Genomic DNA, 57,671 nt, shown 5'->3' with positions numbered 1-57,671 from the left:
CGGTGCCGTGCGCGTGCGGGCGGAACTCGCCCTCCACGACGCGCCCGTCGCGGGAGAGCCGGCGCAGCGCGTCGTGGACGATCGCGGGGCCGAGTCCCAGCCGCGTCGCGACGTCGGCTGTCTCGAACGGACCGTGCGTGCGCGCGAACCGGCTCACCAGGTCTCCGAGCGGGTCGTCCACCGGTTCGATGAACGCGAGCGGGACGCCGATGGGCAGCGGGACGCCGAGCGCATCACGCAGCCGGCTGGCGTCCTCGATCGCGGCGAAGCGCTCGACGCCGGCGATCGTCACGGCGAGGGCGCGGTGCGTGTCGACGAGGGTGGCGAGGTGGGTCGCGGCCGTCGCCGGGTCGGCGTGCGGCGCGACGAGGTCGGCGTCGACAGCGGCGACGTCTGCACCAGCGTCGGCATCGGCTCCGGAATCGGCGACCGAGGCGCTCGCGGCAGCGGCGCCGTCAGCCTGGCCGGCCGGCGCGACGCCCTGCTCACCCTCCAGCCGCTCCGCGACCTCCTCCACGGAAAGCGGCCCCAGCAGCCGGAGCAGGTCCGCGACGCCCTCGACACCGCGCACGCGGCGCTCGGGGGCGAGCCGCTGAAGCTGCAGTTCGACCCGCTCGATGACCTGCGGATCCAGCAGCTCGCGCAGCTCCGCACGCCCGAGCAGCTCGGCGAGCAGACCCGCGTCGAGCGAGAGCGCCGCCGCGCGTCGCTCGGCGAGCGGGCTGTCGCCCTCGTACATGAACGCAGCGACATATCCGAACAGCAGCGAGCGGGCGAAGGGCGACGCCGTCTCCGTGGCGGCCTCGACCAGGCGGATGCTGCGCTGCTCGATCTGCTTCGCCACGTCCGTCAGCGCGCCGAGGTCGTAGACGTCCTGCAGCACCTCGCGGATGGTCTCGAGGATGATCGGGAAGGTCGGGTACTTGCGCGCCACATCCAGCAGCTGGGCCGCCTTCTGCCGCTGCTGCCAGAGCGGCGACCGCTTGCCCGGGTTGTACTTGGGCAGCAGCAGGGCGCGGGCGGCGGACTCACGGAAGCGCGACGCGAAGAGCGCGGACCCGCCCACCTCCGCGGTGACCAGCTCGTCGAGCTCGTCCGGCTCGAAGACGAACAGCTCGCCGCCCGGAGGCTGCGCCTCGGTGTCGGGGATGCGCACCACGATGCCGTCGTCGGCCGCCATCGCGCCCGCGTCGATGCCGTACCGCTCGCGGACGCGCGCCTGCACCGCCAGCGCCCAGGGCGAGTGCACCTGCATGCCGAACGGGGAATGCAGCACGACGCGCCAGTCGCCGAGCTCGTCGCGGAAGCGCTCGACGACCAGGGTGCGGTCGGTCGGCACGTGCCCGGTGGCCTCCTTCTGCTCGCGCAGGAACGAGAGCAGATTGTTCGTGGCCCAGGCGTCGAGCCCGGCCTCCACGCAGCGGAGTTCCGCATCGGCGGGCGAGGCGCTGCTCAGCTCCCGGACGAACGCGCCCACCGCGCGGCCCAGTTCCGCCGGACGCCCGATCCCGTCGCCCTTCCAGAACGGCAGACGACCGGGCTCGCCGAACGCCGGCGTGACCAGTACGCGGTCGTGCGTGATCTCCTGGATGCGCCAGCTCGTGGACCCGAGGGCGAACACGTCGCCCACCCGCGACTCGTAGACCATCTCCTCGTCGAGCTCACCCACGCGGCTCGCCTTCTCGCCGACCATGTACACGCCGAAGAGGCCGCGATCCGGGATCGTGCCGCCACTCGTGACGGCGAGCCGCTGGGCGCCCGGACGGCCGGTGATCGTGCCGGTGTCGCGGTCCCAGACGATGCGGGGCCGCAGTTCGGCGAACTCGTCGGACGGGTAGCGGCCGGCGAGCAGGTCGAGGGTCGCGTCATAGGCGCTGCGCGGGAGGGTCGAGAACGGGGCGCTGCGCCGGACGGCGTCGAACCAGTCGTCCGCGTCGATCGGTTCGAGCGCCGCGGCGGCCACGGTCTGCTGCGCCAGGATGTCGAGCGGGTTGGCCGGGACCTTGAGCGACTCGATGAGCCCGGCCGTCATCCGCTCCGTGGCCACTGCCGAATGGATGAGGTCGGCCCGGTGCTTGGGGAAGACCACGCCGCGCGAGATCTCGCCCACTTGGTGTCCCGCGCGACCCACGCGCTGCAGGCCGCTCGCCACCGACGGCGGCGCCTCCACCTGGATCACCAGGTCGACGGCGCCCATGTCGATGCCGAGCTCGAGGCTCGAGGTGGCGACCACGCACCGCAGCCGGCCGGACTTCAGGTCGTCTTCGATGAGCGCCCGCTGCTCCTTGCTCACCGATCCGTGGTGAGCGCGGGCCAGCACCAGCGTGTCCTCGTCGGCGACCGCCTGCGAACCGCGCGTCTGCCCGGAGCCGCCCATCAGCTCCGCAGGCGCCCGGGTCGGCGCCGCGTCGGCGGCTCCGCCGAGCAGGCGCTCCTCGTAGATCTCGTTGAGCCGTGCCGTCAGGCGCTCCGCCAGTCGCCGCGAGTTCGAGAACACGATGGTCGACCGGTTCTCGAGCACACGGTCGACGATCGCCTCCTCGACGTGCGGCCAGATGGATCCGGCCTGCGGCGGCGACCCGTCGTCGGGGTTCTCGCTCGCGAACGTCGAGGTGCCGAGCTCGCTCATGTCCTCCACCGGCACGACCACGCGCAGATCGAAGCGTTTGCCCGCGGGCGGTGCCACCACCTCGACGGCCGCGCGGCCGCCGAGGAAGCGGGCGACCTCCTCCGGCGGACGGACGGTGGCCGACAAGCCGATCCGCTGCGCAGGCCGTTCGAGCAGCTGATCGAGCCGCTCCAGCGACAGCGCGAGGTGCGCTCCGCGCTTGGTGGATGCGACCGCGTGCACCTCGTCGACGATCACGGTCTCGACGGTGGTCAGCGTCTCGCGCGCCTGCGACGTGAGCATCAGGAAGAGCGACTCGGGCGTCGTGATGAGGATGTCGGGCGGGCTGCTCAGCAGCGCCCGACGGTCCGACGCCGGTGTGTCGCCAGAGCGGACGCCCACGCTGACGTGCGGCGGCTCGGCGCCGAGGCGCTTGGCCGTCTGCGTGACGCCGACCAGCGGCGCGCGCAGGTTGCGCTCCACATCCACACCCAGCGCCTTGAGCGGGGAGATGTAGAGCACCCGGGTGCCCGGCTTCGCGTCGGCCGCGCGCGGGGCGGCGGCGAGGCGGTCGATCGCCCACAGGAACGAGGCCAAAGTCTTGCCGGATCCGGTCGGCGCGATGACGAGGGCGTGCTTGCCGTGCGAGATCGCGTCCCAGGCGCCCTCCTGCGCCGCGGTGGGCGCGGCGAAGGCCCCGCGGAACCACTCACGGGTCGCGGGGGAGAAACGATCGAGCACGTCGGCCATCCCTCCATCCTGCACCTGGCCACCGACAGAGTCAGGGGCTCGGAGTGCGCCTGTGGAGAACGCTCAGCGGGCGGGGAGGTGTGTGCGGATGAACGAGGAGATGTCGCCCAGTTCGAGCGGCGAGATCGCGTGCCCCATGCCCTCGTAGATGCGCGCATCCAGCGAGGAGTGGTCGGGGAGCCAGGCGCTGGTGCGCTCCAGCGAGGTCGCGGGGATGGCGTCGTCGAGCGTCCCCCGGCCCCAGAACACCGGCACCTGCGCATCGGCCAGCTCCGCATCCCGCGGCTGATCGCCCTTCACCACGAAGCCGGAGAGCTGGACGGCGTAGTCGAACCTCTCCGGCGCGAGCCGCAGGAGCTGCAGCGCCATGGCGCCGCCCTGCGAGAACCCGAGGAGTCCGGTCGGGACGTCCGGCTGCTCGTCCAGCCAGTCGAGCACGGCGCGGGCGGCCGCGTCGGCGTTGCCGGCCAGCGGATCGCCGGGCACGTTCGTGAACCGGGAGAACCAGGCGAAGCCGGGGCCCTCCGGGATCGGGGCGCGCAGCGACGCGATGACCGGCTCGAGCGGGAGGTACGCGGAGATGCCGAACAGGTCCGCCTCGTCGGACGCGTAGCCGTGCATGAGGACCAGCAGGGGACGGCCCGCGCGATCGCGCTCGGACGCCGACCAGAGCACGGCGTCGCGGTCGATGCGGAGGTCGGGAGCGGGAAACGGCACCCTCCATTCTGCGCCTGGATCGGAAATCGTTCACAGCCCCCGTCGGAGTGGCGCGCATCCACAGATCCGTGCCGGCCCCGTAGGTGCCTGCTACGGCCTTCCGTAGGATTCATGCATGAGCGTTCGCACTCCGGATCCGGACCCGACCCCCGACCCGCTTCCCGGCGACGGTCCGCAGCCCGGTCCCGCCTGGCTGTCCGACATCGAGCTGGAGCAGATCCGGCGGCGGCTCCCGCTGCTGTACGTCGAGGCGGTGCCCGTCCGGGTGGATGGCCTGGGCCAGGTGACCGAGGTCGGCATCCTGCTGCGCGCGAACGCGGTCGGGCAGATCACCCGCACGCTCGTCTCGGGTCGCGTGATGTACGGCGAGACGCTACGCGAGGCGCTCTTCCGCCACCTCGAGAAGGATCTGGGGCCGATGGCGTTCCCGCAGCTCCCGGCAAGCCCGGTGCCGTTCCAGGTCGCCGAGTACTTCCCGATGCCCGGCGTCTCCCAGTACGTGGACGAGCGCCAGCACGCGGTGTCCCTGGCATACGTCGTCCCGGTCACCGGCACGTGCGAGCCCCGGCAGGATGCGCTGGAGCTCACCTGGATGACGCCCGAGGAGGCGACATCCCTCACCGTGACGGAAGAGCTCGAGGGCGGCCGCGGCGCCCTCGTCAAGGCCGCCATGGCCTCCCTCGGCCGCATCGCCTGACCGCCCGCGGGCTTCGCCCGGCGCGCGCTGCGCGCTGCGCGCTGCGCCCCCTCCGGGATCCGCCCCCCATCGAGTACACGAAAAGTGCACGCCCAGAGCCTTCTGAGCGTGCACTTTTCGTGTACTCGACGGCGGGCGCCGAGCGGGGAGCGGGAAGGAGGGGCGGTCAGCCCTGGGCGCGGCGGGAGCCGTTGCCCCGGCGCACGGAGGCGTCCGAGCGCGCGGCCGACGGGCGCGCGGCGCCGCCGGAGCGGGCGCCCGCGTGGTCGCGCTGCGCAGACGAGCCGTGGCCGGCGCGCGAGGGCGCAGCGCCGCCGCGCGTGGTCGCACCCTGCTGGGCCGCACCCGGACGCTGTCCGCGCCGGCGCGAGCCGCCGCCTGCGGCGCCCGCGGGCGCACCGGCGCCGCGTGCGCCTTCGGCGCCCTGACGGCGTCCGCCGCCCGCGCCCTGCCCGGCCGCCTGGCGACCGGCCGCCTGGCCGGCGCCCGCCTGGCCGGCGCCCGCCTGGCCGCCGCCGGCGCCGTTGCGCCGTGCGCGCTTCCGCTGCGCGTTCGCGCCCTGCGACGTGCCGCCGCCACCGGCGGTCCGCTGCTGCGGAGCGCTGGGCGCCACGCGCGGGGCCACATCGCCGACGAGCGACGTCACGGCCGCCGACGTCGCGGTGACGCGCTGCGGCGAGACCTGGATGGCCGCCTTGCGCAGGAGGGTCTTCACGTCGTCCGACTGCGCGGTCAGCATCACGGTGACCACGTCGCCGGCGCTGCCCGCACGGGCCGTGCGGCCGGAGCGGTGCAGGTACGCCTTGTGCTCCGCCGGCGGGTCGACGTGCACGACGAGCTCGACGTTGTCCACGTGCACGCCGCGCGCTGCGACGTCCGTCGCCACGAGCACGCGGACGCTGCCCTCGCCGAAGGCGGCGAGGTTGCGGTCGCGGGCGCCCTGCGCGAGGTTGCCGTGCAGGTCGACGGCCGGGATGCCGGAGGCGGTGAGCTGCTTGGCCAGCTTCTTGGCCTGGTGCTTCGTGCGGGTGAACAGGATGCGGCGGCTGGTGCCCGACGCGAGCGCCTCGACCAGTGCCTTCTTCTCGTCCGGGGTGTCCACCTGCAGCACGTGGTGGGTCATCGCCTCGACCGGGCTGGTCTCGTCGTCGACCGAGTGCAGCACGGGGGAGTGCAGGAAGCGGGTGACCAGCTTGTCCACACCGTTGTCGAGCGTCGCCGAGAACAGCAGGCGCTGACCGTCGGCGGGCGTGGCCGAGAGGATGCGCGTCACGACGGGCAGGAAGCCGAGGTCGGCCATGTGGTCGGCCTCGTCGAGCACGGTGATCTCGACGGCGTCGAGGTTCACGAAGCCCTGCTTCATGAGGTCTTCGAGGCGGCCGGGGCAGGCGACGAGGATGTCGACGCCGGCCTTGAGCTCGGCGACCTGCTTGTTCTGCGAGACGCCGCCGAAGACGGTGGAGACACGCAGGGAGTGGGCGTCCGCCAGCGGGCGGAACGTCGCGGCGATCTGGGTCGCCAGCTCGCGGGTCGGGGCCAGCACGAGGGCGAGCGGACGCCCCGGGCGGCGCCGGCCGCCGGCGAGCACGGTGCCGAGACGCGCGACGAGGGGCAGCGCGAAGGCGATGGTCTTGCCGGAGCCGGTCTTTCCGCGGCCCAGCACGTCCTTGCCCGCGAGGGCGTCGGGGAGCGTGTCGGCCTGGATGGGGAAGGCGTCGGTCTTGCCGTCGGCCGCGAGGACCGCGACGAGAGGAGCGGGTACGCCGAGTTCGGCGAAGGTTGAAGTCACAGGGGTGTGCCTTTCGGGCATCGGACCCGGGCGGCGTCGTGCCGCAGCGGGTCGGGGATGGCGAGCGCACCGAGCGGCGCGATCGTTCGCCGTATGAAGAGAAGCGTGGCGGGGCATGGCCCGGCGCGACGCGAAGCGTTCTACGACGCCGCGGGCAGTTTCGTCGCCCGCTGCCTCCACCCTACGGCATCCGGCCGTACGCGTGCTGGGAGCGCACTCGCATCCGGAGGTCGTAGACTGTCGGCCCGGAAACGAGAGGTGGCCATGGGCGTGCTGGAGTCTGAGCTCGATCGCGAACGCGCCGTGGTCTCGCGGCTGTATCGGCGGCTGGACGAACTGCGTGCGGAGACCGAGGAACGCCTCGCCCGCGTGCGCCGCGACAGCGTCGGCAGCAACCATCAGGCACGCAGCGAGCGGGACGCGTTCGCGCGCCTCTACGAGGACCAGCTGACGCAGCTGCGCGACGTGGATGCGCGGCTCGTCTTCGGCCGGCTGCTGCTCGACGAGGCCGTCGACGGTTCCGACCACCGCTACATCGGCCGCATCGGCCTGCGCGACGACGACCAGCGCTCGCTGCTGGTCGACTGGCGTGCGCAGCAGGCGGGCGCCTTCTACCAGGCGACGGCGAGCGAGCGGATGGGCGTCCGCGCCCGCCGGCATCTCACGATGTCGGGACGCCAGGTGACGCGGATCGACGACGAGGTGTTCGACGAGGCGCTGCTCGACGGCGAGCGCGCCGGTGAGCAGGTGCAGGGCGAGGGCGCACTGCTGGCGGCGCTGACGGCGCAGCGGACCGGCCGGATGCACGACATCGTCGCGACGATCCAGGCGGAGCAGGACCGCATCATCCGGTCGGACTTGCGCGGTGCGCTCGTCGTCCAGGGCGGTCCCGGCACGGGGAAGACGGCCGTGGCGCTGCATCGCGCCGCCTACCTGCTGTACGCGAACCGCCAGCGGCTGAGCGCATCCGGTGTGCTCGTGGTCGGCCCGTCGACCGCCTTCCTGCGCTACATCGAGGCGGTGCTGCCGTCACTGGGCGAGACCGGTGTCGTCATGTCGAGCCTGGGGGAGCTGTTCCCGGGAGTCGAGGCGACCGCCGAGGACGCTCCGGAGGCCGCGGTGCTGAAGGGGTCCGCCCAGATGGCCCGGCTGCTGTCGCGCGCGGTCAAGTCGCGGCAGAAGGCACCCGCCGAGGCGCAGACGATCGTCGTGGACAACGAGCGACTGGTGGTCGAGCCCGAGCTCGTGCACCGCGCGATCGCGAAGGCGCAGCGCACCGGCAAGCCGCACAACGTCGCGCGGGTCACCTTCGTGAAGCACGCGCTCGCCGAGCTGACCGACCAGCTGGCGGCACAGCTGCGCGCGGGCGGCTCCACCATCGACGACGCCGACCTGAAGGTGCTCCGCGAGGACCTGCGCACCTCCTACGACGTGCGGGTGCTGCTCAACACCGCCTGGCTGCCGCTCACCCCGCAGAAGCTCCTGCAGGACCTCTACGCCCGTCCCGCCTGGCTCGCCGAGCTGACGCCGCGGTGGACGGACGCGCAGCGCCGCGCCCTGCAGCGCGACCGCTCCGAGCCGTTCACCGTCTCCGACGTCCCTCTGCTCGACGAGGCCGCCGAGCTGCTGGGCGACTTCCCCGGACGGCCGGACCCGGCGGACCGCGAGCGCGACCGCCAGCGCAAACGCGACCTCGAGAATGCGCGCGCCGCGATCCGCAACATGGGCGTGCAGGGGCTGGTGAGCGCCGAGCAGCTGGCCGACGGCTTCGCCGAGCAGGCCGACCGCGGCACGACCGCCGAGCGGGCCGCCTCCGACCGCAGCTGGACCTACGGTCACGTGGTGGTGGACGAGGCCCAGGAGCTCTCGCCGATGCAGTGGCGCGTGCTGGTGCGCCGCTGCCCGATGAAGTCGTTCACGATCGTGGGCGACATCGCCCAGGTCGCGTCGGCCGCCGGCGCGTCGAGCTGGCAGGATGCGCTCAACCCCGTCTTCAAGGACGCCTGGCGGCTGGAGGAGCTGACCGTCAACTACCGCACCCCCGCGCAGATCACCCGCGAGGCGGAGCGCGTCGCGGCGGAGGCAGGACTCCCGATCACGCCGACGCGGGCCGTCCGCGAGGGCGACTGGCCGATCCGGCGGGTCGCCGCCGCCGCGCCGGATGCGCAGGCGCTCGCCGGTGCCGTGGCCGACGCCGTCGCGCACGACCGCGGCATCGACGGTGCGGGCACGCTGGCCGTCATCACCACCGCCGCGGACCTCCCCACGGTCTCCGCGGCCGTCGGGGAGCGGTTCGGCGAGCAGGCGGGCCGGGGCGCCGCGGGCCTCAGCCGGCCGATCGCCGTGCTGACCGGCTACGAGGCGAAGGGACTGGAGTTCGACGCGGTCGTGCTCGCCGACCCGGACGCGCTCGCCGCGGAGTCGCCGCGAGGCGCCGCATCCCTCTACGTCGCCATGACGCGCCCCACCCAGCGCCTCACCCTCGTCTCACGCTGAGCGACGCAGCCGCCGAGGTGCACGTCGTTGCGCCCGACACGCCGAGCGGATGCGCAACAAGGTGCACCTCGGCGAAGAGAGCGGCCGGGATCAGGCGCCCGCGTACCGCTCGCCGACCGGGATCTCGACCGGCAGCGTGTTGCCCGCCTGCGCGAGCGGGCAGGCCCACGCCGGGTCGTACGCGCACGACGGGTTGTAGGCGAAGTTGAAGTCGAGCACGAGCGAGGCCTCGCCGTCGTCGGCGTCGAGCCCCAGGTCGGCGCCCTTGATGGTGTCGATCAGGTAGCGTCCGCCGCCATAGGTGCCGCCGGGGCGGCCGGCCAGCGCATCCTTCACCGGCACGAACAGCCCGCCGCCGTACGACGAGAGCCGCCAGACGTCGAGGGTCCCGGCGAGCGGCACCCGCACCGTTCCGAGCAGTTCGAACGGCACGACGCCGTCCGTCCCGGTCTCCACGTCCATCCGCTTCGCCTCGGTCGCGGGATGGATCGGCAGCTCGAACCGCCAGTCCGGGTCGTAGGGCACGACGGGCAGCCCGGCGAACCTGTCCCGGTCCTCGGGCAGCAGCGGTGAGGCGGGGTGGGCGGCGAAGAGGTCGTTGCGGCACGAGATCCAGTGCGCGTGCGCCTCGGCCGGGTCGTGCCCGGCGAGCCGGCGGACGGAGGCGTACAGCGCGAAGACCCGGCGCCGCCAGTCGGCGGTCTGGACGGCGGTGATCGCCCGCGCGCCGTCGGCGATCGCGCCTGGTGCGGGCTGCTCGGTGTTCGTCATCGCTGCGCTTCTCCCGTCTCGGTCGCGGCGCCCCCGATCGGCGCGCCGGGCGCGGAGCCGACGGCGTCCTCGTCCGCTTCGTGCACTTCCGGATCGTAGGCCCAGGTGGGTGCGAGGCGCCGCAGGCGCACGCCGCGCCACTGCCAGAACGCCCAGAACGCGTACCAGGCGAACGGCGTCAGTGCGCCCGCGCGCACGATGAGCTGGTCGCGGTAGAGCGTCCTCAGCCGGCCGTTCTCGTCCGGGCCTGCCGGATCGGGCGCGATGGCCATCCGGTGGTCGAGCCGGGGGATCGCCGCCAGCATCCCGCCGGTGCCGCCGCCGCTGTCGCGCAGGATGCGCGTGCCCCGCTCCCGCGGATCGGTGGAGCGCAGGGCGTCGAGCCGGATGGCCTGTGTGCCGACCGTGAAGGCGCCGAGCGCCCGGACGCTCACCCGGTGCTCCGACCCCCACGTGGTCGGAAAACCGCCGGGCTCGTCCGAGCGGAAGTCCAGCCACGGCAGGGCCACCTCGCGGAACGCCGTCGGGCTCTGCAGGGCGCGCCAGGCGGCGTCCGGGTCGCAGTCGAGGATGAGCTTCAGCAGCACGCGCATGCTCCCAGTGTCGTCCTCGAGATCAGGATGCGGTGGCCGGGATGGCCGACTCAGAGGCATTCCCCGGCTCGCGCCAGCAGCAGGTCCCGTTCCCGCTGGTTGCCGGTCATGGCGGCGGCCCGCTCGAACTCGATCCGCGCCTCCGCCCGGCGGCCGAGCCGCAGCAGCAGGTCCGCCCGCACCGACGGCAGCAGGTGGTACGACGCGAGCGCCCCCTCCACGGCCAGCCGGTCGACCAGCTCGAGCCCCGCCTCCGGTCCGTAGGCCATCGACAGCGCGACCGCGCGGTTTAGGTCGACGACGGCGGATGGGCGCAGCTCGGAGAGGGCGGCGTAGAGCGCGACGATCTCCTCCCAGTCGGTCGCGTCGGGGGTCGGCGCGGTCGCATGACAGGCCGCGATCGCCGCCTGCAGCGCGTACGGCCCGCGGCTCACGGGCGGCCGACGGCTCAGCCGCAGACCATCCGACCGGGCGAGCGCGGCCTTCCCGCGCCCGATGAGGATGCGGTCCCAGCGCGTGCGGTCCTGGTCCTGCAGCAGGATGGGCGAGCCGTCCGCCGCCGTGCGGGCGCCGAGCCGGGACGCCTGGAACTCCATCAGCGCCACCAGGCCGTGCACCTCCGGCTCCCGCGGGGTCAGCTCGGCGAGCACGCGCCCGAGCCGCAGGGCCTCGCGGCACAGGTCCGGCCGCATCCAATCGTCTCCGGCGGTCGCGGAGTAGCCCTCGTTGAAGATCAGGTAGACCACCTCGAGCACCGAGGCGAGCCGCTCCCCGAACTCGGCGCGCTCGGGGACCTCGAAGGGAACGCCGGCGGCGCTCAGCGTCCGCTTCGCTCGCACGATCCGCTGCGCCATCGTGGCCGGCGGCACGAGGAACGCCCGCGCGATCTGCTCGGTGGAGAGGCCGCCGAGCAGCTTCAGGGTCAGAGCGACGCGTGCCGGCTGGGGGAGCACGGGATGGCAGGCGACGAACACCAGCCGGAGCAGGTCGTCGCCGATCGGCTCCTGCGCGGCACGGGCCGGATCGTCCTCGCCGAGCTCCTGCTCCAGGTGGTGGGCGATCGCGGCGTACCGGTCGTCGAGCCGCTCGCGGCGCCGCCAGCCGTCGACGGCCCGCCGTTTCGCCACGGTGGTGAGCCACGCTCCGGGGTTGCGCGGGATGCCGGACTCCGGCCACTGCTCCAGCGCGGCGACCAGCGCATCCTGGGCCAGCTCCTCCGCGAAGCCGACGTCACCGGTGGAGCGGGCGAGCCCGGCGATCAGCCGGCCGGACTCGATGCGCCACACCGACTCGACGGCACGTCGCGCCTGCGCGGCGCGGTCGTCGCTCATCGGCCGGCCTTCGCCGTCTGAACCGAACGCATGGTCACATCTTCCTCCGCGGTCTCTCCGTCATGGTCACGTCGATCCGCGCCGGCCCGTTTCGACACGGTGCCGATCCGGCGCCGATGACGGCGGTGTGCGCTACAACGGGACCATGGCGATCCGTTACTGGCTGGGCGTTGTGCAGCTCGATCACGTGCTGCGCGGCGTCGCCGGCGGCTTCGCGCAGGTCAACCACGGCGCGCGGGCGCCGCTCGAGCGGATGGGCCCGGCCGACGGCTTCGTCTACTACTCGCCGCGCGTGTCGTATCCGGACGGCGAGCCTCTCAAGCAGTTCACCGCGGTCGGACGGATCGCCGACGACGCGGTCGTCCAGGTGACCCAGGGGCCGGCGATGTCGGGGCCAGCGTCCGACTTCCGGCCCTGGCGGCGCCGCGTCGAGTGGGACCACGACGCCGTCGCCACGCCCATCCGTCCCCTGCTCGGCGCCCTCGATTTCACCCGCGACCGGCCGGACTGGGGCTACCAGCTGCGGCGCGGCGTCATCGAGCTGACGCGGCACGACTTCGAGCTGATCCGCCGGCAGATGCGGCCCTCGCCGGGCGAGCACCGTCCGGCCCGTTCGGCGCGATCGGAGGTCGCCGGGCCGCGGATTACGATGTCCCGGTGAGTTCGTCCAGCATCGCCGAGACCACCGCATCCGTCCCCGCCGCATCCGTCACCACCGGGTCCGTCCCCGCCGCGCATCGCCAGGCCAAATACCAAGTCCGCTTCGACACCGGCCCCGCGGGCCTCGCCGCGATCGCGAGCGACGCCGACGTGATCGTCCTGGTGGATGCGCTCCCGCCGATCGGCGGCGGGGCGGCGCTGGACGCCCCCGGCGACGCGGCCGTTCTCACCGCCGGACTGACCGACGCGGAGGCGGTTGCGAGCTGGATCCTCGCCGAGCAGGTGTGGCTGGGCCGCCGGGCCATGATCGCGCTCGTCGCCGTGGGCGAGAGCGCGCACGACGGCTCCCCGCGTTTCGCCGTGGAGGACCTCCTCGCCGCAGGGGCGGTGGTGGATGCGCTCGCCGCGCTGGGCATCGACTACGCCTCCCCGGAGGCGGCCGCCGCGTGCGCCGCGTTCACCGGCCTCCGCGGCGCCGTCGCCCACATGCTCACCGCATCCGTCACCGGTCAGGAGCGGATCGCGGCCGGCGCCTCACCGGCCGAGGTCGCCGCCGCGGGCCGCGTTGGATCCTCCGACGCTGTGACCGTGCTGCGAGCCTCCCGGAAGAGCGGTGCGCGCCCGGCGGAATGATCGCGCCCGGGCGTACGTTCGGCCAGACAGGAGGTTTTACATGAAAGCCGTGCTGAACGACACCGTCATCGCCGAGGCCCCGCAGGAGGAGCTGATCCGCATCGAGGGCAACTGGTACTTCCCGCCCGCGAGCGTCAAGTCCGAGTACCTGGTCGAGAGCGACACGCCGTACACCTGTCCCTGGAAGGGCGAGTGCCAGTACTTCTCCGTGAAGTCGGAGGACGGCGGCGTGCTGCAGGATCGCGCCTGGAGCTACCCGACCCCGTACCCGAGCTCGTTCGACCGGGTGGGTAAGGACTACAGCAACTACGTCGCCTTCTGGAAGGACGTCCGCGTCGTCGACTGACGACCGGAGCCGACGATGTCCCGTCCCGGCCGCCGCTCAGGGCTTCTCGCCCTGACGGCGGCCGTGTTCGTTCTGGCGGGATGCTCGGCGCCGCCGACGCCCGATCCGACGGTCACCCGAACACCGACCTCGACGCCACGGCCGACGGGCACCTCGGCCGCGGTCGCGGCGATCCCCTGGCAGCCGAGCGGCGCATCCACCGTGCTCGAGACCGGGTTGGAGGCGCCCTGGTCGGTCCTCCGCCTCCCGAGCGGTTCGGCCCTGATCAGCGAGCGCGACTCCGGCGCCGTGCTCGAACGGCTGCCGGCGGGCGGCCTGCGACCGGTGGGCACCGTTCCGGGGGTGGTGCACCAGGGCGAGGCAGGTCTCCTCGGCCTCGCGGTGCAGGCGGACTCTGCCCCCGCATCCCTGTACGCCTACCTGACGACCGGCGAGGACAACCGGGTGGTGCGGATGCCGCTGAGCGGCGTGCCGGGAAGCTACGCGCTCGGCGCGCCCGAGCCCGTGCTGACCGGCCTGCCCAAGGCGTCCAACCACGACGGCGGCCGGATCGCGTTCGGGCCGGACGGCATGCTCTACGTCACCGTCGGCGACGCCTCCGACCCCCAGCGTGCGCAGGACGTGGCGTATCTCGGCGGCAAGATCCTGCGGCTGACCCCCGACGGCGACGTCCCCGCGGACAACCCGTTCCCCGGCTCGCCGGTGTGGAGCTACGGCCACCGCAACCCGCAGGGCATCGGCTGGGACTCCCGCGGCACGATGTGGGCCGCCGAGTTCGGCCAGAACACGTGGGACGAGCTCAACATCATCCACCCGGGGAACAACTACGGCTGGCCGGTCGTCGAAGGCGTCGGCGGCGATCCGCGGTTCATCGATCCCGTCCACCAGTGGCCGACGGACGAGGCGAGCCCGAGCGGTCTCGCGGTCGTCGGCGACACGATCTTCCTGGCCGCGCTCCGCGGGGAGCGGCTCTGGACGGTGTGGCCGACCGACGGCGGAGCACCCGTCTCCGTCGCCCCGTTCTTCGCCGGCGAGTTCGGACGGATCCGGGATGCGGTGGCCGTCGGTGACCGCATCTGGCTGCTGACGAACAACACCGACGGCCGCGGATCCCCGCGCTCCGGCGACGACAGGCTCATCGAGGTGCCGCTCACTCCCGCGCAGGCTGTCAAGCGCCCGGGCTGAGCGCCCGCTGCGGGTAGTCTTGTGAGCGAGACACCGATCGGGAGCAGAACCCTGAGCATCATCCTCGGATACGATCCGACCACCCTGCGCGAACGCGTCGATCTGCGCGCTGCCGGCGAGCGGCTCGAGGAGCTCGGCAGCCTGCGCAGCCTGAGCGCGCTCAACGAGAAGGCCGTGCTGCTGCGTCTGCTGGGCCGGCTCGACGAGGCCATCGACATCGCCAACGAGGCGGTGCGCCAGGCGCGGTTCACCGGCGACCGCGAGCAGCTGCTCGGCGCGCGCATCCGTCACGCCCAGGTGCTGCAGTACCAGGGCAAGGCCGACGAGGCGATCATCGAGCTGACCGGATGCGTCGACGAGGCCCGGGGCCGGGAGTGGACGGCGCTGGAGGCGTTCGCCATCCAGAACCGCGGGAAGGTGTGGTTCGACACGGGCGACTACGAGAACGCCCTGGCCGACATGACGGCTGCGGTGTTCCTGCGCGAGAAGCTGGGCGCCTCTCCGGCCGAGATCCAGGCGGCGCTCACCGCGGTCGCCGTCGTGCAGTCCGCCCTCGACGTGCAGCGCGGCAGCGCCGGCGGTGCCGGTTCACCGGACGGCCAGGGCGGCACCGATCACGCGTAGGATGCTCGACATGGAGGAGTGGAGCGCTCCGGGCGGGGACCGTCGCTGATGGCCGAGCTCGACCGCGTGCGGCGCTGGGCGGATGCCCTGATCGCCCTGCACCTGGATCCGTCCGTCTGGAGTTTCGGTTTCGACAACGCCAAGACCCGCGCGGGCCTGTGCAACTACACCACCAAGCGGATCACCGTCTCGCGCTACCTGGCGGCGCGCTACGAGGACGACGAGATCCACCAGATCCTGCTGCACGAGGTCGCGCACGCGCTCGCGGGCTCCCGGGCCGGTCACGGCCCGCGCTGGCGCGCGATCGCGCTCGACCTCGGCTACGAGGGCAAGCGCCTGCACGGGGGTGCGATCGCCGACGACCTGGCCCCGTGGGTGGGAACCTGCCCGAACGGACACACGCACTACCGCTACCGCAAGCCCGCCCGCGCCCTGGCGTGCGGGGCGTGCAGCCGGCGGTTCGACGCCGCGAACCTGATCGCCTGGCAGCACCGCGAGGTCTCCCCGGCGCAGCGCCGGGTCGCCGCGGCGGCCGCGACGGAGTAGCGCCCGGCGCCGAGCCTCCCGGGTTCAGGCGTGCGCGACCCCGAGCCGCTCGTCGAGACCATCCCGCACCGCCGGCCACTCGTCGCTCAGGATGGAGTACACGGCCGTGTCCCGCCAGGTGCCGTCCGCGCGGCGCTGGGTGTGCCGGAGGACGCCCTCGAATCTCGCCCCGAGCCGCACGATCGCCGCCCGCGAGCGTTCGTTGAGCACGTCGGCCTGCAGCTTCACGCGCTCGAAGCCGTGGTCGAAGGCGGTGCCGAGCAGCAGGCGCTTCGTCTCGGCGTTCACGCGACCGCCCCACGCCTCGGGCGCGTACGCCGTCCAGCCGATGTGCGCGGACTCGTTGACCAGGTCGAAGTCGCCGAGGGTCGTGGTGCCGACCAGGCGGTCGCCGTCACGGAGCACCACGGCGGTCACGTTGCTGCGCTCCCAGTCGAGGTAGCGCAGGATGAACTCCCGCCACTCCTCGTAGGTATCGCGGAACGCCGCGGGACCGCCGCCCCACCCGCCGGCGAACACCTCGGCACGGCCGATCGCGTCGAAGAGGTCCGGGAGGTCGTCCAGCGTGAGCGCGCGCAGACGCACCGTCGCGCCCTCCAGCGTCGCGGTCGAGTCGGGGCGGGTCGCGGTCATCCGCCCAGTATGCCAAAGCGGGTCGACGCTCGTGCCCGGTCGCGGTGCCGCCGGTCCGGTACAGTATCGGGGGCCCTCCGGCCTCGTTGCGGCTGCCGCATCCGCTAACCGACTATGTTGGTTACATGGCGATGGAAGCGATACTCACCCGAGGGACCGGCCAGTGGATGGAGCCCGCCGACGGGCAGCGCTGGTGGTTCGACTCGGGCTCGCTCGCCCTCGACTTCGCCTACACCGGCGGCCTCGACTCCGAGGCGGGGGAGGACGCGACAGTCCGCGACGCGGCAGCGCTCAACGACTGGCTGGTCGAGCGGTTCCCCGAGGTCGCGCCGACCGCGGGGGAGCGCGAGTTCCGCGACGCCGGCGGCCTGCGCGCGGCGATCGGCCGCCTGGCGCGCCAGGCGAGCGTCGGCGACCCGCTGTCGCCCGACGACGTGGACGTCGTGAACCTGTTCGCCGCCACCCCGGACATCCCGCCGGTGCTGGCCGGCGGCGGCCGTCAGGCGGGTCGCACGAACGCGCGCCCGCACCAGGCCCTTGGCTCGATCGCGCGCGACGCCGTGCGCCTGTTCGGACCGGACGTGGACGGCCGGATCCGCGAGTGCTCCGCCGACGACTGCCGCCTGGTCTACCTCGACACCTCGCGCAGCGGCACCCGCCGCTGGTGCTCGATGCAGCGTTGCGGCAACCGCGCGAAGGTCCGGGCGCACCGGGCGCGGGCGGCGCGCGCCCGGCAGTAGTGCCGAGGGAGCCGGCGACCGAGGTTGGCACAATAGGGACATGACGCGTCCCATCGACCTCAACAGCGACCTCGGCGAGTCCTTCGGCGCCTGGTCGATGGGCGACGACGCCGCCCTGCTGCGGCTCGTGTCGAGCGCCAACGTGGCCTGCGGCTTCCACGCGGGTGACGCCTCCACCATGCTCGCGACCTGCCGGGAGGCGGCGGCGAACGGCGTGACCGTGGGTGCGCACGTCTCGTACCGCGACCTGGCCGGTTTCGGCCGCCGGTCGATGGATGTCCCGCCGGGCGAGCTGCGCGATGAGGTGCTGTACCAGCTGTCGGCGCTGCACGGCCTGGCGCGGGTAGCCGGCACGGCCGTCCGCTACGTGAAGCCGCACGGCGCGCTGTACAACCGCATCGTCCGCGACGACGCCCAAGCGCGGGCGGTGGTGGATGCGGTGCTCGCCTTCGACCCGTCGCTCGCCCTGCTCGGCCTCGCCGGCTCGGCGGTCGAGCACGCGGCGCGGGACGCCGGCCTCCGGTTCGTGCGCGAGGCCTTCGTGGACCGCGGCTACCGCGCCGACGGCACCCTCGTGCCGCGCACCGAGCCGGGCGCCCTGCTGACGGACGACGCGGCCATCGCCGCCCGTGCCGTTCGCATGGTCGAGGAGGGCCGCGTCACAGCGGCCGACGGCACCGACATCCCGGTCGAGGTCGACTCGCTGTGCGTGCACGGCGACACCCCGGGCGCCGTGACGATGGCCCGCGCCGTGCGCGACGCGCTCGCCGGGGCGGGCGTCGCCGTGGAGCCGTTCGCGTGACCCGCCGCATCCTCCCGTACGGGGATCGTGCGCTCCTGATCGAGCTGGACGGGCTGGACGCGGTGCTCGCGCTGTTCCGCGGCCTCGAGTCCACGCGCCCCTACGGGGTCGTGGACCTCGTCCCCGCCGCCCGCACCATCGCGGTGGAGGTCGAGCCGCGCATCCTGCCGCTCAGCGCCGCAGCCGCGTGGGTGGAGCGCACCCCTCCCCGGGAGCCGGAGGCGGGCGAGGAGCGGATCGTCGACGTGGCCGTGAGGTACGACGGCGAGGACCTCTCGGAAGTCGCGCGGATCACCGGGCTGACCGAGCGCGACGTGGTCGCGGCGCACACCGGCACGCCGTGGCGGGTGGCGTTCGGCGGCTTCGCCCCGGGGTTCGCGTACCTCGTCGCCGATGCCCACGCGGCGCCGCTCGAGGTGCCGCGGCGCAGCACGCCCCGCACCTCCGTCCCCGCCGGATCCGTCGGGCTGGCCGGAGCCTTCAGCGGCGTCTACCCCCGCTCCAGCCCGGGCGGCTGGCAGCTGATCGGCCGCACGGATGCGGTGCTCTGGGACGAGGCCGCCGACCCTCCCGCACTGCTCCGGCCGGGCACCGTCGTGCGCTTCCGGGAGGCGTCGTGAGCGTCCGCATCCTGGACCCCGGTCCGCTGGCCCTGGTGCAGGATCTGGGGCGGCCGGGCCTCGCCGTCGTCGGGGTCGGCCGCTCCGGCGCGCTCGACCGCGGTGCCCTGCGCCTCGCCAACCGGCTTCTCGGCAACCGCGAGAGCGACGCCGGGGTGGAGGCGCTGCTCGGCGGCCTCGCGGTGGAGTTCGAGCGCGACACGTGGTTCGCGGTGACCGGCGCGACCGGCCCGCTGCTGCTCGACGACCGCCTGGTGGATGCGCACCAGGCGGTCCGCGCCCGCGCCGGCCAGACGCTTCGCATCGGCACGGCCGTCGCAGGAGCCCGCCGCTACCTCGCCGTCCTCGGCGGCATCGACGTGCCTCCCGTCCTCGGCTCCCGGTCGCGCGACACCCTGGCGGGTCTCGGGCCGGCGCCGCTCGCAGCGGGCAACGTGCTGCCGCTCGGCGAGCATCCCGGTACCGACCTCCCGCTGCTCGACTTCGTCCCGGTCGCCGAGCCGACGACCGACGGGGTCGAGGTGCGCGCCTACCGGGGCCCGCGCGCGGACTGGTTCACGGAGGCGGCTCTCGACGCCTTCTTCACGCTCGACTGGCGCGCCGCCGACCGCAGCGATCGCATCGGCGTGCGGCTCGACCCACCGCCCACCGGCCGCCACACCGCACCCGCCGTGCCGGAGGTCCCGGTACTCGAACGTGCGGTCGTGGGCGAGCTGCCGAGCGAGCCCATGGTCGCAGGCTGTGTGCAGGTGTCGCCGGACGGCCGTCCCACCGTGCTGCTCGCCGACCACCCGGTGACCGGCGGCTACCCGGCGATCGCGGTCGTCGCCGACTCGTCGCTTGATGCGTTCGGGCAGCTGCGCCCGGGCCAGCCGGTGCGGTTCCGGCACGCCTGACGCGCATCGGCCCGCGCGCGCGGGCGGGGTTTCACTCCCGCCGCGTCCCGGTCTGGAAGATGCTGCGCGCCGGCGTCGGCGACGGCACGCTGGTCGCATCCGTCACGATCGGAGCACCCGCGGCGAACGTCCGCAGCTCCGCGCCCGCGACGGCCTTGGCGGGATGCGGACCGCTCGCCAGCAGCCGCGGCAGCCACTCCAGCGGTAGCGGCGAGTTGGAGCCGACCAGCACCACATTGCCGAACCGTCGGCCCTTCAGCACCTGCGTCTCGGCGAGCGCCGCGACGTTCTCGACGACCGCGCCCAGCGTCGACACCTGGCTCCGCGCGAAGGTGAGCGGCGGTCCGTCGGCGACGTTGACGAGCACGATGCCGTCCGGCTTCAGCAGTGACACCGCCGAGCGGTAGAACTCCACGCTGGTCACGTGCGCCGGTGTGCGGGAGCCGCTGAAGATGTCCACCACGAGCAGGTCGACCTGGCCGCGCAGCCCGGCGGGCAGCTTGCCGACGACCTCGCGGGCATCCCCGTGCCGGATGCGGATCTGCGCGTAGCGGGGGAGCGGCAGGTGCTCGCGCACCAGGTCCACCAGGCGGCTCTCCAGCTCCACCACCTGCTGCCGCGACCCCGGCCGGGTGTACGCGATGTAGCGCGGGAGGGTGAGCGCCCCGGCGCCGAGGTGCACCGCGGTGATCGGCTCGCCGGGCTCGCCGATGAGGTCGATGACGTTACCCATCCGCTGCACGTACTCGAAGAACAGCTGCGTCGGGTCGTCGAGGTTCACGTGCGACTGCGGTGTGCCGTCCACCACCAGCTGGTACGCGCCGGGGACGAACCGGTCCGGCTCGACCGTCGCCAGGTATCCGCTCTCCGAGAGCGTGACCGAGGGATGCTGCGACGCCGGGTTCTGAGGCACACCGGCAGCCTAGTCGCGGCATCCGCCCCGCTCGTCCGGCCCGTTCCTCCACCCGGATCTCCACCCGCATCTCCACCCGTCGGCTGTGCCGGGTGTGGGCGCCGCGGCGCGACGCTGGAGGGGTGCCGGATGTTCCGGCCGGAAAGGCTCCCATGACTGTCCAGACGCTCGGAAACGCGATCCTCATCCTCCTGCTGATCGGGTGGGTCGGCTACCGGCAGCTCACGTGGCGGCCGGTCGTCGTCTCGCGGATGTGGCGAGGGCCGGCCGTCTTCGCGGTCGTCGGTGCGGTGCTGCTCGTGCAGCAGGCGCACCCGGCGACCATCACCGCGCTCGACCTGGCCGTCATCTCCGGCGAGATCGTGCTGTCGCTCGCCATCGGCGCCTGGATGGGCGCGATCGCCCGGTTCCGCCGCCTCCCGGAGCCCGTGGTCGCGGGCAAGAACCCGACCGACATCGCGGTGTACGAGTCGCGCACCGGTGTGCTCGGGCTCGTGCTGTGGGTGGCCGTGATCGCCGTCCGTGTCGTGATCGACGTGCTGGCGTCTCAGGCCGGGGCCCACCTGGTGGCATCGACCGGCATCATCCTCCTGGTGTTCGCGGCGAACCGCGCCGCGCGGACGGCGGTCTTCGCCGCGCGGCTCGACCGTCACGCCGCGGTGGCGGCGTGACGGCGCGCCCGTGCGCCCTGGCTGCATGATGGTCGAGTGAACTCCGTCCGTCCCAGCTGGCTGTCCCTCGCGCTGACCGCGGTCGGCGCGGCGGCGGTCGGCTACGGGCTCCTCACCACGCACTCGTCGGTGCGCCCGCCCTGGGCGCTCGCCCTCGGGCTCGTGAGCGTCGCCCTCTGGATCGTGCGCGGCCTGCTCGCCCGGGCGGGCCTCGGTCGCGCGGCGGCCGTCTGCTCCGTCGTGATCGTCCTGATCGCCGCTCCGATCGCCGCCGTGACCGACGGACTGACGATCGTGCCGGCCGCCGTCGCCGTGGTCGCCCTCCTCGGCGACCCGCGGGAGCCGCTGTGGGAGGGGCTCCTCCTCGGTGGCGTCGGTGCGGCCCTGGTCGCCGTCGGGGCGGTGCCGGTCGGAGCGCCGGTGCTGGCCGTGCTCGCGATGATGGGCGGGATGCTGCTGGGCGTCTTCGGCGGCCTGAGCCGGCGCCAGTTCCGCGTGGCGGAGGAGCAGGCGGCCCTCCTGCGCGAGCGCGAGGTGGAGAGGCGGGAGGAGGCGTCCCGCGTCGCGATCGCCCGCGATCTGCATGACGTGCTCGCGCACAGCCTCGGCGGCCTCGTGATCCAGCTAGACGCGGTGGATGCGCTGCTCGAGGCAGGCGACACCGCCTCCGCCCGCTCCCGGGTCGTCGCCGCCCGCGGCCTCGCGGCGGAGGGACTGGGAGAGGCGCGGCGCGCGGTCGCCGCGCTCCGCGACCCGGCCGTCGCGGGGGAGGCCACCGTTGCTCCCGCGCTCGAGGATGCCCTCGCCGACGCCGTGGCGACGCACCGCTCCCTGGGCGGCGGCGCCGAGCTCTCGGTGACGGGCACTCCGCGCTCCGTCACCCCCGCGCAAAGCGCCGCCTTCCAGCGGGCGGCGCAGGAGGCGCTGAGCAACGCCAGGAAGCACGCGCCCGGTCAGCCCGTGCGGCTGGACCTCGCCTGGCAGGATGACCGCGTGCGCCTCACGATCTCCAACCCGCTCGCCGCCGCATCCGCCGGGGACGGCACGGCCGCGGTATCCGCCGCGGAAGCTGCGGCCTCGGCGCTCGCCGCGACCGGCGGCGGTCACGGACTGCAGGGCATGCGCGAGCGTTTCGCGGCGCTGCCCGCGGGCGGGTCCGTCGAGGTCGCCGAGACGGCGGACAGTTTCACCGTCACGGTCACGGCGGTCCTGCAGTGACCGCGCCAGACCGCATCCGCGTCGCCGTGGCCGACGACCAGGCGATCATCCGCGACGGCCTGGTCACCGTCCTCGGACTGCTGCCCGACATGGAGGTCGTCGGCGAAGCAGCCGACGGGGAGGCGGCGGTGGCGCTCGCCGTCGCCGAGCGACCCGACGTGCTGCTGATGGACCTGCGCATGCCCGTGCTCGACGGGGCTGCCGCGACCGCCCGGGTGCGCGACGAGGCGCCGGAAACCGCGGTGCTCATCCTGACCACCTACGCCGACGACGCATCCATCATGGGTGCGCTGCGCGCCGGAGCCCGCGGCTACCTCACCAAGGACGCCGGCCGGTCCGAGCTGGCCGCCGCCGTCCGCGCGGTCGCGAGCGGCCAGACCACGCTCGCCCCCGAGGTCGGCGCGCGCGTGATCGGCGCCTTCAGCGCCGGCGCCCCGGCGGCGCCCGCCGACGCCGCCGGCCCCGCGGACGCGGCCGCCGCGCTCACGCACCGCTTCCCCGCACTGACCCGCCGCGAGGCCGAGGTGCTGGCCCTGGTCGGCGACGGCCTGAGCAACGCCGAGATCGCCGCGACCCTCTTCGTCAGCGTCGCCACGGTCAAGACCCACATCAACGCGATCTTCGCCAAGCTCGCCGTCCGCGACCGCGCCCAGGCCATCGCCCTCGTCCGCTCCTGACCCGCCCCCGCCCCACCTCCGCCCTCCGCCCGCCCAACCTCCGCCCTCCGCCCGCTTCTCGCGACTGCTGCGTCGCGGAACGTCTGCGCCCCGTCGCGCACCCGCACTCGTTCCGTACGACCGCAGTCACCCGCGGCGGTAGCGCCGCCGCGCAACCGGGAGAAGGATGGGACCCGTGAGCGATCCGAGCACCACCCCCGACCGCGTCCTCGTCACCGGCGGCTCCGGCTTCCTCGGCGCCCACTGCGTCCTCGCCCTGCTGAACGCCGGCTACCGCGTGCGCACCACCATCCGGACGCCCGCGCGCGCCGCCGACGTCCGCTCGCAGCTCGCGGCCGGCGGCCTCGACGACCCCGGCGACCGCCTGGAGTTCGCCATCGCCCACCTGACGTCCGACGAGGGCTGGGCGGAGGCGGTGGCCGGCTGCCGCTTCGTGCTGCACGTCGCCTCCCCGTTCCCGTCGACGCAGCCCAAGGACCCCGACGAGCTGATCCGCCCCGCCCGCGACGGGGCCCTCCGCGTGCTCCGCGCAGCGCGCGACGCCGGGGTCGAGCGGGTGGTGCTCACCTCCTCCTTCGCGGCCATCGGCTACGGCCACGCGCCGACCGATCGGGCCTTCACCGAGGAGGACTGGACGGAGCTCGACAGCGGCCGCCCGGTGAGCCCGTACGTGCAGTCGAAGACGATCGCCGAGCGCGCGGCGTGGGATTTCGTCGCCGAGCACGGCGCCCGCCCCGACGGTGCACCGCTCGAGCTCGCCACGGTCAACCCGGTCGGGATCCTCGGTCCGGTGCTCGGTCCCGACGTCTCCACCTCGGTCGAGCTGATCCGCCTGGTGAAGGAGGGACGCCTCCCGCGACTGCCCGACGTCCGGTTCGGCATCGTCGACGTCCGCGACGTCGCCGAACTGCACCTTCTCGCCATGACCCGGCCCGAGGCCGCCGGGCAGCGCTTCCTCGCGATCGCCGGCGATGTGATGAGCGCCCAGGAGGTCGCCCTCCTGATCCGCGGGCACCTCGGCGAGGCCGCCGGCCGGCGCATCGGCACGAAGCTCATGCCGATGTGGATGCTCAAAGCCGCCGCGCCGTTCAGCCGCCGTGTGCGCGGATCGCTCTCCGACCTCGGGTCGGTGCGCCGGGCGACCTCCGCCAAGGCGCAGACAGTGCTCGGCTGGTCTCCGCGCACCCGCGAGGAGGCCGTCATCGCGACCGTCGACACCCTCCCGACGTACCGCTCGCACCGGTCCTGATCGGGCCACGAGCTGCCCGCAGCGACCGGGAATATCCGGCCGTTCGCCGGGTTATACCCCAGTACGCGCCTCCGGTCAAGAAAAGACTGGACACGGCGCGTCTGATTGACATATAGTTGCTCTTTGCGCTCCCAGTCAAACTTCTGCCTTCATATTGCGGTCGGCTCTGACTTCTCCGCGTGTGCCTGGGCCCGTCCTTTCGGGTCATATACGGCAGCGCGACGCGACTGGGAGTTCTCGTCCAGACAACTACACGACCGACAGTAACTGGGCCGACCGGGCCCACGGAGGTTATTTCCTTGGCTGCTGCGCGCAACGCAACCAACACCGACAAGACACCCAAGAACGGACGAGCCGCATCTCGTCTCTCGTTCGCAAAGATCACGGACACCCTCACCGTTCCCGATCTGCTCGCACTGCAGACGGAGAGCTTCGACTGGCTGGTCGGAAACGACGCGTGGAAGGCGCGCGTCGCGGAGGCCGAGGCCCAGGGTCGTCAGGATCTGCCCGCCAACACGGGCCTCGAGGAGATCTTCGAGGAGATCTCTCCCATCGAGGACCTCGGCGAGACCATGCAGCTCTCGTTCACGAACCCCTTCCTCGAAGAGAAGAAGTACTCGATCGACGAGTGCAAGGAGAAGGGCAAGACCTACGCGGCCCCGCTCTACGTCGAGGCCGAGTTCATGAACCACCTCACCGGTGAGATCAAGACGCAGACGGTCTTCATGGGCGACTTCCCGCTCATGACCGAGCGCGGCACGTTCATCATCAACGGCACCGAGCGCGTCGTCGTCTCGCAGCTCGTCCGCTCGCCGGGCGTGTACTTCGAGGCCACCCCCGACAAGACGTCCGACAAGGACATCTTCTCGGCCCGCGTGATCCCGAGCCGTGGAGCGTGGCTCGAGTTCGAGATCGACAAGCGCGACCAGGTCGGCGTCCGCATCGACCGCAAGCGCAAGCAGTCGGTCACCGTGTTCCTCAAGGCCCTCGGCCTCACGAGCGAGGAGATCCTCTCCGAGTTCGCCGGGTACCAGTCGATCGAGCTGACCCTCGAGAAGGACGCCATCCTCACCAAGGAGGAGGCGCTCAAGGACATCTACCGCAAGCTGCGTCCGGGCGAGCAGGTCGCCGCCGAGGCCGCGCGTGCGCTGCTCGACAACTTCTACTTCAACCCGAAGCGCTACGACCTCGCGAAGGTCGGCCGTTACAAGATCAACCGCAAGCTCGGCCTCGAGGCCCCGCTGTCGGACTCGGTGCTGACCGTCCAGGACATCATCGCCACGATCAAGTACCTGGTCGCCCTGCACGACGGCCAGACCACGTTCAAGGGCCTCCGCAACGGCGTCGAGACGGACATCCGCCTCGACATCGACGACATCGACCACTTCGGCAACCGTCGTATCCGCGCCGTCGGCGAGCTCATCCAGAACCAGGTCCGCACCGGTCTCTCCCGCATGGAGCGCGTCGTCCGCGAGCGCATGACCACGCAGGACATCGAGGCGATCACCCCGCAGACCCTGATCAACGTGCGACCCGTCGTCGCCGCGATCAAGGAGTTCTTCGGAACGTCGCAGCTGTCGCAGTTCATGGACCAGAACAACCCGCTCGCGGGTCTGACCCACAAGCGCCGCCTCTCCGCGCTCGGCCCCGGTGGTCTGAGCCGTGAGCGCGCCGGCGTCGAGGTCCGTGACGTCCACCCGTCGCACTACGGCCGCATGTGCCCGATCGAGACGCCGGAAGGCCCGAACATCGGTCTGATCGGCTCGCTCGCGTCCTTCGCGCGCATCAACTCCTTCGGCTTCATCGAGACGCCGTACCGCAAGGTCGTCGAGGGCCGGGTCACCGACCAGATCGACTACCTCACCGCTTCGGAGGAGGACGACTTCGTCGTCGCGCAGGCCAACGCCCCGCTCGACGCGAACGGCCACTTCGTCGAGGAGCGCGTGCTCGCCCGTCAGAAGGGCGGCGAGGTCGACCTGATCCCCGCCGACGAGATCGGCTACATGGACGTCTCCCCGCGCCAGATGGTGTCGGTCGGTACGTCGCTGATCCCGTTCCTCGAGCACGACGACGCCAACCGAGCCCTCATGGGTGCGAACATGCAGCGCCAGGCGGTGCCGCTGCTCCGCTCGGAGAGCCCGGTCGTCGGTACCGGTATGGAGGGCTACGCGGCCATCGACGCGGGTGACGTGGTCACCGCGGAGAAGTCCGGTGTGGTCAGCGAGGTCTCGGCCGACGCGGTCACCGTGATGGCCGACGACGGCACGTACCAGACCTACTACCTGCGCAAGTTCGACCGCTCGAACCAGGGCACCTCGTACAACCACCGCGTGGTCGTCGACGAGGGTGACCGCATCGAGCAGGGCGAGGTCGTCGCCGACGGTCCCGCGACCGAGAACGGCGAGCTCGCGCTCGGCAAGAACCTGCTCGTCGCGTTCATGCCGTGGGAGGGTCACAACTTCGAGGACGCGATCATCCTCAGCCAGAACCTGGTGAAGGACGACACCCTCTCCTCGATCCACATCGAGGAGTACGAGGTCGACGCCCGCGACACCAAGCTGGGCAAGGAGGAGATCACCCGCGACCTGCCGAACGTCAGCCCGGACCTCCTGGCCGACCTCGACGAGCGCGGCATCATCCGTATCGGCGCCGAGGTGCGCCCCGGCGACATCCTCGTCGGCAAGGTCACGCCGAAGGGCGAGACCGAGCTGTCGGCCGAGGAGCGCCTGCTCCGCGCGATCTTCAACGAGAAGAGCCGCGAGGTGCGCGACACCTCCCTCAAGGTCCCGCACGGCGAGGAGGGCACCGTCATCGGTGTCAAGGTCTTCGACGCGCAGGACGGCGACGACGAGCTCGGCTCCGGCGTGAACCAGCGCGTGGTGGTCTACATCGCCCAGAAGCGCAAGATCACCGCGGGTGACAAGCTCGCCGGCCGTCACGGCAACAAGGGCGTCATCTCCAAGATCCTTCCGGTCGAGGACATGCCGTTCCTCGCCGACGGGACGCCGGTCGACGTCATCCTGAACCCGCTGGGTGTCCCCGGTCGAATGAACTTCGGTCAGGTCCTGGAGATCCACCTCGGGTGGATCGCCAAGAACGGCTGGGAGATCAAGGGCAAGCCGAAGTGGGCCGCCGAGCTTCCGGAGCAGGCCTTCTCGGCCGCGCCGAACACGAAGGTCGCGACCCCGGTGTTCGACGGTGCGAAGGAGGAGGAGATCGCTGGTCTGCTCGACTCGACGCTCCCGACGCGCGACGGCGACCGCCTGATCGGCTCCTCCGGCAAGACGCAGCTGTTCGACGGCCGCTCCGGCGAGCCGTACCCGGACCCCGTTTCGGTCGGCTACATGTACATCCTGAAGCTGCACCACCTGGTCGACGACAAGATCCACGCGCGTTCGACCGGCCCGTACTCGATGATCACCCAGCAGCCGCTCGGTGGTAAGGCGCAGTTCGGTGGTCAGCGCTTCGGTGAGATGGAGGTGTGGGCCCTCGAGGCCTACGGTGCCGCGTACGCGCTGCAGGAGCTCCTGACCATCAAGTCGGATGACATCCTCGGCCGCGTCAAGGTCTACGAGGCCATCGTCAAGGGTGAGAACATCCAGGAGCCGGGCATCCCGGAGTCCTTCAAGGTCCTCATCAAGGAGATGCAGTCCCTCTGCCTGAACGTGGAGGTGCTCTCGGCCGACGGCCAGGCGGTCAGCCTGCGCGACTCGGACGACGAGGCCTTCCGCGCGGCGGAAGAGCTCGGCATCAACATCTCCTCGCGCTTCGAGTCCTCGTCGATCGACGAGATCTAAGCGGCAGCCAGACCTACTGACGAATCTCAAACAGGAGAGAGTGAACACATTGCTCGACGCAACAACTTTTGACGAGCTGCGTATCGGCCTGGCCACCGCTGACGACATCCGTCGTTGGAGCTACGGCGAGGTCAAGAAGCCGGAGACCATCAACTACCGGACCCTGAAGCCGGAGAAGGATGGACTCTTCGGCGAGCAGATCTTCGGACCGTCCCGCGACTGGGAGTGCTCGTGCGGCAAGTACAAGCGCGTCCGGTTCAAGGGCATCGTCTGCGAGCGCTGCGGCGTGGAGGTCACCAAGTCCTCCGTCCGTCGTGAGCGCATGGGCCACATCGAGCTCGCCGCCCCGGTCACGCACATCTGGTACTTCAAGGGTGTGCCCAGCCGCCTCGGCTACCTGCTCGACATGGCGCCCAAGGACCTCGAGAAGGTCATCTACTTCGCCGCCTACATGGTGATCGAGGTCGACGAGGAGGGTCGCCACGCCGACCTTCCCGGCCTCGAGAACGAGCTCCGCCTCGAGATCAAGACGCTGTCCGACCAGCGCGACGCCCGCGTCGCCGAGCGTCTGCAGCGCCTGGAGACCGACCTCGCGGCGCTCGAGGAGGAGGGTGCCAAGGCCGACCAGAAGCGCCGTGTCAAGGACACGGCCGAGAAGGAGATGGGCCAGCTCCGCAAGTCGTTCGACGAGGACATCGCCCGCCTCGAGCGCGTGTGGGAGTCGTTCCGCACCCTCAAGGTCGGCGACCTCAAGCCGGAGGACGCGGACTTCAACGAGCTCCTCGACCGCTACGGCCTGTACTTCGAGGCCTACATGGGCGCCGAGGCGATCAAGCGCCGCCTGCAGGCCTTCGACCTGAACGCCGAGGCCGAGCTGCTCCGCGAGCAGATCGCCACCGGCAAGGGCCAGAAGAAGATCCGCGCGATCAAGCGTCTGCGCGTGGTGTCGTCGTTCCTGGCGACCGGCAACTCGCCGGCCGCGATGGTCCTCGACGTCGTCCCGGTCATCCCGCCGGAGCTGCGCCCGATGGTCCAGCTCGACGGTGGCCGCTTCGCCACCAGCGACCTGAACGACCTGTACCGCCGCGTGATCAACCGCAACAACCGCCTCCGTCGTCTGCTCGATCTCGGCGCCCCCGAGATCATCGTGAACAACGAGAAGCGCATGCTGCAGGAGGCCGTCGACGCGCTGTTCGACAACGGCCGCCGCGGCCGTCCCGTCACGGGTACCGGCAACCGCGCCCTCAAGTCCCTCAGCGACATGCTGAAGGGTAAGCAGGGTCGTTTCCGCCAGAACCTGCTCGGAAAGCGCGTGGACTACTCGGGCCGTTCGGTCATCATCGTGGGTCCGCAGCTCAAGCTGCACCAGTGCGGTCTGCCCAAGCAGATGGCTCTGGAGCTGTTCAAGCCGTTCGTCATCAAGCGCCTGATCGACCTGAGCCACGCTCAGAACATCAAGGCCGCGAAGCGGATGGTGGAGCGCTCGCGCCCGCAGGTCTGGGACGTGCTCGAGGAGATCATCCGCGAGCGCCCCGTGCTGCTGAACCGTGCACCCACCCTGCACCGTCTGGGCATCCAGGCGTTCGAGCCGCAGCTCGTCGAGGGCAAGGCCATCCAGCTCCACCCGCTCGTCTGCGCCGCGTTCAACGCGGACTTCGACGGCGACCAGATGGCGGTGCACCTGCCGCTGTCGGTGGAGGCCCAGGCCGAGGCCCGCATCCTGATGCTCGCCTCGAACAACATCCTGAAGCCGTCGGACGGCCGCCCGGTCACCCTGCCCTCGCAGGACATGATCATCGGTCTGCACCACCTCACCACCGTCCGCGAGGGCGCCGTGGGCGAGGGTCGCGCGTTCTCCTCGGTCTCCGAGGCGATCCTCGCGAAGGACCAGGGCACGCTGCACCTGAACGCCAAGGTCAAGATCCGTCTCGACAACTACGTGCCGTCGGACGCCGCCGACACCGGGGCCACCCCGATCACCGCGATCGTGGAGACCACCCTGGGCCGCGCTCTCTTCAACGAGACGCTGCCGGCGGACTACCCCTACGTGGAGGATGTCGCCGACAAGGGCACGATTTCGTCGATCGTGAACGCCCTGGCCGAGCGATACCCGAAGGTGGAGGTCGCCGCGGCGCTCGACCGGATCAAGGACGCCGGCTTCTACTGGGGCACCCGCTCGGGCGTCACGGTGTCGCTGAGCGACATCCTGACCCCGCCGAACAAGGCGCAGATCGTGGCCGGCTACGAGAAGAAGGCCGCCAAGATCACCTCCGAGTTCGAGAAGGGTCTGACGACCGACCTCGAGCGTCGCCAGGAGCTGGTGAAGATCTGGACCGAGGCGACCAACGAGGTGGCCGAGGCCATGCGCGCCAACTTCCCGGCGGACAACACCATCAACCGCATGGTGACGTCCGGTGCCCGTGGTAACTGGCTGCAGGTCCGCAACATCGCCGGTATGCGTGGTCTGGTGAACAACCCGAAGGGTGAGATCATCCCCCGTCCGATCATCTCCTCGTACCGCGAGGGGCTGTCGGTGGCCGAGTACTTCATCGCGACGCACGGTGCCCGTAAGGGTCTGGCCGACACGGCCCTCCGTACGGCGGACTCGGGCTACCTGACCCGTCGTCTGGTGGACGTCTCGCAGGATGTCATCATCCGTGAGGACGACTGCGGCACGACCAAGGGCCTCGACCTGCCGATCGCGACGGTCGGCGCCGACGGCACCCTCACCCGCGACCCGAACGTCGAGAACTCGGTGTTCGCCCGCACGCTGGCCGCTGACGCGGTCGGCACGGACGGCACCGTGGTCGCGAAGGCGGGCGAGGACGTGGGCGACGTGCTCATCGACAAGCTGGTCGCCGCCGGCGTCACCGACATCAAGGTCCGCTCCGTGCTGACCTGCGAGTCGGCGGTCGGCGTCTGCGCCGCCTGCTACGGCCGTTCGCTCGCGACCGGCAAGCTGGTGGACATCGGCGAGGCGGTCGGCATCATCGCCGCCCAGTCGATCGGCGAGCCCGGAACGCAGCTCACCATGCGTACGTTCCACACCGGTGGTTCCGCGTCCGCGGACGACATCACCCAGGGTCTGCCGCGCGTCCAGGAGCTGTTCGAGGCCCGTACCCCCAAGGGTGCGTCCCCGATCGCCGAGGCCGCCGGCCGCATCGTCATCGAGGAGACGGACAAGTCCCGCAAGGTCATCCTGACCCCGGACAACGGCGACGAGCCGCACGTCTACCCGGTGCTGAAGCGCTCCACCCTGCTGGTGGAGGACGGGCAGCACGTCGACCTCGGTCAGCAGCTGATCGTCGGCACCGTCGACCCGAAGGAGGTCCTCCGGGTGAAGGGCGTCCGCGAGGTCCAGAAGCACCTGGTGGGCGGCGTCCAGGGCGTCTACCGCTCGCAGGGCGTGCCGATCCACGACAAGCACATCGAGGTCATCGTCCGCCAGATGCTCCGCAAGGTCACCGTCGTCGACCACGGCGACACCGACCTGCTGCCGGGTGAGCTCGTCGACCGTTCGCGGTACAACGAGATCAACCGTGCTGCGCTGCAGGAGGGCAAGAAGACGGCGTCCGCCCGTCAGGAGGTCATGGGTATCACCAAGGCCTCGCTGGCGACCGAGTCGTGGCTGTCGGCCGCGTCCTTCCAGGAGACCACCCGCGTCCTGACGCAGGCGGCCATGGAGGGCAAGTCCGACCCGCTGATCGGTCTCAAGGAGAACGTCATCATCGGTAAGCTCATCCCGGCCGGAACCGGCCTGTCGCGCTACCGGAACGTCTCGGTGGAGGCGACCGAGGAGGCCAAGGCGGAGCGGTACCCCAACCGCATCTTCGCCGACGACTCCGCGTTCAACGAGAGCGACCTGAGCTTCGTCGACTTCGACAGCTTCAGCTCGGACGACTACACCCCCGGCACCTACAACTAAGCGGGTAGTCCGTGCCACGAAGGCCCCCGGCTCACGCCGGGGGCCTTCGTCGTCCCCGGGGCTCCGGACCTGGGAGGATGGGGGTATGTGGCGGCAGCTTCTCGAGTACACGGACGGCGTAGGGCGCGGGATGGTCGGCGCCGCCGCTGTGCTGCTGGTGGTCGCGGTGGTCAGCTTCGTCGTCGGGATCGCGCGGGCCGCATCCGGCAACGCCGCCACGACGCTGCCGTACTGGCTGACGACGATGGGATGCGCGGTCGTCGCCGTCGTGCTGGTGTACCTCGCGAGCCGACGCGGCAAGCTGCACTGACGCGTCACCGGCACTGAGCCTCAGCCGGCACTGACGCTTCACCGGCATTTCCGTGCGCGCACGCTCTGGTCGTTCCGCAGCGCCCGATCGAGGATGGTTCCACGCCCCGCGAGAGGGTGCCCCCCACCGGTGTGGCACCCTCTCGCGGGTCTGTTGCCCTGTTCCTGCCGCTGAATAGGGTGACTACGCCCAGCCGACCCGGAGAGTCTCGCCTCCGATCGGCGGGTCTGCCATCCCCCGACCCGAGCCGGCAGCCGCTTTCCGTAGGAGGTCCCTGTGGCGTCCATGACCGAGATCCTCATCCTCCACGGCCACCTGCCGATCGAATACCTCGACCGCGTGGCGACCGAGCCTGCTGCGGACGAATCCGTCGTGCGCGAGCTGATGTCGCGCGGCGCCATCACCCCCGCCCAACTGGCACGCGCCCGGGCGGCGCAGGCCGGCATCCCCTTCGTCGAGCTGGCCGACTACCCGGTCGACCGTACGGCGGTCGCGCTCATCCCCGGCTCCATCTGCCGCCGGCACTGCGTGCTCCCGATCGGGACGGCCGAGGGGATGATCGTGCTGGCGATGGCCGACCCCGGCAATGTCTTCGCGATCGACGACGTGCGCGCGGCCTCGCGCCTCAACGTCGCCCCGGCGGTGGCGGAGGAGTCCGACCTGCTGGCCGCCCTCGACCGCTACGTGCGCGCCGACGACGAGCTCAGCGACCTGACGTCGAGCCTCGAGGAGGAGGCGGCGCCCCAGGAGGACACCGCCGTCTCCGAGTCGTCGGACGACGACGCGCCGATCGTCCGGTTCGTGAACCTGCTGGTGAGCCAGGCCATCCAGGACCACGCGTCCGACATCCACATCGAGCCGGCCGAGCACGACGTGCGCGTCCGCTACCGCATCGACGGCGTGCTGCACGCCATGCAGTCCGCGCCGAAGAGCATCCAGAACGGCGTCATCTCGCGCCTCAAGATCATGTCGGACATCGACATCGCCGAGCGGCGCAAGCCGCAGGACGGCCGCATGTCGGTCGTGCACGGCGGCCGTCAGATCGACCTCCGCGTCGCCACCCTGCCGACGGTGTGGGGCGAGAAGGTCGTCATGCGAATCCTCGACAACACGAACACCGGCATGACGCTGACCGACCTCAACCTGCTCGAGCGCAACTTCGAGACGTACAAGGAGTCGTACTCGAAGCCGTACGGGATGATCCTGGTCACCGGTCCGACCGGCTCCGGCAAGTCCACGACGCTGTACACGACGCTCAATGCGGTGGCGCGACCGGAGATCAACGTCATCACGGTCGAGGACCCGGTCGAGTACCGCATGCCCGGCATCAACCAGGTGCAGGTCAACCCGAAGGCCGGCCTCACCTTCGCGAGCGCGCTGCGCAGCATCCTGCGCTCGGACCCGGACGTCGTGCTCCTGGGTGAGATCCGCGACCACGAGACCGCTCAGATCGCGATCGAGGCGTCGCTGACCGGCCACCTCGTGCTCTCGACCCTGCACACCAACGACGCGCCCAGCGCCGTCACGCGCCTGACCGAGATGGACATCGAGCCGTTCCTCGTCGGCTCCGCCCTCGACTGCGTTGTCGCCCAGCGTCTCGCCCGCCGTCTCTGCGACCGCTGCAAGCAGCCCGGCGCGTACATGCCCGACGACCTCCGCCGCCTCCGCTTCCCGATCCCGGTGGACGCGGCGCCGCCCCAGCTGTTCGTGCCGGTCGGCTGCCCCGCCTGCTCCAACACCGGCTACCGCGGCCGCATCGCCGTGCACGAGGTGATGGCCGTGACCGAAGACATCGAGCGTCTCGCCGTGGAGCGCGCGTCCAGCGCCGAGATCGCCCGAACCGCACGCGAGCAGGGGATGCTGACCCTGCGCGAGGACGGCTGGGAGAAGGCCAAGCTCGGCCTCACCTCCGTCGAAGAGATCCTGAGAGTGGTCGCCTAGGAGGGCACATGACGAACGACGAGAGCTGGGGCGGCTTCCCGCCGCCGGTCGACAAGCCGGTGTACGAGATCCCGGTCACGCCGCCCGGGGCGACCGCCGCAGGCTGGGCGCCGGGCGCGGGCGTCCCGCTCGCCGCGCCGCCGACGTGGGGTGCGCCGGCGGATGCGGTGCCGGCGGAGCCGGTGGCACCTCCGGTGTCGTACGCGCCGGAGCCGACCGCGCCTCCGGTGTCGTACGTGCCGGAACCGACCGCGCCTCCGGTGTCGTACGCGACTGGACCGACCGCGCCGCAGCCTGCTCTCACCTGGGATCTCGACGCCGCCACGCCCGCCCCGCGGCTGGTACCCGGCGGGCGTCGCGCCGCTCAGACGGCGCCCGCCGCCGAGGCGAGCCGTCCGAAGGTGTTCGACGAGGACACCTCGACCCTGACGCCCGCGGAGCGCGAAGCCCTCGAACGCGCGGATGCAGAACTGGTCGACGCCCTCCGTCAGGTCGTTCTCCAAGGCGCCTCGGACCTCCACGTCACGGTCGGAGCGCCTCCGATGGTCCGCATCGACGGGTCTCTCACACCGGCGGGGCCAAGCGCCCCGTGGGGCACTGAGCGCACACTCGCCGCTCTCATGAGCCTCCTGACGGAGCGCCAGCAGGAGGTGTTCAAGCGCGAACTTGAACTCGACTTCGCCTTCACCATCTCAGCGAACTCCCGATTCCGCGTCAACCTGTATCAGCAGCGCGGGTCGACCGGCGCCGCGTTCCGACTCATCCCGACGGAGATCAAACAGCTCCGCGAACTCGGCGTCCCCGAGCAGATCGGACGCTTCGCCTCGCTGCCGCGCGGGCTCGTCTTGGTCACCGGTCCCACCGGTTCCGGCAAGTCCACTACCCTGGCAGCTCTGATCGACCTCGTGAACTCGACGCGTGCGGACCACATCGTCACGGTCGAGGATCCCATCGAGTTCATGCACACCCACAAGAAGTCGATCGTGAACCAGCGCGAGGTGGGTCACGACACACACAGCTTCAATAACGCCCTCAAGCACGTGCTGCGTCAGGACCCCGACGTCATCCTGATCGGCGAGCTCCGAGATCTTGAGACCATCTCCGTCGCTCTCACGGCGGCTGAGACCGGCCACCTCGTGTTCGCCACTCTCCACACACAGGACGCTCCGCAAACGATCGACCGTGTGATCGACGTCTTCCCCCCCCACCAGCAGGGGCAGGTGCGAGCGCAGCTCGCCGGCACGCTGCAGGGCGTGGTCTGTCAGACGCTGGTCAAGCGGGCGTCGGGCCGCGGCCGAGTCGTCGCCACCGAGGTGCTGATGATGACGCCGGCGATCGCGAACCTCATCCGCGAGGGCAAGACCTACCAGATCGCCTCGGCGATGCAGGCAGGCCGTGGCGACGGGATGCACACCATGGATCAGCACCTCGCCGACCTCGTCGACAGCGGCATGATCACGCGCCAGGCTGCCCTCGACAAGGCGCACGATCTCGAGAGCATCCTGCGCCTGATCCAGCGCGCCGAGTCGCCAGGCGACGCCGCCTCGCGCGCCATGGCGGTCAGCGGACCCGACTTCGGCGACAGCTATTCGGCAGGGGTCCGCTGATGGCGTCGACCACCACCTACACATACCGGGGGCGCAGCGGCACGGGTCGCCTCGTCAAAGGCAAGCTGGACGCTCCCGGGGAGGCGGCTGTCCTCAGCCGGTTGCGCACCATGGGCGTTTCGCCCATCGAAATCGCCGAGGCTCCCGCCGCGACGGGGCTCAACCGCGACGTCAATCTGTCATTCGGTAGCGGAGTGAAGCTGAAGGACCTAGCGGTGCTCAGCCGTCAGATGGCCACGATGACGGGTTCCGGCCTGTCGCTGCTGAAGACGCTGAACATCCTGGCCGAGCAGACCGAGAACAAGCGTCTCGCGGCGACGATGCGCGATGTGTGCACAGATGTCGAGTCCGGTGTCTCCGTCTCCGACTCGATGAAGAAGCACGCGGAGATCTTCCCTCCCCTGATGATCAACATGGTCCGGGCCGGTGAGACCGGCGGCTTCCTCGACAGCGCCTTGGATTCCGTGGCGGCGAACTTCGAGAAGGAGGTCAAGCTCCGCGGGACGATCACGTCCGCGCTCACCTACCCGGTCATCGTGCTCATCATGTCGATCGTGGCCGTTGTGGCCATGCTGCTGTTCATCGTCCCTGTCTTCGAGAACATGTTCAAAGGTTTGGGCGGCACGCTCCCGCTGCCCACGGAGATCCTGGTCGTCGCGTCTCACGCGATGGTTTGGATCGCCCCGGTGCTGCTGGTCGGCATCATCGTCGTCGCAGTCTGGTGGGGTCGGAACAAGCACAAACCCGAGGTCCGCCGGCGGGTGGACCCGGTCAAGCTCAAGATTCCCGTATTCGGCAAACTGCTGAAAAAGATCGCTGTCGCCAGGTTCAGCCGGAACTTCGCCAACATGATCTCCGCGGGCGTCCCGATCTTGCAGGCCCTGAGGATCGTCGGCGAGACTAGCGGCAACTGGGTGATCGAGAACGCACTGGTCGATGTTGCGGAGTCGGTCCGACAGGGCGAGTCGATAGCCAAGCCTCTCGCCGACCATCCGGTGTTCCCGGCGATGGTGACGCAGATGGTCGCAGTCGGTGAGGACTCCGGGGCACTGGAGACCATGCTCAGCAAGATCGCCGACTTCTATGAGCAGGAGGTCGAAGCCGCGACAGAGCAGCTCACAGCGATGATCGAGCCGCTCATGATCGCCTTCCTCGGTGTCGTCATCGGCGGCATGGTGATCGCGCTCTACATGCCCATTTTCCAGATCGCGACGCTGGTCAAGTGACCGTTCACATCCGGGCTGTCACCTGAACGGGAACCACCCGAAGTGGGGCGGATTTTAGCGGCAATTGCCCCCTTTTGCGGGATTCTGCTGGGAATTTCCCCGGAAATACCATCAACACGCCGGACGGGGTCTCGTACCGATCGGCTAACGACATCTCCCGACCGATTGGACACTGCAATGTACTTCCGACTCATGGGCAAACTGAACGCCCGTCGTAAGGGCCTCCTGGAGGAAGGCGAGAAGGGCTTCACCCTGATCGAGCTCCTCGTGGTGGTCATCATCATCGGCATCCTCGCCGCGATCGCCATCCCGGTGTACCTGGGCATCCAGAACAACGCCAAGGACAGCGCTGCGAAGTCCGACCTCACCAACGCGAAGACGGCCGTGGTCGCGTACCAGACCAGCAACAGCGCACTGCCCGCCACCATCGACGCAACGACCCTCGGTCAGTACGGCTACAGCGGCTCGAGCGTCGCCTGGAGCCCTTCGGCCCCGGCGGCCACCGCGACGACCTACTGCCTCGTTGCAACGAGCGCGGGCGGCAACAAGTTCTACACGACGGACAACTCGGGCGTCTCGGCCGCCAATACCAAGCCGACGGGATGCTGACCTCGGTCGCATAACGCAGCACACGACATCGGGGCGGGGGAGCAGCGATTCCCTCGCCCCGATGCCGCATCAGACTCGCACTCCACCCGAAGGAGGTGAAGATGTTCCGCAGATCCCCCGCTGTCGACGACGACTCGGGCCTCACCCTGATCGAGGTGATGGTCGCGATGTTCATCTTCGGACTCATCTCCGTCGGTATCGCCGCCTCGCTGACCAACGCCCTCCAGCTGACACGTGACACCCGCGCCCGCGAGATCGCGACGAACCTCGCGGCGCAGGAGATCGACCTGGACAGGTCGGTCAAGGACGTCTTCTCGGTGACCGACACCTCCTGGACCACCGTCGTCAACAACACCACCTTCACGATCGCCCGCAACACGGACTGGGTGTCCACGGACAACAGCTCCATCGCCTGCGGTGCGGGAGGCGGCACACTTCAGTACAAGAAGGTGAACATCAGCGTCACGTGGCTCGGGATGTCGCCGGCCAGCGCGCCGGTGCGGTCGGACACTCTGATCGCCCCGAACAGCCGCATCAACGACCCCACCCTCGGCACCATCATCGTCTCTGTCCGATCCGCCTCGGGTGCGGGAACGCCCGGCGTCTCGGTGACCGTGAGCCCATCGAGCCCTGCGGCCGGGGCCGTCGCGCTTTCGGCCCAGCCGCCCGTCACGGATGCGGACGGCTGCACGTACGCGCTGAAGGTCACACCGGGCAACTACGACGTCACGTTGTCCAATACCAACTATCTGGACATCGCGCAGAATCCCGCCCCGGTGCTCCGGAATGTGCAGGTGACCGCAGGCGCAGCCGCGCCGGCGCCGTTCACCTACGACAACAGCGGTGTCTTCACTCTCAACTACGGCTCCGGCCCCGCCCTCCGGCCGACGAATCTCAAGTTGACCTTCGTGAGCGTCATCGGCGGCCCGTATGTACAGACCGTCGGCACGAACGCCTCCAGCAGGCTCTTCCCGTTCACCGATGGGTATGCCACTCTCGCCGGCGCGTACGTGCCGCCGGTCGGCTCGGCGCCCAGCTGTGTCGACGTCGACCCAGCGCAGTGGACGACGGCCGCTCCGGACGGAGCGGTCGGCCATCCGGCGAAGACCGCAGCCGCCCTCCCCGGTCAGATCGTCCCGACGCAGCCGATCAACATGGGCATGGTGACGGTGTCCGGTCTCGCGGCGAACACCTTCATCACCGCCGTCTCTCGGGCGCCCATCGCCGGAACCGGGGATCCGGGCTGCTCGACCGGTGACGTCTACACATTCCCCAAGATCCCTCTGGCGGGCTCGGCGACGATCGCGCTGCCGTATGGCACGTGGACGCTCTACACCGGCACGACGTCCGGCAGCACTTCGAACACCGTCCCCACGTCCACCATCGCCTTCGTGACCCGTGGTGTTGCGACACCACCGCAGAACGCGATCACCCTCGACCCTCGGACGGTCGGACCATGATCACCCGACGCCACCCGAAGGCCGACGACGGCTTCACGATCGCCGAGATGCTTGTGGCGATGGCGATCCTCGGGTTGCTCCTCGCCATGGTCGCCGGGTTCTTCTCGCTGACGACGAAGGCATTCACACAGAATCAGCAGATCGGCGGCAACGCCAAGTCGGCCTCGAACGTGATGAACGAGATCTCCCGGATCCTGCGGGCCGCCACAGAGAACCCGGTCAGCGGTCAGGCGCTGAACGATCCCGCTTTCGTCAGCGCCACTCCTGAATCCGTCACCGTGTACGCCTACGTAAACCTCGCCTCCTCGCTGGAACAGCCGGTCAAAGTGCAGTTCTCGTTGGACGCCAAGCGGAATGTCGTCGAGACGAAGTACGCTGCGTACTCCATCAGCCCCGGCTACTGGGGTTTCCAGACCTCGCCGAGCTCGGTCCGGACGCTGGGCGGGACGGTGGTGACGCAGACCGGCTCCAATCCGTCTCTGTTCACCTACCTGGGTGTGGACGGGACAGCGATCGCCATCCCGGCGGGCGGCTACACGACGAACAATCTGCGGAGCATCGCGGCTGTGCGCGTCACTCTCACCGTGAGCGGGACGGCAGCGGGCAACTCGTCCAACGTGACCCTGCAGAACACGGTCGGCCTCCCCAACCTGCCCCTGGCGAGGACGCTGTGATGCGCCTGAGCAGGGCGCTCGGGCGCAGCGCCGGAGGAGCACCGCGCGACGCCGGCATGGCGCTCGCCTCGGTGATCGGGATCGGCACGGCCTTGTTCCTGCTCGTCGGGGTGACGCTCACCGCCTCGCTCGGCGGCCTTCGCAAGTCCAGCAGCGACCAGGACTGGAATGCCGCGATGTCGGCTGCCTACGCCGGCGTCGAGGACTACCAGGCGAAGCTCGCCAACGACAACACGTACCAGCAATACGGCAACTCGGCCGCTGCGTTCAGCGCGACAAGCACATTCACATCGCCCAACGGCAATCCGGCGTTCGGTGTCGGGACGACCGGATCGTGGGCGACCGTGCCCGGCAGCGCCAACCGCGCCTTCTACCGGTACGAGGTCGACAACTCCAAGTACTCCACGTCGGGAACCTTACGACTACGGTCCACCGGGCTGGTCGGCACGACCACGCGTTCCATCGTCGCGGACCTCAAGCAGTCCGGCTTCATCGACTTCCTGTACTTCACGGATTACGAGATCCAGGATCCCGCGACCTCCTCCACTGCGTGCACGCCCGCATACGCCTGGGCGGTCGCCAGCCGACCTAACTGCACCACGATCCAGTTCGCCGCTGCGGACACGATCAACGGCCCCGTGCACTCGAACGACACCCTGCAGATCTGCGGCACCACGTTCAACAACATCGTGACGACGGGGTACAAGCCGACCTCGGGACCGGCATACATCATCCCCTCGGGATGCTCGGCGGGCACCTTCGCCGTCAGCGGCTATCCCCGGTACAGCCCCGTCGTGGCCATGCCCTCCACGAACACCCAGATGAAGCAGGAGACGCGCACCGACCTGACGACGGTCCCGCGGCCAGGCTGCCTCTATACGGGACCGACGACCATCACTTACAACTCCAACGGGACGATGACGGTGCGCAGTCCCTGGACCCGGTACACCAACGTCCAGGGCGATCCCCCCGTCACCGGCAGCGTCAGCTCCCAGTGCGGGACGCCCGGGTATGCCAGCTCGGGCACCCTCGGGAGCCCGGGAGGCCAGACGATTCCTGTGCCCGCCAACAACCTCATCTTCGTGCAGACGGTACCGAGCGTCCCCGGTGACCCGAACTACACGGCGCCCGGTACCTATCCTTCGAACTTCACGTGTTCCAACGCGTCGGGCAGCACCGGCACCAGCAATGGTCTCGGCTATCCCGCCGTGAACGAGAAGGCACCCTCGTCCTCCACCTCGGCCCCGTCATACGGTTGCCGCAACGGAGATGTCTTCGTGAAAGGCACGGTACACGCCTCCACGACCGTGGCCGCAGACAATTACGTATACATCGTCGACGACATCACTTATGTGGACCCGCAGGCCGACATGCTCGGGCTGGTCGGCCAGAATGCAGTCTGGGTATACAACCCGGTGGATGCCTACGGGAACCTCCTCGACAACTCGACCAACGGTCTCGAGATCGACGCGGCCATTCTCTCCGTGGCGCACACGTTCCAGGTGCAGAACTACACGGCCGGCAAGAAGGGCACACTCACCGTGAAAGGTGCGATCGCCCAAAAGTTCCGCGGCCCGGTCGCCCAGTCCAGCGGCGGCACGATCACGACCGGCTACGCCAAGAACTATGTCTACGACGCGCGTCTGCAGTACACCGCGCCTCCCAAGTTCCTCTCTCCCGTATCGACGACCTACGGCACCACCGCCGTCGTCGAGGTCAAGACCGCGTTCGCGGCGAATGGAGCCGCTATCCCATGACGATTCCTGCCTTCACCGTCTTCGCGATCGCGGCCATGGGCGCCTTCGGCGCGATCATAGGTTCGTTCCTGAACGTGGTCGCGTATCGCGTCCCGATCGGCAAATCGGTCGTCCATCCACCGAGCGCGTGCCCGGACTGCGGCCACCAGGTGCGTGCCCGCGACAACGTCCCGGTCCTGTCGTGGCTCTTGCTCCGCGGCCGGTGCCGCGACTGCCGCTCAGCGATCTCATGGCGTTACCCCGTGGTCGAGGCGGCGACGGGCGTCTTCTTCGCGGTGGTCGCGTGGTGGAGCTGGACGACGGGTCCGGGCGCGGCTCAGCTGCCTGGCGCTGCCGTCATCCTGGTCGCCTACCTGTGTTTCGCCGGCTTGTCGGTAGCGCTCGCCCTGATCGATCTCGACGTGCACCGGCTGCCCGATGTGCTCGTCCTTCCGGGCATCGCCGTCGGCGTCGTCCTGCTCGGCACGGGAGCGATACTGACGGGCGACCTCGGTGCACTCCTGCGCGCGCTCGTCGGCGCGGCCGGCCTCTTCGTCTTCTACCTGGTCGTCGCGCTCGCCAAGCCGGGCGGGATGGGGTTCGGCGACGTCAAGCTCGCCGGCCTTGTCGGTCTGTTCCTGGGCTTTCAGGGCTGGTCCGCTCTTCTGGTCGGCGCGTTCGCCGCTTTCCTCGTCGGCGGTGCGGTTGCGATCGTTCTGCTTGCACTTCGTCGCCTCGGGCGGCGCGACGGAATCCCTTTCGGGCCATGGATGCTGCTCGGCGCCTGGCTCGGCCTGTTCTTCGGCGAACCGATCGGCTCCGCCTATCTCACACTCATCGGTCCGCGCTGACGGAAGCAGGAGACGCATCATGGTCAAGAGAATCACGGGCATCGATATCGGGTCGACATCGATCCGCGTCGTCGAGGTCGAAAATCCCGGACGCGCGAATCCCAGTCTGATCAGGCACGCGTCTGCCCCGATCCCTCGCGGCGCGGTCGTCCGGGGCGAGGTGGTCGAGCCTAATACGGTCGCGGCCTGCCTTCGGCAGCTGTGGTCCACACAACGTTTCAGCTCGAAGAGGGTGGTCCTCGGCGTGGGCAACCAGCGCGTGCTTGTCCGCGACCTCAGCGTCACCGGGGCTCCACGCGAGCAGATCCGGGAGTCACTGCCGTTCCATGTGCAGGACCTGCTTCCCGTCCCCGTGTCGGAGGCGCTGCTCGACTTCTATCCGATCGGCCCGAATCCGGCGAACCCCACCGAGGTGAATGGGCTGCTGGTCGCGGCCGTGAAGGATGCGGTGCTCGGCACTGTCCGGGCGGTTGAGAGCGCGGGCCTGAACACCGCCGAGGTGGATCTGATCCCGTTCGCCCTGAGCCGTGCGCTGGCTCCCGCAGACTCCGGAGGCGCCGCCAACGTCGTCATCGAGGTGGGTGCGACGGCAACCACGGTCGTTATCGAGAGGGGCGGCATCCCTCAGTTCGTTCGCATCATTCCAGCCGGCGGCGACGATCTCACCCGCGCGCTCGGCAGCGAACTCAGCCTCGAAGAGCCCGAGGCGGAGAGCCTCAAGCGGACGCTGGGGCTCGCAAAGACGGTCGAGTCGCCCGACCAGCAGCGAGTGGTGGAGATCATCTATCGGGTGACGGGCGAACTCCTCACGAGCATCCGCAACACCGTAACGTTCTTCGTGAACACCCGCCCGGACCAGCCGATCGGGCGCGTGGTTCTCAGCGGCGGGGGAGCGCAACTGCCCGGCTTCGCCGCGGCGCTCGCCGAGATGACCCGGCTCGAGGTGACCGTGGGCGACCCGCTGGGCCGGTTCACACTCACCCGCAAGCTGTCCGCCGCCAAGCTGGCGGCCGAACGTTCCCAACTGACCATCGCCCTCGGGCTCGTTCTAGGGAGTGCAGCATGAGCATCGCAGCGAGCTCAGGCGCGGAAGAGATGAAGGGGCGGACTAAACGCAAGAGTTCGGGTCCTCCGAGCAAACCGCCCACCGCGCCCATTCTGGTGCTGACGGCGCCCCGTGTGGACCTTCTCCCGCCCGAGATCAAGGCTCAGCGGAAGGCCAGAGGCGTTCGCCACCTCCTCGTCTACGTCGTGGCCGGCGCCCTGGTGCTGGTGATCCTCGGATCGGTGGGTGCGACGGCGTTGGCCGAGTCGATGAAGTCGAGCGTCGTCGATGCGCAGCAGCAGACCGCCACGATCCTCAGCCAGCAGAAGCAATTCATCAAGGCGCAGGATGCTCAACGCCAGGTCGCGCTGCTCAAGGCCGCGCAGACAAGAGGCGCATCGACGGAGATCGATTGGAGCTCGTACATCGATCGCATCCAGGCCGCGCTTCCCGCGGGTGTCCTGGTCGCCGGATTCAATATCAAGTCGGCCTCGCCATTCGAGGTCTTCGAGCAGCCTTCTTCACCGCTGCAGGGCCTGCGCGTCGCAACGGTGGACCTGCAGGCCGTGAGCGCAGAGATCCCGGATCTCGCTGACTGGGTGACGGCGCTGTCCGCTCTTCCCGGCTACAGCGACGCGATCCCCGGCACCACAAGCCGGGACGACACGACCGGCTTGTACCTGTCCAATGTGACACTCCACCTGAACTCCGCCGCGTTCGATGGCCGGTTCGCCGAGAAGGGCAAATGACATGAACGCGACGCGACTCTGGACTATCGGCGCTATCGTCCTCGCGGCAGCCATCCTCGTCGGCGGCTGGTTTCTGGCCATTCAGCCCCAGATCTCCGCTGCCTCGGATGCGGCGGCGGAGAGATTCACGGTCGACCAGGCGAACGCAGTCAACCTGGCCAAGCTGGCGAAACTCAAGCAGGATTATGCGGACATGCCCACCATCGACAAGGAATTGGCGTCCCTGCGTCGCTCGGTCCCCACGGACACGGCGGACTACCCCTCGTTCATGAAGGATCTCTCGGCGGCGGCCGCTGCCGATTCGGTGACGATCACCTCGATCACCTTCTCCGACACGATCCCCGACCCGGGCCCCGCCAACGGTGCCTCCACGCCGGACGCGAGCGGCCCCTCCACGTCGACGGCCACTCCAGCGCCGACCGCTTCGCCGACCGCTTCACCCGCGCCCGCGGCTCCGGGCGGGACGGCCGCCGCGAACGCTCCTCTGCTGGTCGCGACTCCCGCCGTGGTGACGGTGAAGGGGTCGTGGACCGCGGTTCGGGCTTTCCTGAAGTCGGTGCAGACCGGCAGCCGGCTCTTCCTGGTGACAGGCGCTAGCCTGCTTCCTTCCGACAACGCCGCCGCTGTGGAGGCGAAAGTCAACGGGTATATCTACACAGTTCTTCCCAAGGGGAGCGGCAGCACTGCGATCACGGCCCCGGCGAACAAGTAACTCGGGCCTCCGGTCCCGCCTCCCTGGACTCCCGCCGCCCCGTTGCTACAGTGGGCGCAACGGGCCCGTCGGGCCGATGGAGGAGCCAGGATGAGCGACACGCCGGAGACCGCGCCCAAGCGCGAGACCTACGAGCCCGCGCCCGACGCCGAGCGGGTCGCCCCCGCGACCGCCCCGGCCGAGTCGGCCGCCGCGGAGCCCAGCACCGACACGGGTGCGCAGGTCGTGGAGCCCCCGTCGAGCCCCGTGTCCGCACGCGGCCACCTCAACCGCCCGGCGGAGGAGGAGACGGCCGCGAACGCGGGCGCCCCCGCCGCCGTCCCGGCAGCCGCCGTTCCGGCGCCCGCCGCCGAGCCCGCGCGCCCCGCGGCGATCTCCGAGCCGGAGCCCGTCGTCTCCACCGACGACGACGTCGCCGCCGCCGTCGCACGCAACAGCGCCCAGCCGGGCGCCGCCGGCGCCACCGCCGGGGGCGACGCGACCGTCGACACCGCGTCGCCGACCGAGTCGGCCACCCCGGTGATCGTCGCCGCCGAGGCGGCCAACCTCCGCCAGGCGCAGGACGCCCCGACCACGGCGTACCCCGCCGCCTCGGGCGGCGAGACCGCCGGAGTCGCGACCGCCGCCGCCGGAACGGCCGCCACGACCGCCGCCCCCGCGGCCCCGCAGCCGGTCGCCCCGATCTACCTGCAGCGTCCCGAGCCGCCGAAGAAGAAGAGCAACCGCGGCGTCGGCATCCTGATCGCCCTCGTCGGCACCGTCGCGTTCGCCGTCCTGTGGGCCGCGGCCGTGCTCATCGTCGGCTCGCTGCTCACCCCGAGCGACGAGTTCGTCCCCGCGCTGGTCCAGTTCTTCACCGGCGGCCTCCGCGGGTGGGCTCCGGTCGTGGCGTTCTTCATCGGGATGGTCGTGCTCATCCAGATCCTGAACCGCGCGCGCTGGTGGGCCTACATCCTGGGCGGCCTGTTCGTCGCCGTCTTCGTCTACCTCGTCTACATCGGGGCCGGGCTCGTCGACGCGCAGTACTGGACGCGCACCTCCAACGAGTTCGCCATCCTGATGCGCAGCGCCTGGGTCAACCCGTTCGCCGTGCTCGCCGGTGTGATCGCCCGCGAGATCTCCATCTGGACGGGCGCCTGGCTGGCCGGGCGCGGCCGCAAGCTGAAGGCACGGAACGCGGAGGCGCAGGCCGACTACGAGCAGCAGGTGGCCGACACCCAGAACCAGGCCGCCGCGGCCTACGCGTCTCAGGGGTACTGATCCGGAGGTGACGGATGCGTGACGACCGGGCCTACGCCACCGTCGTCGCGTTCTTCGCGGCGGGGCTCTACCTCGCGCTGCTCGTCGCGGCGTTCGGGCTGATCTCGCTCGCCACGGACACGGATGTCATCGGCGATCCGCAGGTGGGACCGCTGGTCGGCCCCACCATGGTGATCGCGGCGGCCGTCATGCTGCTCGTGTTCCTCATCGTGCTCGGTACCCGCGTCCCTGCCGACCAGCAGCGCGTGTCCCCGGGCGTCGCCTTCGGCGTCGGCGTCGCCTGCTACGCCGTGTTCATCGCCGCAGGCGGGATCGCCGGCGCCTTCGGCGACCCCGGCGACCCGCTGCACTACTTCCTGTTCGCCCTCTCACAGCTGGTCCGGTGGCCGTCGATCACGGCCGGCGTCGCGGCGTTCGCCGTGACGCTGCTCTACCAGCTGGTGCTGGTGGGCCGCTTCCGCCAGCGCGGCCGCCCCCGCTGGCCGTGGGAGCGCGACGAGGACGAATAGCCGGCGCGCAGAGTCCGTCAGACCCGCACGCGAGCCGGAAGCGACGCATCCACCAGCGGCACCTGCACGCGCGTGAAACCGCCCTTCTGGATGAGCACCCCGCGGCCCGGAGGGAACTCCGACCGGTTCAGCCGCGGCAGCGGCGTCTTCAGCAGGAGGTCGCCCTCGATCGAGTCCGGCTGCAGCAGCAGGCCGCGGCGGCCGTTCTTCACCTCACCGAGCAGCGGCCAGGAGCTTCCCCACGCGCTGGTCTCCGCTTCCGCCACGAGCAGGTGGTCGCTGCGCCGCACGGCACGCACCAGCTCGACGATGGCCGAGTCGGCGGGCGTCTGCAGGAAGTCGCCGATGCTCTCGACGAAGACGGCGATCCGTCCCTCGGTGTCCGGGTCCGCGACGGCGACGGCGAGGTCCTTGGCGAGCTCCGCCGCGTCGGACGGGGTGAGCGCGCGGTCCGTCCACATCCCCGAGCCGGCGAGCGGCGAGCGCGCGCTTCCGACGTAGTAGAGCCGCGTCTCGGCGTCGAACCGGGCGACGGCGTCCACGATGGCGGCGAGGGCCGTGGTGCGACCGCTGGCGGGCGGCCCCGCGAGCAGCAGCGTCCCGGACGGCTCGAAGCCGAGCGGCCCGAGGTCGAGGTCGCCGATGCCGAGCACGGGGAGGCCGTTCGTGCTGTCGGGCAGGGTCGCGGGCAGCAGCTCGGTCGGCATCGAGCCGACGGCGGGTGCGGGCGCGATGCCGGCCCGCTCCATCGCCTCGGCCAGCCGGCGCACCGCCTCCGACTGGTCCGCGACCGCGCGCGAGCCGCCGAGCACGGCGACCTGCGTCTCGTAGCCGTCGACGATCGCCCGTCCGGGAGGGGAGGCGGGCGAGAGGATGTCGCCGGGCACGTCGAGCATCCCGTAGCCGTCGTCGGCCAGCCGCAGCACCACGCGCCGCTGGACCAGGGACCCGATGGCGGTCGGCACGGCGCCCGCGCGGTCGCCGGTGAGGGCGACGTGCATGCCGAGTCGCCGGCCGTCGGCCAGGATGTCGCGGAACACGTCGTACCACTGCGAGCGGCCGGCCGGGATCTCGAAGTCCTCCCGGAAGCCGGGGAAGCCGTCCACGAGCAGCAGGATGCGCGGCTCGTCCAGCCGCCCGGTCAGCGACCGGTACTCGGTGATGTTGGAGGCGTTGGCCTCGGCGAAGCGCGGGCCGCGGTCCTCGAGGGTCTCCTTCAGCATCCGGAACAGGCGGATGATCCGCTCGGGGTCGTCGCCCGGGATGATGGAGCCGACGTGCGGCAGCTTCTCGAGCATCCGCAGGCTGCCGGCCCCGAAGTCGAGGCCGTAGACGTGCACCGGACCGCCGCGCGGGGTGATCGCCGCCGCCGATGCCAGGGTGCGCAGCACCGTCGACTTGCCCGACCCGCCGGTTCCGTAGACGGCGATGTTGCCGTCGAGGTCGGGCTGGAAGTACACGGGCCGCTGCTCCTGCCGGTCCGGGATGTCGGCGACGCCGAGCAGCAGCTCCGCGTCCGTCCGCTGCCGCAGCAGCCCCAGGTCGTAGGCGGCGGCCAGCTCGTCGAGCCACGGGCGGCGCGGGGCCGGGATGTGCGCAGCGGCCTGAGCGCGGACGATCGACGCCACCAGCCGTTGCTGGTCGGTCGGACCGAGGTCGCGCTCCGGCTCCTCCGCCGGGCGCTCCTCCTCCCAGCGCACCTCGCCGCCGAACCGCAGCTCGGCGACCTCCACGCCCGCCCGCTCCGGCTCGCGGGTGGTCCAGCCGCCCGCGTACGCCGACTGGAAGCGGACCAGCCGCCCTGGGCCGGTCTTCGCCATGCCGCGGCCGGGGATGCCCGGGTCGAAGTGGGCGGCGTCGGCCACACCGACGACGTCCTGGCTGTCGGACTCGTCCGCCATCCGCAGGGCGATGCGCAGGTTGGTGTTGGCGCGCAGGTTGTCCTTGATGACGCCGGCCGGCCGCTGCGTCGCCATGATCAGGTGGATGCCGAGCGAGCGTCCGCGCTGCGCGATGTCGACCACGCCGTCCACGAACTCCGGGACCTCTCCCACCAGCGCCGCGAACTCGTCGATCACGAGCACCAGGGCGGGCGGGCTGTCCGGGTCGCCGCGCTTCTCCAGCTCGAGCAGGTCCTTCGCCTTCTTGCGGTTGAGCAGGTGCTCGCGGTGGTGCAGTTCGGCGCGCAGGCTGGTCAGCGCCCGCCGCACCAGGTGCGGACTGAGGTCGGTGACCAGGCCGACGCAGTGCGGGAGGCTGACGCAGTCGGCGAAGGCGGACCCGCCCTTGTAGTCCACGAACAGGAAGGTGACCCGATCCGGGCTGTACTCGGCGGCCATCCCGAGCACCCACGCCTGCAGGAACTCGCTCTTCCCGGCGCCGGTGGTCCCGCCGACGAGGGCGTGCGGCCCCTGGGTGCGGAGGTCGAGGTGCATGGCGTCGACACCGGCGGAGCCGATGGTCGCGCGCAGCGTGCCGGGACGGCGGCGCACGGGTCGGGCCCCCGAGCTGCGGTCGTGGATGGAGGCGTTCTGCCGCCAGCGGTCGACCACCGCGTTCGACGACTCGGCCAGCTCGTGGCCGAGCAGGGTGACGAGGGAGATCGAGCGCGGCAGGTCGCTCGCGTCGGCGACCAGCGCCCCGGCGTCGATCACGGGCGCCATCCGCTTGGCGTAGTCGAGGGCTGTGGCGGCGCTGACCGGCTCGGTGACGACGTCGTCCACCGTCTCGCCGAGCCGGACGAACCCGGCGCGGGCGCGGTGCGGCTGGTCGGTGTGCTGGAGGTACGTGCGGCAGACGGCGGGGAGCGCATGCACGTCGTCGGAGACCCAGATCGGGAAGACGCCTGCGTCCGCCGCCGACTCGGCCAGCTGCACCAGGCGCGCGCGGTCGACGGCGACGTCGTCGGAGATGACGACGACGACCGCCGGAACCGGGGACGGCGTGCCCTCGGCGGTCTGCGATCGCCCGACGTCGGCGCCGCGTTCCAGCGCGGCGCGCTCCTGCTCCATGGCTCCACGGCGCTGCGGGCCGCTGCGGGCGGCCGCCAGCCGCTCCTCCACGAGTCCCTCGAGCGCGCTCAGCACGCCCGCCGCACTTGACGCGCTGTCGGCGAGGTGGGCGCCGGGCAGCGGGCTGTGCGGGGAGGACGTGTGCGGCATCCACTTCAGCCAGCCGAGTTCGCGCGACCAGCGCGGGGAGACCAGCGCCGCGACCGCCAGCTCGGCGGGGGAGTGCAGGGCGGTGAGCTGCACGAGCACCGAGTTGACGGAGCCGGCGATCAGCTCGGCGGGTCCGGCGATGCCCAGGGCGCCCGACTCGTACAGGTTGTCGAGCACGGGAACGTCGTCGACGCGCTCGTTCGCGGCGATGACCGCGTCCAGCCGCTCCTGGAACTCCGCGATCAGCTCCGCCCGGTCGACGGCCTGGACGCTGTTGCGCGACCGCATCGAACCGCGGCCCAGCTGCAGGTTGAGGAACGACCAGTGCTCGGGGCGCCGCGTCCACAGCAGTGGTCCGCGGCGCACCGCCTCCGAGAGGGCGTCGGCGGTGGTCGGCGTCTCGGCCTGGCGGAGCTCGACCTCCACGCGGCGCTCCTGCTCCAGCTTGGTCGAGAGCGCCTCCAGCCGCTGCTCGAAGAGCGCGATCTGTTTCTTCAGCTTCCGCTTGCCGCGGGTGCGGCCGCTGATGTAGTTGCCGACGAGCATCACCGGCGACAGCAGCACGAACAGCAACGTCGTCGGCTGGTGGGTCAGTGCGAACATCGCGCCGCCCAGCAGCAGCGGCGTGATCATCGCGAGGAGGGGGAACGGCGGGTCGTCCTTCTCGCCCGGGACCTCCGGCGCCTGGAAGACCTGCCCGGCGTAGCGGCGCTCCACCCGCGGCGACCGGTTGAAGAACACCGGGCCCGCGGTCGGCGTCGCCGCCGGGAGTTCCGACGCCGCCTTCACGTCCAGCTCCACCTCGGTGTCGCCGATCAGGAGGGTCTCGGTGCGGCGGACCGTGAAGCGGGTGACGAGGCCGCCATCCACCACCACGCCGTTCGCCGAGCCGAGGTCGACGACCTCGACGCCGTCGCCGGCCTCGAAGCGGACGTGCCGCTTCGAGACCAGCGGGTCCTCCAGCACGATGTCGCACGACGCGTCGCGGCCGAGCACGGTGGTGCCCGCGCGCAGCGGGAACGAGGCGCCCGCCTGCGGCCCGCTCAGGATGCGCAGGGTCGCGACCACGGGCACGTCGCCGAGCTCGGGAGCTGCGTAGTGCAGTCCGGCGTCGGCCAGCGCGACCGTCGCGCCGCTGCCGATCCAGGCCTCGCCGACCGGGGCGTCCGGCGGCAGCACCAGCGGGTCCGCCTGCCCGGGCAGCTGGGCGCGCAGCGTGAGCGCACCCGGTGCGGCGACCGGGCCGGTGCGCCGCGGATCGATCCGCGCGATCGTCGCCGCGACCTCCGAGATGCTGGCGGCCGCGTCCGCCGTGACGACGATGTCGTCGCTGCTCCCGGAGGGCCGGGCGAGAGTCAGTTTCAGTCGCACCTCTGCACCATACCCAGTCCCCTCGCGCGGGCGGATGGGGACCGCTCCCCATCGCCTCCCCGCTGGACCACCGGTACGTTGCTGAAGGCAGGATGACCGGAGGACCCGGCGCCGTGGACCGACAGGGGAGGAACAGTGTCCGATCTCGTACTCAAGCTGGACGAGCTGGTGCAACTGCGCGACGACCTCGACGCCGTGGTGCGCGAGTTCCAGAACGCCGACGACTTCAGCGACTCGGTCGCCGACGCGACGGGACACGACGACCTGCACAGCCACGTCCGCGACTTCGCCCACAAGTGGAACGAGAAGCGCAAGGACATGACCGAGAACGTGAAGAACGTGCAGCAGGTCATCGCCGCGGTCGCCGACAACTTCACCAAGGTGGACGGCGACCTCGCCAAGGCCCTCGACGACACCAAGAGCGGAGCGAAGAAGTGAGCGACCGGGAGTTCCAGCCGCTGACCGGGGATCCGGACGTCCTTGAGGCGAAGGCCCGGCACTACCAGTCGATCGGCGAGGCGATCCAGCGCTCCGTGAAGGAGCTCAAGAAGATCCACGACCTCGACGGCTACAAGTCCCAGGCCGTGTCCAAGCTGCAGGAGATGTCGCGCGACACCGCCGACGACATCGACAAGGCCAAGGACCGCTACTCCAAGACCGCCAGCGCGCTCCTCACCTACGCCGGCGAGCTCCGTGGCGCGCAGGACGACGCCGAGAAGGCGATCACGCTCATCCAGCAGAAGCAGGGCGACGCGGACGCTGCGCACAAGGCGGCCACGACGGCGCACACCACGGCAGAGAAGGCGAAGCCCGAGGACGCCTCCACAGCCGGCAAGGCGGCGGACCAGGCGGACGACGCAGCGCGCGCCGCGAACGCCGCGCTCCAGGCGGCGCACCAGGCCTGGTACGACGCCCGCGACCGCAAGAACCGGGCCGCCGAGAAGGCGGTCGACGCGATCGTCGACGTCGTCGACCACCACAACCACGGCCTCAAGAACCCCGGCTTCTGGGACAAGGTGATGGATGTCATCGAGACCATCGGGGACATCGCCGGAATCCTGGCGATCTTCTTCGCCTGGGTCCCCATCCTCGGCCAGGTGCTCGCGGTGATCGCGCTCGTCGCCTCCATCATCAAGCTGGTGGATGCGGTGGTGAAGTTCGCGAACGGCGAGGGCAGCTTCCTCGACATCCTCGGCGCCGCCGTGACCGTCGTCCTCAGTGTCTTCGGCGGACGCATCTTCAGCTTCCTGGGCAAGGCGGCGCGGATCAAGGCGCTGGCCCGCGTCCCCCGGACGGTCGGGGGCGTGCACACCAGCCCGAACGCCATGCTGAAGGCCCAGATCGGCAAGCGCCTGATGAAGTCGGCGACCAAGAAGCTCTTCGAGAACCCGGCGAAGGATCTCAACATCTGGAAGGCGGCCGGCGACTCGGCGGCGGCGCAGCGCGAGGCGTACCAGGCCCTGGTCGCGAACGGCGCCGACCGGGCCAAGGCGATGCGCGCCCTCCTGGGCGTCGACCAGAACGTGGTCCGCGCCGTCACGCACGACGTGAAGGCGCGGGAGCTCAACCCGCTGACCGTGGTCGCGGCCTACCACCAGGGCTCCGCGCTCTACAACAAGGGCGTCGAGCTGGTGAACCTGCCGGGCAAGGTCGACCTGGTCGTCAACAAGCTCGACGGCGGCCGCAACCACACCGACCTGCCGCAGTTGCCGAGCGCCGACCTGCAGAAGTTCGTGCTCGGCAAAGCCGACACGTACGCTCCCACCTACAAGAGTCACAACGGCTGAGGAGGGGACCGGAGATGACGCTGCGTTCGCAGGACATCGTCGACATCGCGTTCGACGCGCCGGAGGGCTGGTACGACGTCGAGCTGCTGAGCGAGCACGGCAGCGAGGACTGGCCGGAGCGGCTGACCGCCTCCCTCGACGCCGGCGCCCTCGCCGGTGAGCTCGCCGAGCGCCTGCGGGCGCTCCAGCAGCTGCTGCACGCGGAGGACCCGACCGGCGCCACGCGCGCCCGGGTCTACGTCCCTGTCCCCGCGGCGGGTGTCCTCACCGCGTTCCAGACCTGGGAGCTCCTGGAGCTCGAGGTCGACGACTCGCCCGAGAGCTACCTGGCGGCGGTGGATGCGGAGGGCGGCCACCGCGAACCGGGTTACGAGATCGTCGGCTACCGCTCCTGGCGCACCCCGCATCCGACGGGCGAGCTGGTCGGCTTCACCCACCTGACGGCCATCGCCGACGAGGACGCGGGCGACGCCCTGCTGGAACAGCGCGTCGTGTTCGCGCTGTTCCCGGTCGGCTCGGCGCAGGCCGTCCAGCTGGTGTTCCGCTCCGCGTTCGTCGGCGGTTTCGCCGACATGGTCCAGGACACCCAGGCCATCGCCGACTCGCTGCGCGTCACCCTGGGGGAGTTCGCATGACCGATCCGCGCCTGACCACGCTCGACGACGAGCTCACCATCGTCTTCCCGGGCACGTGGGTCATGATCCCGCTGCACGACGACGAGGCGGCGGCCCGCCGCATCCAGCGCCTGGTCGCCGACCGCGTCGGTCGTGCGGACCGGCTGGCCCGCGTGCGGCGCACCGCGAAGAGCGAGCTGGAGCGGCTGGTCGCCCTGGCCAACGGCAGCACCGCCTTCGCGCTGGCCCTCTCGCTGGAGATCCTTCCCGGCGTGCCCTTCCCGGCCTCCATCGTGCTGTCGCGGGAGGAGTGGCCGACGCGGCCGGAGCCGGGTGCCGACCCGGCCGTGCACCTCGCGCGCTGCTTCCCGGACGACGAGGCGCTCGACTTCTCCTTCGGCCCCGTGCGCCGCCGGTCGACGGTGCGGACGAGCACCTACGAGGAGGAGTCCGCGCCCGAGCTGGTCGCCGACTACCGCTTCGCCGTGCCGGGAGGGGAGCGGCTCGTCCACGCGCGCGTCAACGCGCCGATGGCGGCGGCTCCCGATCTCTACCTCGAGCTGTTCGACGCGATGATCGACTCGATCAGCTCCCGGGCACCGCTCGGGGCGCCGGCCGCCGCCCGCTGACCCGCGCGCGGTACGCCCGCACCACGAGCGCCACCGAGAGGGCCACCAGCGCGCCCGTCACGATCGCCCACACGGCGACGCCCACCACGCCGAGCGGCCAGAACAGCCAGCCGGGTGCCAGGAACGAGGCGAGCCCGTACGGGATGCCCGCGTACAGGATGCGTCGGCCCGGCCGCCAGCCGAGCAGCATCAGCTCGGTCCAGAACCGGGTCCACGGGGTGAGGTGCACCGGCAGCAGCGACAGCGCCGTGGGTCCGAGCGTCGGCGGTCCGATGACGTTGCGCGACCATCCTGTGCTCGACAGCCGCTCGCCCGCGTAGCGCGGGAGCAGGCTCCGGCCGACGTAGGTCCAGGCCAGCACGGCGAGCGGCACGGCGGCGAGCGGCAGGGCGACGTACGCGTAGCCGAGCAGCGGAACCAGCACCACGGCGGCGAACACGAGGAACAGGACGGTCGGGACGACATCGCCGCCGGTCAGGAACTCCTCCGTGCTGAAGTCCGGGTTCGTGCTCCACAGTGCGAAGGGCAGCGCGGCGGGGAGGAGCAGGACGATCGCGCCGAGCACCGTCCACACCAGGGCGACCAGCAGGTAGCCGACCGGACGCAACGCCCGCTCGGCGGCCGACGGCGGCGTCGCCGCCCGGTCCGAGCGGGGGAGCCGGGCGCGGGCGGCCGCGGAGTTCGCGTTCGGCTTCATCGGGCTGTACGACGGCATGGCTGCCAGGCTATCCCGCTGGCCCGGCGGCGCAGAACCCGCGTGCATGGGGAGTGCTCCCCATTCCGTCCATCCGGCCCGCCTGGTTAGGTGGACGTAGCTGGTCGGCCCCGGGGGCACGGCCTCTTTCGAACACGAAGGGATAAGGACCGTCATGGCCAACATGAACGTCACGTACGGCGAGATGACCGATGCCGCCAACCGCCTGATCGCGGGCAAGGACGACATCACCGCGAAGCTGCACGAGCTCCAGAACCTGGTGAACGGGCTCGTCAACGGCGGCTTCGTCACCGACCAGGCGTCGGGCGCCTTCCACAGCTCCTACGAGCAGTTCACCAAGGGCACCACCGACGCGGTGAACGGCCTCGACGGGATGTCGCAGTTCCTCACCAAGGCGGCGGACGCTCTGCAGAACGTCGACAGCGAGCTCGCCAAGGGCATCGGCGGCTGACCGCTCCGGCGACCGTCTCGAGCGCGGGTACCCCGAACGGGTGCCCGCGCTCTGCTGTGCGCGGCCCCTAGGCTGGCTCCTGGTCGAAGGGGGAACCGTGAGCGAGCAGTCCGTCGAGGCACCGGCGAGTCGGATCCGGGTGCGCTGGTACTGGTGGGCGCTCGCCGCCCTGGCGGTGCTGTGCACCGCGGTCGGCGCGTTCTTTTCGGCGTCGACGATCGCCGCGGCCCAGGACATGCCGCGCAGCGTGGTGGCCCGCTACCTGACCGCGCTCGAGCACGGTCGTGCTCGCGAGGCGATGGCGCTCGGCGGCATCACCGCGAAGTCCGGCGACATCCTGCTCACCGACGCCGCGTACCGCCGCGCCACCGACCGCATCACCTCCTTCACTCTGGCGCGTCCCACCACCCGCGGCGGCATCACGACGGTGGATGCGACGGTGCAGCAGGGCGATCGCCCTTACCACCGCACGTTCCGCGTCGTGCGGGCCGGCGGCCTCCCCTTCCTCCCGCTGTGGAGGCTGGCCCCCGTGACGCCCGACACCGTGGAGGTCGGGGTCGATGGACCGACCGGCCTGACGTTCACCGTGGCCGGCGCCACGCCGCACGCCGGTGCGTCCGACGTGCGCCTGCGCGCTCTGCCGGGCAGCTATCCGGTCGCGGTCACGTCGCCGGACGCGGACTACACCGTCAGCGGCGGCGTCGCGCTCTCCCACCCGGTCGGCAGCACCGTCACCCCGACCGTCTTCGCGGCCCAGCTCTCCGATGCGGGAAGCGCGGACGCGCAGAAGGCCGTCGACTCCTGGCTGGACGCGTGCCTCGCCACCCAGGACGCGGCTCCCGTGAACTGCCCGTTCCTGGTCAAGGACGAGACGGTGAACGGCGTCCGCGCCAGCGACTTCCGCTGGACGCTGGACGCGCGACCTGAGGTGACGGTCGACACCGCGTGGACGGACGGCGGCTTCGCCGTCCGCGGCGACGGAGGAGCTGTCCAGGCGACGGCCACCCTGACGCGCCTGGCCGACGGCGCGACCGCGCAGGTGACGACCGAGCAGATCCCCTTCTCGTACGCCGGCGAGGTCACCTTCACCGGCGACGGCGCGGTGTTCCGCCCGTCCTTCGGCGACGACTCGGGGCAGGGCTGACCGCTGTGGGGTCCATGAGCCGGGGGAGCCTCACCGCGCTGGGGGTCGGCGCCGCCGCCGCGGTGCTGGCGACGGTCGCGGGCGCAGTGATGTCCGTCGCGACCATCGGGATGGCGCAGGACCAGCCCCGGGCCCTGGTCGCCCGCTACCTGACCGCGCTGCAGCACGGCAGGGCCGAGCAGGCCATGCGCATCGCGGGCATCCGTCACTCCGCAGCCGACATCCTGCTGACCGACGCCGCCTACGCGAAGGCCGGCGACCGGATCACCTCCTTCACGATCGCCCGGCCGGTGACCCGCTCGGGCCGGACGACGGTGGCGGCGACCGTCTCCCTCGGCGACCGCACGCAGCACCGCACCTTCGCGTTCGAGCGCACGGGCGGCCTGCCCGGCGTCCCGCTCTGGCGGATGCGACCGGTCGCCGCCGACACCGTGTCGTTCGCGGTCCACGCGCCGGACGGCCTGACCTACTCGATCGCCGGCATCCGGCCGAAGGAGCAGACCCCGGGCGCCGCCGTGACGCTCCGCGCGCTCCCCGGCAGCTATCCGGTGGCCTTCTCGTCGCCCAGCAGCGAGTACCGCATCTGGGATGCGGATGTCGCCTCCACGCCGGCCGGCCGGACGCACACGGTGACCTTCTCGGCGCAGCTCTCGTCCGACGGCGACACCGCGGCGCGCGCGGCGGTGGAGGCGTGGCTCGACGCCTGCCTGGCCTCGACCTCGACGGCGCCCGCCGGATGCCCGTTCGTCGTCGACGCGGCCACGGACGACGGCGCGGTCGTCGGCGACGTGCACTAGACTCTGGATGCGCGGCCCGTCGTCAGCGTGGACCCGGCGTGGGCGCACGGCGGCTGGCTGGTCCTGGGCGACGACGGGAGGCTCGAGGCCAGCGGCACCGCGACCCGTCCCTCGGACGGCGCCACCGGCGAGGTGTCCACCGAGCCGTTCGCCTTCCAGTACTCCGGGGTCGTCACGTTCGGGCCCGACGGCGCGGTCTTCACGCCGGTGCTCGACGACGGCACGACGCAGGGCTGACGCGGGGTTTCGCCGTGCGCGGACAGGGGCGTCGGCGGCCCTCCGCCATTTGACCGCCAGGAGGCCACCGGATAGTATTTATCGGGTGTGCGCTCTGTCGCGCGCTTGTCTCGTGCCCACTTCCGGGCGCAGGTCGAGCGGGCTGGCACGTACTCATCCGATGGGCAGGGAGACCGCACGGAACCCCCG

The 57,671-nt window shown here is 71.1% G+C and carries 50 protein-coding genes (1 of these 50 running past the window's edge); 40 read left to right on the top strand and 10 right to left on the bottom strand.

What is annotated here, in order from left to right; all coding sequences use genetic code 11:
* Together J2W45_RS09345 and J2W45_RS09340 are read right to left on the bottom strand one after the other, a co-directional pair.
* Positions 1-3,358, bottom strand: the 5' portion of a protein-coding gene (locus J2W45_RS09345) for an Lhr family ATP-dependent helicase (protein WP_310131062.1). The gene continues 1,424 nt to the left of window position 1, outside the view; 3,358 of the gene's 4,782 nt are visible here — the first part of the coding sequence; the start codon lies at positions 3,356-3,358; its stop codon lies off the left edge, out of view.
* Positions 3,359-3,421: 63 nt separating this feature from the next.
* Positions 3,422-4,075, bottom strand: a complete 654-nt coding sequence (locus J2W45_RS09340; RefSeq protein WP_310131061.1) for an alpha/beta hydrolase — start codon at positions 4,073-4,075, stop codon at positions 3,422-3,424.
* A 115-nt stretch (positions 4,076-4,190) separates the two neighbouring features.
* On the opposite strand from J2W45_RS09340, the gene J2W45_RS09335 reads away from it, so the two are divergent.
* A complete protein-coding gene (locus J2W45_RS09335) occupies positions 4,191-4,772 on the top strand; it encodes an NUDIX hydrolase family protein (RefSeq protein ID WP_310131060.1) in 582 nt (193 codons plus the stop codon).
* A 166-nt stretch (positions 4,773-4,938) separates the two neighbouring features.
* Here J2W45_RS09335 and J2W45_RS09330 read toward each other — a convergent pair whose 3' ends face one another.
* Positions 4,939-6,582, bottom strand: coding sequence for a DEAD/DEAH box helicase (locus tag J2W45_RS09330; RefSeq protein ID WP_310131059.1), 1,644 nt, complete (start codon positions 6,580-6,582; stop codon positions 4,939-4,941).
* Between the two features lie 243 nt (positions 6,583-6,825).
* On the opposite strand from J2W45_RS09330, the gene J2W45_RS09325 reads away from it, so the two are divergent.
* Positions 6,826-9,057 (top strand): HelD family protein, encoded by a 2,232-nt coding sequence (locus J2W45_RS09325; RefSeq protein WP_310131058.1) that lies wholly within the window; start codon positions 6,826-6,828, stop codon positions 9,055-9,057.
* 90 nt (positions 9,058-9,147) lie between these two features.
* Here the strand turns inward: J2W45_RS09325 and J2W45_RS09320 are convergent, their stop codons facing one another.
* The 3 genes from J2W45_RS09320 to J2W45_RS09310 are packed head-to-tail and all read right to left on the bottom strand — an operon-like array spanning position 9,148 to position 11,752.
* Positions 9,148-9,828: a DUF1684 domain-containing protein gene (locus tag J2W45_RS09320; protein ID WP_310131056.1), complete on the bottom strand. Its 681-nt coding sequence runs from the start codon at positions 9,826-9,828 to the stop codon at positions 9,148-9,150.
* Positions 9,825-10,421 carry a hypothetical protein gene (locus J2W45_RS09315; protein ID WP_310131054.1) on the bottom strand — a complete coding sequence of 199 codons (597 nt, stop codon included), beginning with the start codon at positions 10,419-10,421 and terminating at the stop codon, positions 9,825-9,827. Before J2W45_RS09315 ends, J2W45_RS09320 begins: the two co-directional genes overlap by 4 nt.
* A 50-nt stretch (positions 10,422-10,471) precedes the next feature.
* On the bottom strand, positions 10,472-11,752 hold the full coding sequence (locus J2W45_RS09310) for an RNA polymerase sigma factor (RefSeq protein WP_310131051.1): 1,281 nt from the start codon (positions 11,750-11,752) through the stop codon (positions 10,472-10,474).
* 145 nt (positions 11,753-11,897) lie between these two features.
* On the opposite strand from J2W45_RS09310, the gene J2W45_RS09305 reads away from it, so the two are divergent.
* The 6 genes from J2W45_RS09305 to J2W45_RS09280 are packed head-to-tail and all read left to right on the top strand — an operon-like array spanning position 11,898 to position 15,746.
* Positions 11,898-12,413: an EVE domain-containing protein gene (locus J2W45_RS09305; RefSeq protein WP_310131049.1), complete on the top strand. Its 516-nt coding sequence runs from the start codon at positions 11,898-11,900 to the stop codon at positions 12,411-12,413.
* Positions 12,410-13,045 (top strand): 2-phosphosulfolactate phosphatase, encoded by a 636-nt coding sequence (locus tag J2W45_RS09300; RefSeq protein WP_310131047.1) that lies wholly within the window; start codon positions 12,410-12,412, stop codon positions 13,043-13,045. Before J2W45_RS09305 ends, J2W45_RS09300 begins: the two co-directional genes overlap by 4 nt.
* Positions 13,046-13,085: 40 nt before the next feature.
* Entirely contained in the window at positions 13,086-13,391 is a 306-nt protein-coding gene (locus tag J2W45_RS09295; protein WP_310131046.1) for a DUF427 domain-containing protein, read from the top strand.
* Positions 13,392-13,406: 15 nt separating this feature from the next.
* Positions 13,407-14,576, top strand: coding sequence for a PQQ-dependent sugar dehydrogenase (locus tag J2W45_RS09290; protein WP_310131045.1), 1,170 nt, complete (start codon positions 13,407-13,409; stop codon positions 14,574-14,576).
* 21 nt (positions 14,577-14,597) lie between these two features.
* Positions 14,598-15,200: a tetratricopeptide repeat protein gene (locus tag J2W45_RS09285; protein WP_310131042.1), complete on the top strand. Its 603-nt coding sequence runs from the start codon at positions 14,598-14,600 to the stop codon at positions 15,198-15,200.
* Positions 15,201-15,248: 48 nt separating this feature from the next.
* A complete protein-coding gene (locus J2W45_RS09280) occupies positions 15,249-15,746 on the top strand; it encodes a SprT-like domain-containing protein (RefSeq protein ID WP_310131039.1) in 498 nt (165 codons plus the stop codon).
* 24 nt (positions 15,747-15,770) lie between these two features.
* Here J2W45_RS09280 and J2W45_RS09275 read toward each other — a convergent pair whose 3' ends face one another.
* Positions 15,771-16,379: a GNAT family N-acetyltransferase gene (locus J2W45_RS09275; RefSeq protein WP_310131036.1), complete on the bottom strand. Its 609-nt coding sequence runs from the start codon at positions 16,377-16,379 to the stop codon at positions 15,771-15,773.
* A gap of 125 nt (positions 16,380-16,504) precedes the next feature.
* On the opposite strand from J2W45_RS09275, the gene J2W45_RS09270 reads away from it, so the two are divergent.
* From J2W45_RS09270 to J2W45_RS09255, 4 genes are read left to right on the top strand one after another with little or no spacing between them, the layout of a single operon-like run.
* Positions 16,505-17,119 carry a CGNR zinc finger domain-containing protein gene (locus tag J2W45_RS09270; protein WP_310131033.1) on the top strand — a complete coding sequence of 205 codons (615 nt, stop codon included), beginning with the start codon at positions 16,505-16,507 and terminating at the stop codon, positions 17,117-17,119.
* Between the two features lie 40 nt (positions 17,120-17,159).
* Entirely contained in the window at positions 17,160-17,921 is a 762-nt protein-coding gene (locus J2W45_RS09265) for a LamB/YcsF family protein (RefSeq protein ID WP_310131032.1), read from the top strand.
* Positions 17,918-18,541: a 5-oxoprolinase subunit B family protein gene (locus tag J2W45_RS09260; protein WP_310131030.1), complete on the top strand. Its 624-nt coding sequence runs from the start codon at positions 17,918-17,920 to the stop codon at positions 18,539-18,541. Before J2W45_RS09265 ends, J2W45_RS09260 begins: the two co-directional genes overlap by 4 nt.
* A complete protein-coding gene (locus J2W45_RS09255) occupies positions 18,538-19,437 on the top strand; it encodes a 5-oxoprolinase subunit C family protein (RefSeq protein WP_310131028.1) in 900 nt (299 codons plus the stop codon). The genes J2W45_RS09260 and J2W45_RS09255 overlap by 4 nt, the downstream gene beginning before the upstream one ends.
* 31 nt (positions 19,438-19,468) lie before the next feature.
* Here the strand turns inward: J2W45_RS09255 and J2W45_RS09250 are convergent, their stop codons facing one another.
* Entirely contained in the window at positions 19,469-20,350 is an 882-nt protein-coding gene (locus tag J2W45_RS09250; RefSeq protein WP_310131026.1) for a spermidine synthase, read from the bottom strand.
* Positions 20,351-20,502: 152 nt separating this feature from the next.
* Between J2W45_RS09250 and J2W45_RS09245 the strand changes: the two genes are divergently transcribed.
* The 20 genes from J2W45_RS09245 (at position 20,503) to J2W45_RS09150 (ending at position 46,576) form a co-directional block, all read left to right on the top strand.
* A complete protein-coding gene (locus J2W45_RS09245; protein WP_310131024.1) occupies positions 20,503-21,021 on the top strand; it encodes a hypothetical protein in 519 nt (172 codons plus the stop codon).
* Between the two features lie 36 nt (positions 21,022-21,057).
* Positions 21,058-22,239 (top strand): sensor histidine kinase, encoded by a 1,182-nt coding sequence (locus J2W45_RS09240; RefSeq protein WP_310131022.1) that lies wholly within the window; start codon positions 21,058-21,060, stop codon positions 22,237-22,239.
* The gene (locus J2W45_RS09235) at positions 22,236-22,916 is read left to right on the top strand and encodes a response regulator transcription factor (protein WP_310131021.1); all 681 of its coding nucleotides are present in this window, start codon (positions 22,236-22,238) and stop codon (positions 22,914-22,916) included. The genes J2W45_RS09240 and J2W45_RS09235 overlap by 4 nt, the downstream gene beginning before the upstream one ends.
* A 175-nt stretch (positions 22,917-23,091) precedes the next feature.
* Complete coding sequence (locus J2W45_RS09230; protein WP_310131020.1) at positions 23,092-24,165, top strand: SDR family oxidoreductase; 1,074 nt, start codon at positions 23,092-23,094, stop codon at positions 24,163-24,165.
* A gap of 299 nt (positions 24,166-24,464) precedes the next feature.
* Entirely contained in the window at positions 24,465-27,962 is a 3,498-nt protein-coding gene (gene rpoB / locus J2W45_RS09225) for a DNA-directed RNA polymerase subunit beta (RefSeq protein WP_310131019.1), read from the top strand.
* Between the two features lie 49 nt (positions 27,963-28,011).
* Positions 28,012-31,887, top strand: a complete 3,876-nt coding sequence (gene rpoC, locus J2W45_RS09220) for a DNA-directed RNA polymerase subunit beta' (RefSeq protein WP_310134997.1) — start codon at positions 28,012-28,014, stop codon at positions 31,885-31,887.
* Between the two features lie 85 nt (positions 31,888-31,972).
* Positions 31,973-32,197: a hypothetical protein gene (locus J2W45_RS09215; RefSeq protein ID WP_310131017.1), complete on the top strand. Its 225-nt coding sequence runs from the start codon at positions 31,973-31,975 to the stop codon at positions 32,195-32,197.
* Positions 32,198-32,473: 276 nt separating this feature from the next.
* Entirely contained in the window at positions 32,474-34,138 is a 1,665-nt protein-coding gene (locus tag J2W45_RS09210; RefSeq protein WP_310131015.1) for a GspE/PulE family protein, read from the top strand.
* An 8-nt stretch (positions 34,139-34,146) separates the two neighbouring features.
* On the top strand, positions 34,147-35,745 hold the full coding sequence (locus J2W45_RS09205) for a PilT/PilU family type 4a pilus ATPase (RefSeq protein WP_310131012.1): 1,599 nt from the start codon (positions 34,147-34,149) through the stop codon (positions 35,743-35,745).
* Complete coding sequence (locus tag J2W45_RS09200; RefSeq protein WP_310131008.1) at positions 35,745-36,971, top strand: type II secretion system F family protein; 1,227 nt, start codon at positions 35,745-35,747, stop codon at positions 36,969-36,971. The genes J2W45_RS09205 and J2W45_RS09200 overlap by 1 nt, the downstream gene beginning before the upstream one ends.
* Before the next feature lie 177 nt (positions 36,972-37,148).
* On the top strand, positions 37,149-37,580 hold the full coding sequence (locus tag J2W45_RS09195; protein ID WP_310131005.1) for a type II secretion system protein: 432 nt from the start codon (positions 37,149-37,151) through the stop codon (positions 37,578-37,580).
* Positions 37,581-37,681: 101 nt separating this feature from the next.
* Complete coding sequence (locus J2W45_RS09190) at positions 37,682-39,040, top strand: prepilin-type N-terminal cleavage/methylation domain-containing protein (protein ID WP_310131003.1); 1,359 nt, start codon at positions 37,682-37,684, stop codon at positions 39,038-39,040.
* Positions 39,037-39,714 (top strand): PulJ/GspJ family protein, encoded by a 678-nt coding sequence (locus J2W45_RS09185; protein WP_310131000.1) that lies wholly within the window; start codon positions 39,037-39,039, stop codon positions 39,712-39,714. The genes J2W45_RS09190 and J2W45_RS09185 overlap by 4 nt, the downstream gene beginning before the upstream one ends.
* On the top strand, positions 39,714-41,471 hold the full coding sequence (locus J2W45_RS09180; protein WP_310130998.1) for a hypothetical protein: 1,758 nt from the start codon (positions 39,714-39,716) through the stop codon (positions 41,469-41,471). The genes J2W45_RS09185 and J2W45_RS09180 overlap by 1 nt, the downstream gene beginning before the upstream one ends.
* 35 nt (positions 41,472-41,506) lie before the next feature.
* On the top strand, positions 41,507-42,301 hold the full coding sequence (locus J2W45_RS09175; RefSeq protein ID WP_310130996.1) for a prepilin peptidase: 795 nt from the start codon (positions 41,507-41,509) through the stop codon (positions 42,299-42,301).
* 19 nt (positions 42,302-42,320) lie between these two features.
* A complete protein-coding gene (gene pilM, locus J2W45_RS09170; protein ID WP_310130994.1) occupies positions 42,321-43,367 on the top strand; it encodes a type IV pilus assembly protein PilM in 1,047 nt (348 codons plus the stop codon).
* The gene (locus J2W45_RS09165) at positions 43,364-44,095 is read left to right on the top strand and encodes a hypothetical protein (RefSeq protein ID WP_310130992.1); all 732 of its coding nucleotides are present in this window, start codon (positions 43,364-43,366) and stop codon (positions 44,093-44,095) included. The genes pilM and J2W45_RS09165 overlap by 4 nt, the downstream gene beginning before the upstream one ends.
* A 1-nt stretch (position 44,096) precedes the next feature.
* Positions 44,097-44,807, top strand: coding sequence for a hypothetical protein (locus J2W45_RS09160; protein ID WP_310130991.1), 711 nt, complete (start codon positions 44,097-44,099; stop codon positions 44,805-44,807).
* Positions 44,808-44,897: 90 nt separating this feature from the next.
* Positions 44,898-46,067: a DMT family transporter gene (locus tag J2W45_RS09155; protein WP_310130989.1), complete on the top strand. Its 1,170-nt coding sequence runs from the start codon at positions 44,898-44,900 to the stop codon at positions 46,065-46,067.
* A 14-nt stretch (positions 46,068-46,081) separates the two neighbouring features.
* Positions 46,082-46,576: a DUF6121 family protein gene (locus J2W45_RS09150; RefSeq protein WP_310130988.1), complete on the top strand. Its 495-nt coding sequence runs from the start codon at positions 46,082-46,084 to the stop codon at positions 46,574-46,576.
* Between the two features lie 17 nt (positions 46,577-46,593).
* Here the strand turns inward: J2W45_RS09150 and J2W45_RS09145 are convergent, their stop codons facing one another.
* Positions 46,594-51,108, bottom strand: a complete 4,515-nt coding sequence (locus J2W45_RS09145; RefSeq protein ID WP_310130986.1) for an FtsK/SpoIIIE domain-containing protein — start codon at positions 51,106-51,108, stop codon at positions 46,594-46,596.
* Positions 51,109-51,243: 135 nt separating this feature from the next.
* Here J2W45_RS09145 and J2W45_RS09140 point away from each other — a divergent pair, with 135 nt between their 5' ends.
* From J2W45_RS09140 to J2W45_RS09125, 4 genes are read left to right on the top strand one after another with little or no spacing between them, the layout of a single operon-like run.
* On the top strand, positions 51,244-51,546 hold the full coding sequence (locus tag J2W45_RS09140; RefSeq protein WP_310130984.1) for a hypothetical protein: 303 nt from the start codon (positions 51,244-51,246) through the stop codon (positions 51,544-51,546).
* Positions 51,543-52,895 carry a putative T7SS-secreted protein gene (locus tag J2W45_RS09135; RefSeq protein WP_310130982.1) on the top strand — a complete coding sequence of 451 codons (1,353 nt, stop codon included), beginning with the start codon at positions 51,543-51,545 and terminating at the stop codon, positions 52,893-52,895. The genes J2W45_RS09140 and J2W45_RS09135 overlap by 4 nt, the downstream gene beginning before the upstream one ends.
* 14 nt (positions 52,896-52,909) lie before the next feature.
* Positions 52,910-53,530 carry a hypothetical protein gene (locus J2W45_RS09130; protein WP_310130980.1) on the top strand — a complete coding sequence of 207 codons (621 nt, stop codon included), beginning with the start codon at positions 52,910-52,912 and terminating at the stop codon, positions 53,528-53,530.
* Entirely contained in the window at positions 53,527-54,138 is a 612-nt protein-coding gene (locus J2W45_RS09125) for a hypothetical protein (protein ID WP_310130978.1), read from the top strand. The genes J2W45_RS09130 and J2W45_RS09125 overlap by 4 nt, the downstream gene beginning before the upstream one ends.
* Here J2W45_RS09125 and J2W45_RS09120 read toward each other — a convergent pair.
* Positions 54,095-54,853: a hypothetical protein gene (locus J2W45_RS09120; RefSeq protein WP_310130976.1), complete on the bottom strand. Its 759-nt coding sequence runs from the start codon at positions 54,851-54,853 to the stop codon at positions 54,095-54,097. The genes J2W45_RS09125 and J2W45_RS09120 overlap by 44 nt on opposite strands.
* Positions 54,854-55,007: 154 nt before the next feature.
* Here J2W45_RS09120 and J2W45_RS09115 point away from each other — a divergent pair, with 154 nt between their 5' ends.
* From J2W45_RS09115 to J2W45_RS09100, 4 genes are all read left to right on the top strand, one after another.
* Positions 55,008-55,304: a WXG100 family type VII secretion target gene (locus tag J2W45_RS09115; RefSeq protein ID WP_158865633.1), complete on the top strand. Its 297-nt coding sequence runs from the start codon at positions 55,008-55,010 to the stop codon at positions 55,302-55,304.
* A 97-nt stretch (positions 55,305-55,401) separates the two neighbouring features.
* Complete coding sequence (locus tag J2W45_RS09110) at positions 55,402-56,448, top strand: hypothetical protein (protein WP_310130975.1); 1,047 nt, start codon at positions 55,402-55,404, stop codon at positions 56,446-56,448.
* Between the two features lie 14 nt (positions 56,449-56,462).
* Complete coding sequence (locus J2W45_RS09105) at positions 56,463-57,245, top strand: hypothetical protein (protein WP_310130973.1); 783 nt, start codon at positions 56,463-56,465, stop codon at positions 57,243-57,245.
* Positions 57,246-57,272: 27 nt separating this feature from the next.
* Positions 57,273-57,482, top strand: a complete 210-nt coding sequence (locus tag J2W45_RS09100) for a hypothetical protein (protein WP_310130971.1) — start codon at positions 57,273-57,275, stop codon at positions 57,480-57,482.
* The last annotated feature ends 189 nt before the right edge of the window (positions 57,483-57,671 follow it).

The organism is Leifsonia shinshuensis (assembly GCF_031456835.1).
Taxonomy (GTDB): Bacteria; Actinomycetota; Actinomycetes; order Actinomycetales; family Microbacteriaceae; genus Leifsonia; species Leifsonia shinshuensis_C.
This window is presented reverse-complemented; position numbering and strand designations above follow the sequence as displayed.

Excerpts from the sequence above, each read along its gene's own strand:
- J2W45_RS09335 (WP_310131060.1), top strand. The coding sequence starts at position 4,191 with ATGAGCGTTCGCACTCCGGATCCGGACCCGACCCCCGACCCGCTTCCC.
- J2W45_RS09330 (WP_310131059.1), bottom strand. The coding sequence starts at position 6,582 with ATGCCCGAAAGGCACACCCCTGTGACTTCAACCTTCGCCGAACTCGGC.
- J2W45_RS09325 (WP_310131058.1), top strand. The coding sequence starts at position 6,826 with ATGGGCGTGCTGGAGTCTGAGCTCGATCGCGAACGCGCCGTGGTCTCG.
- J2W45_RS09320 (WP_310131056.1), bottom strand. The coding sequence starts at position 9,828 with ATGACGAACACCGAGCAGCCCGCACCAGGCGCGATCGCCGACGGCGCG.
- J2W45_RS09315 (WP_310131054.1), bottom strand. The coding sequence starts at position 10,421 with ATGCGCGTGCTGCTGAAGCTCATCCTCGACTGCGACCCGGACGCCGCC.
- J2W45_RS09310 (WP_310131051.1), bottom strand. The coding sequence starts at position 11,752 with ATGAGCGACGACCGCGCCGCGCAGGCGCGACGTGCCGTCGAGTCGGTG.
- J2W45_RS09305 (WP_310131049.1), top strand. The coding sequence starts at position 11,898 with ATGGCGATCCGTTACTGGCTGGGCGTTGTGCAGCTCGATCACGTGCTG.
- J2W45_RS09295 (WP_310131046.1), top strand. The coding sequence starts at position 13,086 with ATGAAAGCCGTGCTGAACGACACCGTCATCGCCGAGGCCCCGCAGGAG.
- J2W45_RS09290 (WP_310131045.1), top strand. The coding sequence starts at position 13,407 with ATGTCCCGTCCCGGCCGCCGCTCAGGGCTTCTCGCCCTGACGGCGGCC.
- J2W45_RS09280 (WP_310131039.1), top strand. The coding sequence starts at position 15,249 with ATGGCCGAGCTCGACCGCGTGCGGCGCTGGGCGGATGCCCTGATCGCC.
- J2W45_RS09275 (WP_310131036.1), bottom strand. The coding sequence starts at position 16,379 with ATGACCGCGACCCGCCCCGACTCGACCGCGACGCTGGAGGGCGCGACG.
- J2W45_RS09270 (WP_310131033.1), top strand. The coding sequence starts at position 16,505 with ATGGCGATGGAAGCGATACTCACCCGAGGGACCGGCCAGTGGATGGAG.
- J2W45_RS09265 (WP_310131032.1), top strand. The coding sequence starts at position 17,160 with ATGACGCGTCCCATCGACCTCAACAGCGACCTCGGCGAGTCCTTCGGC.
- J2W45_RS09245 (WP_310131024.1), top strand. The coding sequence starts at position 20,503 with ATGACTGTCCAGACGCTCGGAAACGCGATCCTCATCCTCCTGCTGATC.
- J2W45_RS09215 (WP_310131017.1), top strand. The coding sequence starts at position 31,973 with ATGTGGCGGCAGCTTCTCGAGTACACGGACGGCGTAGGGCGCGGGATG.
- J2W45_RS09205 (WP_310131012.1), top strand. The coding sequence starts at position 34,147 with ATGACGAACGACGAGAGCTGGGGCGGCTTCCCGCCGCCGGTCGACAAG.
- J2W45_RS09200 (WP_310131008.1), top strand. The coding sequence starts at position 35,745 with ATGGCGTCGACCACCACCTACACATACCGGGGGCGCAGCGGCACGGGT.
- J2W45_RS09195 (WP_310131005.1), top strand. The coding sequence starts at position 37,149 with ATGTACTTCCGACTCATGGGCAAACTGAACGCCCGTCGTAAGGGCCTC.
- J2W45_RS09190 (WP_310131003.1), top strand. The coding sequence starts at position 37,682 with ATGTTCCGCAGATCCCCCGCTGTCGACGACGACTCGGGCCTCACCCTG.
- J2W45_RS09185 (WP_310131000.1), top strand. The coding sequence starts at position 39,037 with ATGATCACCCGACGCCACCCGAAGGCCGACGACGGCTTCACGATCGCC.
- J2W45_RS09180 (WP_310130998.1), top strand. The coding sequence starts at position 39,714 with ATGCGCCTGAGCAGGGCGCTCGGGCGCAGCGCCGGAGGAGCACCGCGC.
- J2W45_RS09175 (WP_310130996.1), top strand. The coding sequence starts at position 41,507 with ATGGGCGCCTTCGGCGCGATCATAGGTTCGTTCCTGAACGTGGTCGCG.
- pilM (WP_310130994.1), top strand. The coding sequence starts at position 42,321 with ATGGTCAAGAGAATCACGGGCATCGATATCGGGTCGACATCGATCCGC.
- J2W45_RS09165 (WP_310130992.1), top strand. The coding sequence starts at position 43,364 with ATGAGCATCGCAGCGAGCTCAGGCGCGGAAGAGATGAAGGGGCGGACT.
- J2W45_RS09160 (WP_310130991.1), top strand. The coding sequence starts at position 44,097 with ATGAACGCGACGCGACTCTGGACTATCGGCGCTATCGTCCTCGCGGCA.
- J2W45_RS09155 (WP_310130989.1), top strand. The coding sequence starts at position 44,898 with ATGAGCGACACGCCGGAGACCGCGCCCAAGCGCGAGACCTACGAGCCC.
- J2W45_RS09150 (WP_310130988.1), top strand. The coding sequence starts at position 46,082 with ATGCGTGACGACCGGGCCTACGCCACCGTCGTCGCGTTCTTCGCGGCG.
- J2W45_RS09130 (WP_310130980.1), top strand. The coding sequence starts at position 52,910 with ATGACGCTGCGTTCGCAGGACATCGTCGACATCGCGTTCGACGCGCCG.
- J2W45_RS09125 (WP_310130978.1), top strand. The coding sequence starts at position 53,527 with ATGACCGATCCGCGCCTGACCACGCTCGACGACGAGCTCACCATCGTC.
- J2W45_RS09120 (WP_310130976.1), bottom strand. The coding sequence starts at position 54,853 with ATGCCGTCGTACAGCCCGATGAAGCCGAACGCGAACTCCGCGGCCGCC.
- J2W45_RS09115 (WP_158865633.1), top strand. The coding sequence starts at position 55,008 with ATGGCCAACATGAACGTCACGTACGGCGAGATGACCGATGCCGCCAAC.
- J2W45_RS09105 (WP_310130973.1), top strand. The coding sequence starts at position 56,463 with ATGAGCCGGGGGAGCCTCACCGCGCTGGGGGTCGGCGCCGCCGCCGCG.